Source organism: Streptomyces sp. LBL (genome assembly GCF_029893585.1).
Classification (GTDB): domain Bacteria; phylum Actinomycetota; class Actinomycetes; order Streptomycetales; family Streptomycetaceae; genus Streptomyces.
Map to the genome: position 1 here is coordinate 1 of NZ_JARXYX010000015.1, position 57,671 is coordinate 57,671.

General features: G+C 68.7%; 50 protein-coding genes and 4 pseudogenes (1 of these 54 running past the window's edge). 24 read left to right on the forward strand and 30 right to left on the reverse strand.

The features are described from left to right. The 8 genes from M2271_RS19245 to M2271_RS19280 form a co-directional block, all read right to left on the reverse strand. Positions 1-552: transposase (locus tag M2271_RS19245; RefSeq protein WP_280888651.1), on the reverse strand; the 552-nt coding region annotated here is incomplete at its 3' end. A gap of 107 nt (positions 553-659) precedes the next feature. Then, complete coding sequence (locus M2271_RS19250) at positions 660-977, reverse strand: hypothetical protein (RefSeq protein WP_348539176.1); 318 nt, start codon at positions 975-977, stop codon at positions 660-662. A gap of 128 nt (positions 978-1,105) precedes the next feature. Next, positions 1,106-1,585, reverse strand: coding sequence for a hypothetical protein (locus tag M2271_RS19255; RefSeq protein WP_280888489.1), 480 nt, complete (start codon positions 1,583-1,585; stop codon positions 1,106-1,108). After that, the gene (locus M2271_RS19260; RefSeq protein ID WP_280888490.1) at positions 1,557-2,225 is read right to left on the reverse strand and encodes a hypothetical protein; all 669 of its coding nucleotides are present in this window, start codon (positions 2,223-2,225) and stop codon (positions 1,557-1,559) included. Before M2271_RS19260 ends, M2271_RS19255 begins: the two co-directional genes overlap by 29 nt. Further along, complete coding sequence (locus M2271_RS19265; RefSeq protein ID WP_280888491.1) at positions 2,222-3,613, reverse strand: hypothetical protein; 1,392 nt, start codon at positions 3,611-3,613, stop codon at positions 2,222-2,224. Before M2271_RS19265 ends, M2271_RS19260 begins: the two co-directional genes overlap by 4 nt. A gap of 69 nt (positions 3,614-3,682) precedes the next feature. Beyond that, on the reverse strand, positions 3,683-3,895 hold the full coding sequence (locus tag M2271_RS19270) for a hypothetical protein (RefSeq protein WP_280888492.1): 213 nt from the start codon (positions 3,893-3,895) through the stop codon (positions 3,683-3,685). Between the two features lie 140 nt (positions 3,896-4,035). Next, the gene (locus tag M2271_RS19275) at positions 4,036-5,478 is read right to left on the reverse strand and encodes a site-specific integrase (protein WP_280888493.1); all 1,443 of its coding nucleotides are present in this window, start codon (positions 5,476-5,478) and stop codon (positions 4,036-4,038) included. 249 nt (positions 5,479-5,727) lie between these two features. Next, positions 5,728-6,963, reverse strand: a complete 1,236-nt coding sequence (locus M2271_RS19280; protein WP_280888494.1) for a PP2C family protein-serine/threonine phosphatase — start codon at positions 6,961-6,963, stop codon at positions 5,728-5,730. A 260-nt stretch (positions 6,964-7,223) separates the two neighbouring features. Here M2271_RS19280 and M2271_RS19285 point away from each other — a divergent pair, with 260 nt between their 5' ends. Both M2271_RS19285 and M2271_RS19290 read left to right on the forward strand, forming a co-directional pair. Beyond that, positions 7,224-7,403 carry a hypothetical protein gene (locus M2271_RS19285; RefSeq protein WP_280888495.1) on the forward strand — a complete coding sequence of 60 codons (180 nt, stop codon included), beginning with the start codon at positions 7,224-7,226 and terminating at the stop codon, positions 7,401-7,403. Positions 7,404-7,543: 140 nt separating this feature from the next. After that, positions 7,544-8,473, forward strand: coding sequence for an ADP-ribosylglycohydrolase family protein (locus tag M2271_RS19290; RefSeq protein WP_280888496.1), 930 nt, complete (start codon positions 7,544-7,546; stop codon positions 8,471-8,473). A 48-nt stretch (positions 8,474-8,521) separates the two neighbouring features. On the opposite strand, the gene M2271_RS19295 is transcribed toward M2271_RS19290, so the two are convergent. From M2271_RS19295 to M2271_RS19315, 5 genes are all read right to left on the reverse strand, one after another. Continuing rightward, positions 8,522-9,007 carry a hypothetical protein gene (locus M2271_RS19295; protein ID WP_280888497.1) on the reverse strand — a complete coding sequence of 162 codons (486 nt, stop codon included), beginning with the start codon at positions 9,005-9,007 and terminating at the stop codon, positions 8,522-8,524. Between the two features lie 92 nt (positions 9,008-9,099). Continuing rightward, complete coding sequence (locus tag M2271_RS19300; RefSeq protein ID WP_280888498.1) at positions 9,100-9,597, reverse strand: hypothetical protein; 498 nt, start codon at positions 9,595-9,597, stop codon at positions 9,100-9,102. Beyond that, entirely contained in the window at positions 9,594-11,780 is a 2,187-nt protein-coding gene (locus tag M2271_RS19305; protein WP_280888499.1) for a hypothetical protein, read from the reverse strand. Before M2271_RS19305 ends, M2271_RS19300 begins: the two co-directional genes overlap by 4 nt. Continuing rightward, positions 11,777-13,609: a hypothetical protein gene (locus tag M2271_RS19310; RefSeq protein ID WP_280888500.1), complete on the reverse strand. Its 1,833-nt coding sequence runs from the start codon at positions 13,607-13,609 to the stop codon at positions 11,777-11,779. Before M2271_RS19310 ends, M2271_RS19305 begins: the two co-directional genes overlap by 4 nt. Further along, positions 13,606-14,958 carry a site-specific integrase gene (locus tag M2271_RS19315; RefSeq protein WP_280888501.1) on the reverse strand — a complete coding sequence of 451 codons (1,353 nt, stop codon included), beginning with the start codon at positions 14,956-14,958 and terminating at the stop codon, positions 13,606-13,608. The genes M2271_RS19310 and M2271_RS19315 overlap by 4 nt, the downstream gene beginning before the upstream one ends. A gap of 210 nt (positions 14,959-15,168) precedes the next feature. On the opposite strand from M2271_RS19315, the gene M2271_RS19320 reads away from it, so the two are divergent. Further along, positions 15,169-15,942: an ATP-dependent DNA ligase gene (locus tag M2271_RS19320; protein ID WP_280888502.1), complete on the forward strand. Its 774-nt coding sequence runs from the start codon at positions 15,169-15,171 to the stop codon at positions 15,940-15,942. 831 nt (positions 15,943-16,773) lie between these two features. Next, positions 16,774-18,224: pseudogene (locus tag M2271_RS19325) on the forward strand (NF041680 family putative transposase). Positions 18,225-18,240: 16 nt separating this feature from the next. Here M2271_RS19325 and M2271_RS19330 read toward each other — a convergent pair. Then, positions 18,241-21,420: a hypothetical protein gene (locus tag M2271_RS19330; RefSeq protein WP_280888503.1), complete on the reverse strand. Its 3,180-nt coding sequence runs from the start codon at positions 21,418-21,420 to the stop codon at positions 18,241-18,243. Positions 21,421-21,552: 132 nt separating this feature from the next. Between M2271_RS19330 and M2271_RS19335 the strand changes: the two genes are divergently transcribed. Beyond that, on the forward strand, positions 21,553-21,723 hold the full coding sequence (locus M2271_RS19335; RefSeq protein ID WP_280888504.1) for a hypothetical protein: 171 nt from the start codon (positions 21,553-21,555) through the stop codon (positions 21,721-21,723). Positions 21,724-22,191: 468 nt separating this feature from the next. Here M2271_RS19335 and M2271_RS19340 read toward each other — a convergent pair. Both M2271_RS19340 and M2271_RS19345 read right to left on the reverse strand, forming a co-directional pair. Beyond that, positions 22,192-23,024: pseudogene (locus M2271_RS19340) on the reverse strand (transposase); the annotation flags it as partial. Between the two features lie 253 nt (positions 23,025-23,277). Further along, positions 23,278-24,312: a LacI family DNA-binding transcriptional regulator gene (locus M2271_RS19345; RefSeq protein ID WP_280888505.1), complete on the reverse strand. Its 1,035-nt coding sequence runs from the start codon at positions 24,310-24,312 to the stop codon at positions 23,278-23,280. A gap of 181 nt (positions 24,313-24,493) precedes the next feature. On the opposite strand from M2271_RS19345, the gene M2271_RS19350 reads away from it, so the two are divergent. The 5 genes from M2271_RS19350 to M2271_RS19370 all read left to right on the forward strand — a co-directional run bounded on the left by M2271_RS19350 (position 24,494) and on the right by M2271_RS19370 (position 29,229). After that, positions 24,494-25,276 carry a TIM barrel protein gene (locus tag M2271_RS19350; protein ID WP_280888506.1) on the forward strand — a complete coding sequence of 261 codons (783 nt, stop codon included), beginning with the start codon at positions 24,494-24,496 and terminating at the stop codon, positions 25,274-25,276. 119 nt (positions 25,277-25,395) lie between these two features. Continuing rightward, entirely contained in the window at positions 25,396-26,415 is a 1,020-nt protein-coding gene (locus tag M2271_RS19355) for a sugar ABC transporter substrate-binding protein (protein WP_280888507.1), read from the forward strand. 94 nt (positions 26,416-26,509) lie between these two features. After that, complete coding sequence (locus tag M2271_RS19360) at positions 26,510-27,529, forward strand: Gfo/Idh/MocA family oxidoreductase (protein ID WP_280888508.1); 1,020 nt, start codon at positions 26,510-26,512, stop codon at positions 27,527-27,529. A 74-nt stretch (positions 27,530-27,603) separates the two neighbouring features. After that, positions 27,604-28,566: a sugar phosphate isomerase/epimerase gene (locus M2271_RS19365; RefSeq protein ID WP_280888509.1), complete on the forward strand. Its 963-nt coding sequence runs from the start codon at positions 27,604-27,606 to the stop codon at positions 28,564-28,566. 234 nt (positions 28,567-28,800) lie between these two features. After that, positions 28,801-29,229: a hypothetical protein gene (locus M2271_RS19370; RefSeq protein ID WP_280888510.1), complete on the forward strand. Its 429-nt coding sequence runs from the start codon at positions 28,801-28,803 to the stop codon at positions 29,227-29,229. On the opposite strand, the gene M2271_RS19375 is transcribed toward M2271_RS19370, so the two are convergent. The 3 genes from M2271_RS19375 to M2271_RS19385 form a co-directional block, all read right to left on the reverse strand. After that, positions 29,214-29,357, reverse strand: coding sequence for a hypothetical protein (locus tag M2271_RS19375; RefSeq protein WP_280888511.1), 144 nt, complete (start codon positions 29,355-29,357; stop codon positions 29,214-29,216). The genes M2271_RS19370 and M2271_RS19375 overlap by 16 nt on opposite strands. A gap of 359 nt (positions 29,358-29,716) precedes the next feature. Continuing rightward, complete coding sequence (locus M2271_RS19380) at positions 29,717-29,926, reverse strand: hypothetical protein (protein ID WP_280888512.1); 210 nt, start codon at positions 29,924-29,926, stop codon at positions 29,717-29,719. A 17-nt stretch (positions 29,927-29,943) separates the two neighbouring features. Continuing rightward, on the reverse strand, positions 29,944-30,384 hold the full coding sequence (locus M2271_RS19385; RefSeq protein ID WP_280888513.1) for a VOC family protein: 441 nt from the start codon (positions 30,382-30,384) through the stop codon (positions 29,944-29,946). A gap of 43 nt (positions 30,385-30,427) precedes the next feature. Here M2271_RS19385 and M2271_RS19390 point away from each other — a divergent pair, with 43 nt between their 5' ends. After that, the gene (locus M2271_RS19390; protein ID WP_280888514.1) at positions 30,428-30,832 is read left to right on the forward strand and encodes a class I SAM-dependent methyltransferase; all 405 of its coding nucleotides are present in this window, start codon (positions 30,428-30,430) and stop codon (positions 30,830-30,832) included. 38 nt (positions 30,833-30,870) lie between these two features. Here M2271_RS19390 and M2271_RS19395 read toward each other — a convergent pair whose 3' ends face one another. Further along, positions 30,871-31,599, reverse strand: a complete 729-nt coding sequence (locus M2271_RS19395) for a TetR/AcrR family transcriptional regulator (protein WP_280888515.1) — start codon at positions 31,597-31,599, stop codon at positions 30,871-30,873. Positions 31,600-31,841: 242 nt separating this feature from the next. Here M2271_RS19395 and M2271_RS19400 point away from each other — a divergent pair, with 242 nt between their 5' ends. Together M2271_RS19400 and M2271_RS19405 are read left to right on the forward strand one after the other, a co-directional pair. Then, complete coding sequence (locus M2271_RS19400; RefSeq protein ID WP_280888516.1) at positions 31,842-32,429, forward strand: flavodoxin family protein; 588 nt, start codon at positions 31,842-31,844, stop codon at positions 32,427-32,429. 52 nt (positions 32,430-32,481) lie between these two features. After that, positions 32,482-33,471: an aldo/keto reductase gene (locus tag M2271_RS19405; RefSeq protein ID WP_280888517.1), complete on the forward strand. Its 990-nt coding sequence runs from the start codon at positions 32,482-32,484 to the stop codon at positions 33,469-33,471. A 280-nt stretch (positions 33,472-33,751) separates the two neighbouring features. Here the strand turns inward: M2271_RS19405 and M2271_RS19410 are convergent, their stop codons facing one another. Then, complete coding sequence (locus M2271_RS19410; protein WP_280888518.1) at positions 33,752-34,300, reverse strand: hypothetical protein; 549 nt, start codon at positions 34,298-34,300, stop codon at positions 33,752-33,754. 611 nt (positions 34,301-34,911) lie between these two features. On the opposite strand from M2271_RS19410, the gene M2271_RS19415 reads away from it, so the two are divergent. Beyond that, positions 34,912-35,271, forward strand: coding sequence for a DUF6069 family protein (locus M2271_RS19415; protein WP_280888519.1), 360 nt, complete (start codon positions 34,912-34,914; stop codon positions 35,269-35,271). Between the two features lie 381 nt (positions 35,272-35,652). On the opposite strand, the gene M2271_RS19420 is transcribed toward M2271_RS19415, so the two are convergent. Beyond that, entirely contained in the window at positions 35,653-36,864 is a 1,212-nt protein-coding gene (locus M2271_RS19420; protein ID WP_280888520.1) for an ABC transporter substrate-binding protein, read from the reverse strand. Positions 36,865-37,011: 147 nt separating this feature from the next. Between M2271_RS19420 and M2271_RS19425 the strand changes: the two genes are divergently transcribed. Together M2271_RS19425 and M2271_RS19430 are read left to right on the forward strand one after the other, a co-directional pair. After that, positions 37,012-37,518, forward strand: coding sequence for a MarR family transcriptional regulator (locus M2271_RS19425; protein WP_280888521.1), 507 nt, complete (start codon positions 37,012-37,014; stop codon positions 37,516-37,518). A 791-nt stretch (positions 37,519-38,309) separates the two neighbouring features. Then, positions 38,310-38,393, forward strand: a pseudogene (locus tag M2271_RS19430) (IS5/IS1182 family transposase); the annotation flags it as partial. Between the two features lie 128 nt (positions 38,394-38,521). Here the strand turns inward: M2271_RS19430 and M2271_RS42530 are convergent. Next, the gene (locus M2271_RS42530; RefSeq protein WP_348539177.1) at positions 38,522-38,677 is read right to left on the reverse strand and encodes a hypothetical protein; all 156 of its coding nucleotides are present in this window, start codon (positions 38,675-38,677) and stop codon (positions 38,522-38,524) included. Between the two features lie 6 nt (positions 38,678-38,683). Here M2271_RS42530 and M2271_RS42535 point away from each other — a divergent pair, with 6 nt between their 5' ends. Continuing rightward, positions 38,684-38,971 carry a hypothetical protein gene (locus M2271_RS42535; RefSeq protein WP_348539178.1) on the forward strand — a complete coding sequence of 96 codons (288 nt, stop codon included), beginning with the start codon at positions 38,684-38,686 and terminating at the stop codon, positions 38,969-38,971. A 142-nt stretch (positions 38,972-39,113) separates the two neighbouring features. Here the strand turns inward: M2271_RS42535 and M2271_RS19440 are convergent. Together M2271_RS19440 and M2271_RS19445 are read right to left on the reverse strand one after the other, a co-directional pair. Beyond that, a pseudogene (locus M2271_RS19440) lies at positions 39,114-39,387 on the reverse strand (DUF6192 family protein); the annotation flags it as partial. A 452-nt stretch (positions 39,388-39,839) separates the two neighbouring features. Further along, positions 39,840-40,595: a helix-turn-helix domain-containing protein gene (locus tag M2271_RS19445; protein ID WP_280888522.1), complete on the reverse strand. Its 756-nt coding sequence runs from the start codon at positions 40,593-40,595 to the stop codon at positions 39,840-39,842. 226 nt (positions 40,596-40,821) lie between these two features. On the opposite strand from M2271_RS19445, the gene M2271_RS19450 reads away from it, so the two are divergent. The 4 genes from M2271_RS19450 (at position 40,822) to M2271_RS19465 (ending at position 44,079) form a co-directional block, all read left to right on the forward strand. Continuing rightward, the gene (locus M2271_RS19450; protein WP_280888523.1) at positions 40,822-41,487 is read left to right on the forward strand and encodes a DUF4097 family beta strand repeat-containing protein; all 666 of its coding nucleotides are present in this window, start codon (positions 40,822-40,824) and stop codon (positions 41,485-41,487) included. Positions 41,488-41,642: 155 nt separating this feature from the next. Next, positions 41,643-42,461 carry an alpha/beta fold hydrolase gene (locus tag M2271_RS19455; RefSeq protein WP_280888524.1) on the forward strand — a complete coding sequence of 273 codons (819 nt, stop codon included), beginning with the start codon at positions 41,643-41,645 and terminating at the stop codon, positions 42,459-42,461. Between the two features lie 183 nt (positions 42,462-42,644). Next, positions 42,645-42,989 carry a recombinase family protein gene (locus tag M2271_RS19460; RefSeq protein WP_280888525.1) on the forward strand — a complete coding sequence of 115 codons (345 nt, stop codon included), beginning with the start codon at positions 42,645-42,647 and terminating at the stop codon, positions 42,987-42,989. A gap of 109 nt (positions 42,990-43,098) precedes the next feature. Then, on the forward strand, positions 43,099-44,079 hold the full coding sequence (locus M2271_RS19465; protein ID WP_280888653.1) for a phosphotransferase: 981 nt from the start codon (positions 43,099-43,101) through the stop codon (positions 44,077-44,079). Positions 44,080-44,122: 43 nt separating this feature from the next. Here the strand turns inward: M2271_RS19465 and M2271_RS19470 are convergent, their stop codons facing one another. From M2271_RS19470 to M2271_RS19485, 4 genes are all read right to left on the reverse strand, one after another. Next, entirely contained in the window at positions 44,123-44,311 is a 189-nt protein-coding gene (locus M2271_RS19470) for a hypothetical protein (RefSeq protein ID WP_280888526.1), read from the reverse strand. Positions 44,312-44,545: 234 nt separating this feature from the next. Next, positions 44,546-45,151, reverse strand: a complete 606-nt coding sequence (locus M2271_RS19475) for a hypothetical protein (protein ID WP_280888527.1) — start codon at positions 45,149-45,151, stop codon at positions 44,546-44,548. A 409-nt stretch (positions 45,152-45,560) separates the two neighbouring features. Further along, positions 45,561-46,829, reverse strand: coding sequence for an SGNH/GDSL hydrolase family protein (locus M2271_RS19480; protein ID WP_280888528.1), 1,269 nt, complete (start codon positions 46,827-46,829; stop codon positions 45,561-45,563). Positions 46,830-47,768: 939 nt separating this feature from the next. Further along, the gene (locus tag M2271_RS19485) at positions 47,769-48,122 is read right to left on the reverse strand and encodes a hypothetical protein (RefSeq protein ID WP_280888529.1); all 354 of its coding nucleotides are present in this window, start codon (positions 48,120-48,122) and stop codon (positions 47,769-47,771) included. Positions 48,123-49,002: 880 nt separating this feature from the next. Between M2271_RS19485 and M2271_RS19490 the strand changes: the two genes are divergently transcribed. The 3 genes from M2271_RS19490 (at position 49,003) to M2271_RS19500 (ending at position 57,375) form a co-directional block, all read left to right on the forward strand. Next, a complete protein-coding gene (locus M2271_RS19490) occupies positions 49,003-49,212 on the forward strand; it encodes a DUF5988 family protein (protein ID WP_280888530.1) in 210 nt (69 codons plus the stop codon). A gap of 210 nt (positions 49,213-49,422) precedes the next feature. Further along, positions 49,423-50,706, forward strand: a complete 1,284-nt coding sequence (locus tag M2271_RS19495) for a beta-ketoacyl synthase N-terminal-like domain-containing protein (RefSeq protein ID WP_280888654.1) — start codon at positions 49,423-49,425, stop codon at positions 50,704-50,706. A 192-nt stretch (positions 50,707-50,898) separates the two neighbouring features. After that, positions 50,899-57,375 carry a type I polyketide synthase gene (locus tag M2271_RS19500; protein WP_280888531.1) on the forward strand — a complete coding sequence of 2,159 codons (6,477 nt, stop codon included), beginning with the start codon at positions 50,899-50,901 and terminating at the stop codon, positions 57,373-57,375. A gap of 71 nt (positions 57,376-57,446) precedes the next feature. On the opposite strand, the gene M2271_RS19505 is transcribed toward M2271_RS19500, so the two are convergent. Then, positions 57,447-57,671 carry the end of an Orn/Lys/Arg decarboxylase N-terminal domain-containing protein gene (locus M2271_RS19505; protein WP_280888532.1) on the reverse strand. The gene runs 2,178 nt beyond the window's last position, so the window shows 225 of its 2,403 coding nt (coding positions 2,179-2,403); its start codon lies off the right edge, out of view; the stop codon is at positions 57,447-57,449.

The following is a 57,671-nucleotide window of genomic DNA, read 5'->3' on the forward strand; positions in this document are numbered from 1 at the left end:
GGTCACGGCCATGACGACGTAGATCGGACGGTTCGCGACCTGGCCGTCGCGGATCTTCACGTTGATGGCGTCCACGAACAGGACCGGATAGACGCGGTCCAGCGGGCGGTTGGACCATTCCGCCATACCCTCCATCACCTTGTCGGTAATGGTGGAGATGGTCTGCTTGGAGATCTCCGCGCCGTAGACCTCGGCCAGGTGCGCGGAGATCTCCCCGTGCGTGAGCCCCTTCGCGGACAGCGACAGCACCATCTCGTCCACGCCGGTCAGGCGCCGCTGCCGCTTCTTGACGATCTGCGGCTCGAACGTGCCGGCCACGTCCCGGGGAACCTTCACCTCGACCGGGCCGACGTCGGTCAACACGGTCTTCGCCCGGGTTCCGTTCCTGCTGTTGCCGCTGTTACGGCCCTCGGCGTCGTGCTTCTCGTATCCGAGGTGATCGGTGATCTCGCCCTCCAGGGCGGACTCCAGCACCCGCTTGGTCAGCATCTGCAACAGGCCGCCCTCGCCGGTCAGCTGCAGCCCCTCGGATCGGGACCGGTCCACGAGCATCGCGACCAACTGCTCATCCGATGCGGCCGGAACCGGCGTGACCGCCGGCTTCTCGACGGACTCCTGCTCGACAACAGTCTCGGTCATCTCTGGCGTCTCCTTGATCATCAGATCCGCCGTTGATTAGACACTCCCATCGAGGTTGACACCGTGAACGTCGGCGTCCTTGTGCGGAGGTGGTCGATAAACGCCTCGAACTCCGCCGGCTGCCACTGCCACGGGTACTGGTTGGAGAACTCGGCGAACCGGCGGACCAGCGACAGCCGCGGCTTGATGGTCCCTTCCCACTGCAGGAAGCGGGCCCGCTGCTGCTTGGTCCATCCCTCCAGCATGGCCTCGAACACGGCAGCTGCGGGGTCCATGTAGGAGATCCCGTCCACGAGCATCAGGTGTGCCGCACCCGCCAAATCGGCAGCTTTCGCCACTCCAACCTCCGTTGCGTTAGACGCATCATTGTTGGGATGGCATCGGTGAAGCGCAAGAGTGGCTGGTAGATCGCCTGCGCAGTGCGAGAGGATGGCTGAGCAGAGGCTCATCACCTGGCGCTTCGCGCTTACTTGGACCCTGCGGAGTACTGCATCAGATGCAACTCCGCCCCGTTCTCGGAGTCGCGCATGCCGAAGAGGTAGGCGATCACGATCCAGCAGGACACCAGAAGCAGCCGCTCCATGCGGGCGACGTCGTAGTACGAGATGCGCTCCAGCCACGGCCGGCCCTCCAGCCGCCCCTGGGGAGCGTGCGCGAGCGGGCAGTCCGTGTCGACTCCGACGTCGCCGACGGCCTCCGCGATCATCTGTCGTGGCCGGGCCTCGTCCAGGCGGTGAACGGGATAGCCCAGCAGTCGAGCCAGGTAGCTGGTGCTGGGGAAGGGCTCACCTCGGCGGGCGGAGGCCAGGCGCGTGGGTGCCGCTGGCAGGGGGTGGCGACGGCGGCGGAAGTCGTCCAGCAGTTCCGCCAGCGCGGTGGGCAGGTCAGGGCCGGCGGGCGGCCGGGCATCGATGGCGTCACGCTCTGCCGCGGGCAGCCAGGACATCGTCGGCGAAGTCGTCGACGAAGCGCATCGCCCAGCTCAGCAGCGGTGCTACGACCTGCTCGGGGATGCGGTCGGTGAGATTCTCTCCGCCTGCGCGGCGGTGAACGCGTGCCCATTCTTGCCACAGGGGCCGTCGCAGCGGGTCCAGGCCGAGGTGGTCGGGCAGGACGTTCCGGTAGGCCCAGAACATCCGCACCGCTCGCCGGTTGCATCGGGTGGCGCCGCCGGACAGCCGAAGTGCCGTGATCTCGCGGTGGTAGTCGTCCAGGTCCTCACCGTCGAGCTCCCGCAGGGTGCGGTCGCGGGCGTGGACCCACCACAGGAAACGCCGCGCACAGCCGAAGTAGGTGCGGATGCTGTCGATCGCCAAGGGCAGCTCCCCTGGCGGGGTGTCGTGGGCGAGTAGAGCGAGGAACAGCGGTTTGGCGACATCGACCAGCGCAGGCGGCACAAGCGTGAAGTCCAGCCGGAGGGTCTTCTGGTCGGCCCGCAGCCAGGCCGGCGTCAGCACCCATACATCCTCGGCGTAGCGGGACGTCTGCTCCAGGACGGCGTGATCGCGCAGCGGACGCCCGGCCAGCACCAGGGTGTCGCCGGGCACCGCGGTTGGCCGTGCGGCGGTTTCGAAGGCACTGGTCACGGGGCTTCCTTCGGGCCGTCCAGCAGGTCGAGCGGCAGTAGAGGTTTCCCCTGGGCGGCAGCGGCGTGCTGGGCGGGGCTGAAGCGGGGCAGGATGTCGCGGGTGAGGATCTGCCAGGTCGTACCGTGCCGGGCAGTCCACTGCCCGGCGTCGCGCTGCTGGAGATCCTCACGCAGGGCGTCGACCAGGGCGAGGAGAGCGGGCAAGTGCCGCTCCAGCACCAGTGCGTTGGAGCAGCTGAAGCAGCTCAGGAACGAGCTTCGGCATCGGCCGCCGGCCGGATGGTGCTCCATGTCGAGACACGAGGCGGCGAGCGTGTCGAGCTCTCCCACCTCCGCTTTGCTCCGTGCGGTCTGGGGCACGGCCTTGGGGTCCGCCCCGCCTAGCCGGATCATGACGTCGCGGGCGTGGTGTTCGGCGTCGGTGATCGCCTCGGTCAGCACGTCGGCGGCCCATTCGGTGATGAACGGATCCGCTCGCAGGTAATGGGCGAAGGACGTCTGCGCCGTGTTGGTCAGCCGGGCGGACGGCAGGTGCCCGCCGACCCGCTTGGCCGTGCGGGCCTCGACGGTCTTCTTCATCCGGGTTACCAACATCTCAAGCGGGGCCCCGTCGTCGCCGACCAGGCCGTGGCGGTCGGACCACGCCCTCAGCTTCAGCTTGCGGGCCAGCTCAGCATCGAACGGGCCACAGTGCCCCGCGGTCGCGGCATGCCGGGCGCGGCCACGACCGCTGCCCGCCCAGATCGACCACACCGAGGCGGTATGGGAGAACGCGCGGCTGCGCGCCATCATCCGGTGCAGCAGCAGGTAGAAGCTGCCCATCGTCCTCAGGTCTCGGTCCGGATCGACACTCCAGTGCACGGTCGCCCGGGAGTTGGCCTTGCCCCGGCGGCGCTTGGTCAGCGTCACCGAGATCGCCCGTTCCTCCAGCAGCCGGTGCTCGGCGGGCAGTTCCTTGAGCGTCTCCGGGTTCCTGCCGCTCAGCCCGGCCGCGTAGATCAACAACGGGGCAAGGTCCGGGTCGATGACGAACAGCTGCCGCGCCTGTGCGTAGCAGGCCGCCGGATACTCGCCCGCCGAAAGCCCTCGGTAGTCCACCTGGACCCGGCCCGTACGCGCCATCGCCTCCAGCCGTACGCCCTGCTCCCGTTCGGCGGGAGTCAGGGAATCGGCGGCCTCGAGGAAGCGCCGCAGCAGGCTCTCGCCCGCCGCGAGCCGGTCACGGATGGCCGCCACGTCCGACCGGGCCGCGGCCATGATGGCCTGGAACTCGCGGTCCGAGTACCCCGAACGCATCTCCTGCTGGGCATCCACCCCGTGGCCGCGCTGCCCGGCGTAGTCCGCCGCCGTCCGATCCAGCCGGTCCTGGCCCGGCAAGGCGCGCACGATCCGCAGCAGACCCTGGAGATCTCTGCGAGCAGACCTCTCCGAGCACGTCTCCCGCCGTGACATCAATTACCGCTCCAGGTGACGCGCCCGCAGTTCCTCCACCCGCTGCGGCGGAACAGGAAGTTGGCCCAGGAGCAGGAGGAACCGTTTGATCGACTGCCACTGGCCGCTCGCCGCCCGCTGGGTCCGGCACCCGCCACCAGGCCCGATCCGCACCCCCAGCGCGTGCGCGAAGTCCAGATGCATCCCCGGCAGCGGCAACTCCTCGAACCGGAACACGCACTCGCGCCCGTCCTCCCCGGTGAATCGCGCTACCGGCGATCCCCTGTCTTCGGGAACCTCCACTACCGGTGGCGGCTGATAGAGCCCCTCGGGTACAGCCGCCGCACGCCCGCGGCCCGCGCGCGGCGAATCCTGGCTCACGCGGCCACCGCCGACCGCTCCAGCCAGCCCTCCTCGCTGAAGCCCGCCGGCTCCCACGCCCCTTCCGGCACCAGCTCCAGGCGCGTACGCATCTCCAGCTCCTGCAGAGTGTGCAGGTAGATCGCGGTGGTGGTCGCCGACCGGTGACCCAGCCTGATCCGCACCCAGTTCAACGGGTCCCCGAACACCCGCTGATACGTCAGCCGCTGCTGCTCGTTCATCTCGCCCAGTGCCTGCAGATGTCCCCGCCACAACAGCTCCAGCGTGGTCACCGCGTAGGAATGGCGCAGCATGTGCGGAGTCGCCGCAACGCCGACGCCTCGGGCACGGCACCGGTCGTTGGCATCGGCGAAGACCTGCTTCCACCCGGAGACCGTCATCGGCAGGCCCCACTGGTTCAGCCACACCATCGCCGGCTCCCACCCGCCGTCCGCTGTGGCCACCAGCAGCCGGCGCCGCTCAGCCGCGTCCAAGCGAGCCGCCGGCACCCAACGGCCCCCGATCCTTACTCTGGGCGCGGCCGGGTCTTCTACCAGCAGCGACCGGCGGGATGGGGTGTAGAAGCCGCGCGAGCGGCCGTAGTCGAGCATCTCCGCCCGGTCCCACTCCATGTAGTCCCGCACGTCCCGCAGCACGGACACCGGCCAGTACACCGCCCGCCCCGAGTACCCCTTGGAGATGGCGTGTGGCAGCATCGCCCGCGCGTTGACGATCCCAGACCCAGCCGGCGGGAGCTCCGGCAACTCGAACACCGTCAGCGCCGAGTGCTCGCACAGCCGCAAACCTGTGCGGATCATCGAGTCGGCGTACGCTGCGTTCCGCGCCGCCCACCTGCCCCGGAATGCCCGCCTCGGCATCTCGTTCGCGTCAAATCCGCTCACGCCCACGTTGCGCCACAGCCGGTACGACCTCGGCGGCAACCACTTCACCTCACGCCGTGGCCCCGTGTGCGACGCCTCAGCCGGCACCTGCCGCACCGAGCTCCCGTCAGCCCCGCGGCGCCACGGCGACCAGGCCACAGATGCGCGCTGGCGAACGGGGTTGGCTCGTACGAGGTCCTGCTCGATCGCCCACAGGTAGAACTGGTTGACCGTAGAGACTTCCCGGTCCCAACTGGTGTCTTCCACTCGGGGCCCGGAGTCGTCGCGACGACGCCACCACTCGTACGCCGCCCGATCGTCCATCGTCGCGTCGCGCCAGTCGCACCGGCCTCGCCCGAACCACAGGAAGTCGAAGTATGTACGCAGGTCCCGGGCATGCGCGGCCTGAGTGTTCCACGGTGAAGATGCCAGCCACACCGAGAAGTAGCGGTTCAAGGCCACGTCGTACTCGGCCGCCGGGCTCATCAGGAACGGCTGCCCCTCGGGCACGCCCAGGTCATCCAGCCGCTGATCCAGACCGTCGAACAGCACACTGAACTCCCGTATGAATGGAGTCACTTCCCTTGGCCACGCCGGGTCCCGCCGAGTGAAGTGCACCCGCCACCCTGTGATCGACATGACGCTGGACGATAGCCGCGGACAGCTCAACAGCGCATAACCCAAGTGGGACGGTTCTCCAGACGCCTCGTGATGTCTCATTCGGGTCCGCCCGCAGCGGCCGGGGAAGGGCGGCAGGTCGGGCTTCCAGGAAGAGGCGCGACGCGTGCCGCTCAGCGGCAGCCCGGCACTGCCCAGAGAGCACTGTGGTCACGGCTGCTGCTTTGTGCGGCCGGCTGAGGCTTGTTGGGCGTCCGCGCCGGAGCTGACGTGTCGTTGGGTCTCCTGGGGACCGTGCCAGTCCAGGCACATCACGGTGGCATCGTCCTCGAGCCGGCCGCCGGCAGCGTCACGGACTGCGGACGTCAGCATCAACGCGGTCTCCCGCGGGTGCAGGCCCCGGGTGCGCTCCAGCAGGGCGCGCAGGTCGACCCTCTCCCCGTGCCGTTCGACCATGCCGTCGGTGAACAGGAGCAGACGGTCACCGGGGCGCAGATCGAGGTCCTGAACGCGGTAGGGGAGGGTCGCGAACTCGGACAGCCCGAAGGGATGGTCCACCTCGCAGGTAATCACCTCCACAGCGCCCTCACGCATCCGCAGCGGCCAGGGGTGTCCCGCGTTGACGAGCTGGGCCCTCCCGGTGCGGAGATTGATGCGCAGCAGCTGCCCCGTGGCGTGCCCTTGGCCGTGCTCGACCAGGGCCTGGTCGGCGCGGTGGGCCTGTTCGGCCAGGCCGGCTCCGGCTCGGCGGGCGCCGCGCAGGGCACTCACCAATACTGTGGCGGCCAGGGCGGCGTCGATGTCGTGGCCCATGGGATCGGTCACCGACACGTGCAGCGCGTCCCGGTCCAGGGTGTAGTCGAAGGTGTCGCCGCTGAGGTCTTCGGACGGCTCCAGGCTCCCGCACAGTGTGAACTGCGCCGCCTCGCACGACAATGACAGGGGGAGCAGCTGGTACTGGATCTCTGCCGCCAGGGTGGGCGGCCTGGAGCGTTTCCCCCAGGTGTAGAAGTCGGTGAAACGCCCGTTGGCGATCACGATGTAGGCCAGGACATGGGCGGCTTCCCCGACCTCATCCAGGACGTCCTCGCCAGGTGCGGCAGGCAGGAGCAGCTCCAGCAGCCCGATCGCATCCCCCCGGTTGGTGACCGGCACGATCAGCCGCTGCCCCTGACCGGTCGCCTCCTGATACAGCCGCTGTGTACGGATCACCTCCTCGTAGACGCTGCCGAACAAGGGGATCCGCTCCACCTCCCGCCCGTCCTCCGCTGGGGCGGTCGACAGCCGCGCCACCGCCTTCCCTGTCAGGTCCACGATGAGGAAAGAGACCTTCGTAGCCTCGAAACGCCGCCGCAGGTCCTCCGCGATCACGTCCACCGCATCCACCGGCGCGGCCGTCTCCGCTGCCGTCAGCAACCGGGAAAGTCCACTCTGCCCACCACTCATGACCGCAGTTCCTTCCACCCGCCCCGCCTACCAGCAAGAGAATCACCACGGCGAGCGTCAACCCATGAAAAGTAACAATAAGTACAGATCATGGCGTTATGTGTTCACGGAAGTGAGTTTGTTTCCCGGCGTCCACTCGCTGACGCAGCCGTCGCGAATGCTCCAGTCGCGAACTCGACGAAGGGGTGGCCGCCGCTGCCCCGCTGTTGGGCAGCAAAGCCGAGACGATCACAGGTGCCCCAGTCCATATCAAGGGGTCTATGGCTCATGAGACATGGCAAAGTCTGGAGAAGGACAGGTTCAGGGCCATGGTCTCTGTCGACGCGGGCCGGGTGGTGCTGCGCTCCAGGCGCGGCACCGAAATGGGGTCGGCTTTTCCGGAAGTCGTGGCCGGGGCCGCGCAGCTGCCGGACGCAACCGCGATGGACGGGGTTATGTGACCTGTACGGGTGTCTCAGACCCAAGGTGTCTCAGGCGGTGCACCTCCGTAGACGAGACGCGTTCGCCTCCGATGGTTCGGGAAGCCGAGGAAGGCAATCGGGCCGTGCGGCCGTCGGTACGGCCCGGATAACCTGCGCGAATGAAGCGGATTCAGCGAGCGGCCGGCGCGGTCGTCGGCTCAGCGGTGGGCGACGCTCTGGGCGCCCCCTTCGAGTTTGGCCCCCAGGGAGCGTTCTCTGCGCGGTTTCCCGCGCCTGGTGCCGGTGGCGAGATGTGCGGAGGTGGTGGCTGGGACCCCGGCGAGGCCACTGACGACACGCAGATGGCCGTCTTGGTCGCGGAGTCGCTGCTGGAGCGGGGTGGGCTGGATCTGCCGGACATCTTCGCCCGCTTCCAGCGGTGGGCGGCATCAGAGCCGAAGGACATCGGCTTGCAGACCGAAGACGTCCTGACCAACGGCATGCCCTGGGACCTCGCCGCCGCGATCCACTTCCAGGTCAACCAACGAGCGGCGGGAAACGGCTCCTTGATGCGGGCGTCGACCTCCGCAGTTCACTTCGCGGCCGCCGGCCAAGAAGCCACCATGGAGGCGGCCCGCCGTATCGCTGCCCTCACCCACGGGGACCGCGCGGCCTGGGAAGGCACCGCGATCTTCCACGAGCTCATCCGTGTCACGTTCGAGGACATTGACCCCCTCGCCGCGCTCCCGGACGTCCTGGCTCTTGTCCACCCCGACCACCGCGGCCGCTACGCCACCGTCCTCGCGCCCGACTGGCACCCCGAGCACGCGACCGAGTTCAACGGTGCCGTCTGGCCCTGTCTGGGCTCAGCCGTCTGGGCCCTGCGCACCACCACCAGCTTCGAAGACGCGATACGCGCGGCGATCGACCTCGGCGGTGACACGGACACCGTCGCCGCGGTGACCGGAGGCCTCGCAGGGGCGTACTACGGGCTGGACGCAATCCCCGCCCGCTGGACCCAACCGCTCCGTGTCCCCCTCCCAGGATTCGACGGACGGGTGCTGCACGCGCCAGATCTACTCAACCTTGCACACCGCCTCGGAGGCTGAACCGGGTGCTGTTCCGCACTCTCCACGAACTCCGGCCCTCAGCCGCAGTCACTTGACCAGTGGCTCCGCAAGGAGGACGACTCGATCTGCTTCGACATCGAATCCGAGCACCGGATGACCATGGGCACCCTCCGGGTGCATCAGCACCGGCTTACCCAACCGCCGCCCGATCTCCCGCAAGAAGCCGCAGAACAGTTCAAGTCGCTCCTGCCCCTGCAACTCGCGCAGATCAACGTCGAAATCGATCTCCTCGTCTGAGTAGAAGCGGAAGATCGCCAGCACATCAGCTCTCAGCCAGACACGCAGGCTCGGGCACTCCGTATCCGCTGGTCGAGACAGTGCAGCCTCCGCCCGGGGCAGGGGAAGCACCCTCTCTCCTTCGGAGTATTGGCACTTCCAGCCCTTCTCCACGACGAGATCCAGTACCTCCTGCCAGTTATTCCTCGAGGCATCAGGGACACTCACGTCCGGTAGCGATCCCATCAGGTCCGGATCGAAGAAGCACTTCACGTCATCCCACAGGAGATCAGCCACACCGTCATACTGCCCGGCACCCGACCTCAAGGCAGCCCTATTTTCCCTGATCAAGGGCATAGAAGCCCTCGCAGGAAGTAGAGGCGCGGCAGTCATTCCGGCGGCAGCATTCGAGGCGTCACGGGGAGGGAGGCCACGGAGCCGCCGCGGTGGAGGGCTTCGCGCAGGGTGGCATTCTCCGCTTCGAGTTCGGCGTTTCGCAGGCTCAGAGCCTGGATGTGGTTGGCGTAGGCGGCGATGGTTGCGCGCGCCTCCCGTTGCTCGGCCGCGTGTTGCGAACGCAGCGTCCGGTCGGCCTTCTTGAGGCGGGCGATGTCCGCCGTCAGGGTGTCCGTCTGCGGGCGGGGCGCGTCCGGTGTCCGGAGCAGTCCGGTGATGATCTTCGCCAGGGGTGAGCGGTAGTAGGTGGCGCGCGAGATGCCGGCTTCCGTGCACAGCGTGGAGACAGACAGAGCGCCGCTGGTGTGTTCGGGGCTGCCGGTCACGATCCGCTCGAAGGCGTGCACGACAGCCTGGTCGGTGCCCGGCCGCACGGGAATGCCGGCGTGTTCCAGGGCGTGTCGCAACCGCAGTGCCGAAGTGTCATTCATGCGTCGGGGGTTCCGGTGGCGGTGAGTTCTGCAATGGCGTGGTCGAGGTCGGCGATGTGCGTGGTCAGCGCGGCGGTCTGGAGGCGGGACAGCCCTGCCGGGGCGTCGAGCGGGCGCTGGGCCTGGGCACGGGCGGTAGTCAGACGAGGGAGGTGGACGCTGGAGCGGCGGGCATTGGGACAGGTCAGGCACATGGTCAGCAGCGGCAAGGGGCGGCCCGCGTGCTTGGCTCGCTTTGCGCAGAGAGCGGTGGAGGGCTGATAGAAGCAGTCGTTGAGGATGCCTGGGTGAAGGGTCTTCGTCAGGTGCTGCAGCATGATGCGTAGCCGAGCGGGACTGGCGATGATGCCGGGCAGGTCGCCTAGCTCCCGGCGGATGCGGTCGAACTCGGCATTTACGCGGCCGGCAGCGCCGCCGCTGTTGCGGTGGCCGTCGTTCCAGTCGCGGTAGAGGTCCTCGACGTAGTCCAGCTGGGCGATGGCGCGTTCGGCGGCGACCTCGGCGGCAAACCCGGAGGAAGAGGTGCCCGCATAGCCTTCGAACAGGGCGAGTTCAGCATGCTGGTACTGCCGGGCACCCGCGACGACGCCGAACGGCTGGTGTGCGATGTGCCAGGCCAGGGTGCGGCGGAACTGCCGGGTGTTCAGTCGCCACGGCACGCATTCCTCTTCCCCTTCCTCACCCTCCGATTCGTCGTGAGCGGGCGTGTCGTTATCCGGCGCCGGTGCGGCCGTGTGAAGCGGCACGTAGGGGGTGTCCGGGGTGCTGAACAGCTCGTTGAGGTGGTCACGGAAATCGTTCAGGCGCCTGTTGACCGAGCCGAACAGGACAAGGCTGTTGCTGGTCATGCCCTTGTGGGCGAACAGGTGGGTCGGGTCGTCGTTGACGGCGGCGAGCAGCGCGACGGCTCGGTGGACAACATCGAGCACGACCCATTCGGCTTCCTCGCCGGTCAGCTTGCGGCCCTTGAGGACCCGGCCGCGCAGCTTGTGGCGGATACGGCCGTCCGGACCGTCCTCGGTGAACGCGCAGTCGGGGGCGAGCTCCCGGACCTCGGCGTCCCTCATTCCGGACAGGTACGCGATCACGATCCAGCAGGCCGTGCGCATCTGGACCACTTCGGTGGCCAGTTCCAGTGGGCCGAGGCCCGGCCGCCACGGGCGTCCGCTGCCGGGCCAGCTCGACATCGCGGTACGCAGGCCTCCGACTTGGTAGCCGAGCTCGGCAGCTGCCTCGGTGAGGTACCGGCGGACCTCTGCGGAGGCGGCCACCCCGGTCAGGCGCGCGACGAGCGCGACGTTGGGCGCCTGCAGCACTCCGTCGACCGCTGGGACGCCCGGGTGTCGGAGGGCCTGTCGGGCGGGCAGGGCGGGAACACCGCGGCCGGTGGCACGCAGCTCGGCCACATATGCCTCGATCCGGGTCCGGGCGGAGCCGTTGCCGCGGCAGGACCGCGGTGTCTGATGGGCGGCGCTCAGCTCGGCGTGTTCGCGCTGGGCGGCCAGGATGTCGGGTCCGGCGGTGGTGACGTAGAAGACGGCGCCTTTCACGAGCGGAGCGATGATCTCCTCGGGGATGCGCTCGGTGGTGTTCTCCGCGTCGCGGACCACTCCGGCCACCGCGTGCCCGGAGCGGCCGGGCCAGGGGTTGACCAGCAGCCGGTCGGCAGTCAGGAACGGACCGTGGGCGAACAGATGTTTCACGGCGGTCACCCGTAGCGCCGCCTCCTCCGCCGAGACGCTCTGCCAGCGCTCCAGCGCGGCCTGCAGGTGCTCCGGCGTTACCTCACTGAGTCGGCGGGCGCCGACCGCCTGAAAGGTGGTGATGACGGTCCGAGCCTTCTGGAAGGCCCCGAAGATGCCGGTGAGCTTCATCGGTCCTCGCCGAACCAGGGAGGAGTTGCCACGCCGCAGACGGGAGTAGAGGTATTCCCGCAGCACCAAGGCAGTGACCGGGTCGGCCACCGAGGTGAAGACGATCGTGCGCTCGCTCTTGCTGCGCGGCAGGAACGGGCCCACGTCCCAGACCGGGTCGGCGAAGCGGGGCCCCGGCCCCGGACGGGCCGCGGCGGCCAGCACATGGTCGGGCAGCACGAGTGCGTCGTCCGGGACAGGTCCGGGTGCCGCTGGCCGGTCCGGACCGGACGGCTCGGCGGGAACGGCGGACGTGGCGGTGGAGGTCACGTCAGTCCCTGAAGGATCTGGCCGGGCAGGTGGAGGGCCGCATCGTGGCCTTCGGCGATGAGCCGGGCGGTGGCCTGCTGCTCGCCGGTGAACTGCGGCAGAATGCCGGTGATGATCCGTTCCCAGGCCAGTGCGTAGCGGGCGTTCCACTCCAGCACCGTCATCGCCTCACGCTGGGCAGTCAGGAATGCGGCGAAGCTGAGAATCGCGGGCAGGTGCCGGGTGGCGAACACCGCGTTCGGGCACTCCAGGCAGCCCCACACCGCCACCGGGCAGCCGGAGCCCGGGCGGCGGGCGAACGGCGAGGCGTGGAAGTCACGGCAGGACGCCAGCCATACGTCGCTGTCCCCGGACAGGGCCACCGCCACCTCATCGGGAGGCAGTTCGGCCGCCGACCTGTCCAGTCGGCGGCCCTGGTCGTCGAGGACGACGGGCGCTTCCATTGCGGCGTCCAACGCCTCGCGCAGCCCTTTCTCGACGGCTTCCTCATGCAGCGGACGGTGCGCTTCGATGTCGGCGTAGTGCTTGGCCGCGACCCGGGGGCTGTGGCCCTCGGCGAAGTCCTCCAGCACTCCTCCGGTCTGCTGGTAGCGGCGCGACTTGTAGGTCTTGCGCAGTCGCCGCAGGTTCAGCGACGCCTCTTCGCCGGATGCCTCGAACAACGCGGTGAGCTGGTGGCGTTCGAGGAATGCCTGCTTGACCGGGCCTAGGGAGGTGGCCCGGTGACGGCCGAAGGTGGCGATCACCTCCCCACTGCGCAGCGCGTGAGCCCACAGCAGGTCCGTGGCCGCCAGGCGGCGGCCGTGAGCGGTGAGCCGCACGGCGAGGCGGATCAGGCCGCCGGGCTGGTGCACGGCACCGCCGTCGGTCACCCGCAGCGTCTTGCGGGACTGGCCGTGGGACCGGTTCTTGACGTAGGCGATGCTCACATACCCGCGGGCCGGGTTGATCAGGCAATTGGCCGACAGGCGGCACGCGGCTTCCGGCTCCAGGCCGGTCTGGCACATCAGCAGCACCACGAACGCCAGCACATCGTGCGCCGTGAGGAAAAAGTGGCTGTTGAGCCTGCCGATTCCGCCCAGCTCCGTGATCTTGTCCATGGCGCCGCGCTCGGCGCGCAGTGCTCCCGTCAGCGGTCCGCGGTGGGCGATGTGCCACGCCGCGTTTTCCCGGGTCCAGCCGTGCCAGCCCCCGCCGACCGGATCTCGGCCAGCCGTCGCCAGCTGCTCACCGGTCAGCATCCGGTCGCGGGCTGCCCGCACGTCGGCCAGGGCCGCAGCCTGGACCCCCTCGAACAGCGCATCGGGGTAGGCATCCAGCGGCCGGCCGCGGCCCTGGCCAACCTGGACCGTGGTGAAGCCCAGCCGGGCCTGCATCGCCATGCCCAGCCTGTCAGGGTGTTCCTCCTGGACGAGCCGCAACAGCTTCACCACCTGCTGCATTCGCAGATACGGCGTGGTGCTGGACTCCCCGTACCGGGCAGCCAAGATCGCCTCAAAGGAGTCCAGGTACTCCGGAAGCAAGTCCTCCAGATCCATGTCGCCCGACATGTCCGTGGCCTGCGCCAGGTGGGTGACGAACTCGGTCAGCGTGTGGGCGTAGCTGTCTGTCGTGCCCACGTACTTGTGGCGGTTCTCCACTCCGGCCAGGCCCGCCAGCGCCCGGGCCAGGTGCCGCACCAGCCGAGGACACGCCAGCGCGGAGAAGTCGTAGCACCGCTCGACCCCGCCAGAGAAGACCGCGGTGAACGCCACCGGACCCACCGCCGGGACCGCCTCCGGCTCCGGCGCCAGATCCTCAGGCGCGGGAAACCGTACCCGCCGGCTCACGATGCTTCTCCGGCCCGCTCCAGCGCCACGCTCTGCGCGTCCCACTCGGCTAGCGCGGCCAGCACAATCTCCTGCGCCTCGTCCAGCACGTCGAGATACACGTAGACGGTGGCTTCCCGGGCATGGCCGAGGAGCAACTGGAGGGTCCGCATCGGATTGCCGATCAGCAGCCGCCGCAACTCGGCGTGCGAGAGCGGCCCGTCCAGCGGGCGACCCAGCGCCCGGACCGTCTGCCGCAGCAACAGCCCAAGCATGTACACGGCATAGGTATGCCGCAGGGTGTGTGGATGCACCTCGATCTCGATCCCGAACGAAGCACACCGCGCGTTCGCCCGCCGGAACACCGCCTGCCACGCGGCTGACTCAAGCGGCCGCCCGTCATCGGCCAGCCACAACCACAGCGGCTCCCCGGTGCGCCTCACCAGACGGCGCCGCTCCGCCGGGCCGATACGCCCGTACGGCCAGTTTCGGGCACCGCCGTCCAGCACCAGCGCATACCGGCCCGTGCGGAGCACCGTCCGGTCCGTGGCCGCAGGCGTAAAGCGGCCCTCGGCAGAGCAGCGGGCCACGATCGCGTCGCGCTCCACGGCCAGGAAGTGGTGAAACTGGCGCACCTTGCGCGGCGGCAGGAACACCCGGCGGCCCTTGCGCCGCTTGGCCACCGCCCCCGCTACCCGGAACTCACCCGGCCCGCCCGGTGGGGGCACCTCCGGCACCAGCAGACAGGCCCCCTCGCCCAGCCGCATCCCGCTGTGAACAAGCCCATCGGCGAACAGGGCGTTGCGCTCGCCGTGCCGGCCTCGCCACGACGGATCAGCGCCGCCTTCCGGCAGTTCCCCGCGCAGTCCCACGTTCCGCCACAACAGGTAGTCCTCGAAGGACACGAACCGCAGCGGCTCGTCCTGCGGATCTGTCTCCATTTCGGCGTTCACGTGGACCCTGCGAGGGCCGGCAGGCGTCATCACCGTCTTGTCGACGTACCGAAACGGCGCCCGCTGCAACAACCCGGCATCCAGTGACCACGCCACCCACTTGTCAAGCGCCGCCACCGACCGGTTCCACGTCCCCACCGACACAGCACCCGGCCCGCCACACCACAACCGCACCCGCTTGTAAGCCCGCAGGTCATCGCCGTCGCACGCCCAGATCGGCTTGCCATACCGCGAGGTCTCCAAGAACCGGACGAAAAGCATCACGTCCCGGGCGTAACCCAGCACGCTGTTCTCGGCACGCACACCCCAACTCGGCAACTCACGCAGAAACCGGTTCAGTTGCAGGTCATACGATCCGTCCCCTCCCAGAATGAACGGCTGACCGTCGCGGACACCTACGCGGTCGAGCACGGCCACCGGGCCAGCCGCACCCGGGCAGCTCTCCAACCGGTCCCGGCTCGTCGCGCACAGATCCGTGATCACAACACCGCCCCGTCCGCTTCGATCACCACATTGAGTCCGGCTCCACTAACCATCCCGGAGCTGAGGCACGAGGGCCTTCCCCTCACCTCGGAACCACTCACGCTGGTGATCTGCCGTCGAGTGAAGACCGTTGATGAGACAGATGTGGTAGCCCACATAAACGGCGAGCTGATCGTGTGGGAGGAGGATCGGCTCGCCTTCGAGCGGCTGCAAAACCGGCTGCAACGGCGCGGCGCTGGGGCAGCCCGGGCGGCTGCCGAGTGGCCGATCCACTTCGTCGCCTTCGACCTGCTCAGGCTGTCCGGCACTGACACGACAGGGTGGCCGTATCGGCGGCGCAGGGCCGCGCTGGAGTCGGTGTTCGCCACCCGGCGGCTGTCGGCGCCGTGGGCGCTGTGCCCGTCGACCACGGATCCGGACACTGTGCGCAAGTGGCTGTCGTGGGCGGCGGTCGGCATGGAGGGGGTGGTCTATAAGCGGCTGGACGGAGCCTACGAGCCGTCAGCGAGGGGCTGGTTGAAGTACAAGGTGCGCGAGACGACCGAGGCGGTCGTCGGCGCGGTCACCGGTTCTCTGGCCGTTCCCTGCACGCTGCTGCTCGGCAGGTACGACGACGGAGGACGCTTTCAGCAGGTCGGCCGCACCACCACCCTCGCCCGGGCGGCAGGTGCGGCGGTCGCCGGCCTGCTCGCTCCGGGGCGGCGCGGTCATCCGTGGACAGGCTGGTCGTTCAGCGCCGGGTGCGGCAGCCAGGAAAAGCTGAACGTCACGCTGGTGGAACCCGGGCTGGTGGTGGAAGTCGGCGTCGACGTCGCCCGCGATGCCTCCGGCCGGTGGCGACATCCCGCACACTGGCACCGCGCCCGCCCCGACCTCTCCCCCGCCGACGTCCCCCGCCTGACGTCACCGCCGCACTGACGGCGGCCGGGCGCGGCGGCCCCGCCGACGCACAACCGGCTGAGCGCGCCCCGACCCCCGGCAACGCGTGCCCGACACAGGGCTGACTCCGGCCGCTGGGACAGGGTCTGCCAGATCTTGGCGATGAACTCCAACCAGTCCATGCACGCCCGTGAGATCGCACAACGCCTCGGCCTCACCGTTACGGGACGCATCCTCAGCGGCTTCAACGCGCAACTCTGCTACTGGGCCCGAAACGGACGGCTCATCCGTACGGCACCGAGCACCTACAAGATCACATTCCCTGATGGCTTGACACCGCCAACTCGCCCTTAACTACGTGGCATTGGTCCAGTATCGCCCGGTGGCAGTACGCCTCCGGCTGCCCTCCCCGGCCACGCAGCCAGCCTGGCACCGGCAGCAGCGGCCGGACCACGGCACACTCCGCGTCCGTCATTGCCGACGGACACCGCCGAACACGTTCCGGGTGATCGGCCGCGTTTCCGAACCGGTGAGCGACACAATCACACGTCGGTGCAGCCGAGTTGAACTCCACCGGCGCGAGCACGTACAACTGCGGCAACAGGGTCTCCTGGATCTCGGTTGGCTTCGCAACCCCGAGCTACCAAGAGGCCCTGCCTTCATGCCCGCAGCCGACGGCAACCACCCGATCGAGACTCCCGTTCGACGCCCACCCCTCAAGATCGGAACGACAACAGCTACTCAGCTTGGCGTTTATCCTCGCGGGCCACCCGACCTGCTGATCTGCGGATCTTCCCGGGACAGCAGGGGCGGCCGTTCTCCACGCTTCGAGATGTCGAGTCACGAAGCACGAGAGAACGGCCGCTGCATATGAGTCTCCCGGTCGACGCGCCCGCAGGCGACGCGTTGGGCATCCTGTCCCGCTTTCGGGTCGAGTTCTGCGAATGCCTCTACGCTCGCCGGGACGCGCTCTTCGAGCTCACGGACGCGGTGTTGTGCGCGGACGGGCCGGTGCAGACTCTGGTCGAGCTGTCGCTGGCCATCGAGCACCGGCGCGGGCATGGCGCGCTGTACGCGGCATTGGACCGCGGTTGGCTGGAGCCGACGCGGTTGCGCCGCACGCTGGCCGGCCTGCCGCTGCCGAAGGCGGCCGACGGGCGGATCGTGCTGGCTGTGGACGTGAGCAACTGGCTCCGCCCCGATGCCCCGACCAGCGACAACCGGCTGTTCTGCCACGTCTACGGACGTGGCGACCGCAAGACGGACCAGTTCGTTCCGGGCTGGCCGCACTCCTTCGTTGCCGCGCTGGAGTCCACAGGCCGCACCTCCTGGGTCGCGCTGCTGGACGCCGTGCGCCTGGGGCCCGCCGACGACGCGACGCTCGCCACCGCCACCCAACTGCGCGACGTCGTCGAGCGGTTGACGCACGCCGGGCACTGGCGGCCGGGCGACCTGGAGATCCTGATCGTGATGGACGCCGGCTACGACGTCACCTACCTCTCCCACGCTCTGGCCGACCTGCCCGTCGTGCTGGTCGGGCGCCTGCGCTCGGACCGGGTCATGCTCCGTGACGCAGGCCCCGCACGTTCCGGCCCGAAGGGCGGGCGGCCCCGTCGGCACGGCGGCGTCCTCACCTTCGCCAAGCCCGACAGCTGGCACCAGCCCGACGTCACCACCGCTACGGACACCACGCGCTACGGCAAGGCCCAGACGATGGCCTGGGACCGGATGCACCCCAGACTCACCCACCGCGGCCCATGGCTGGACCACGCCAAGGAGGAACTGCCCGTCCTGCACGGCACGTTGGTACGGCTGCAGGTCGAGCGACTGCCGGGCGACCGCGACCCGAAACCGGTCTGGCTGTGGTGCTCGGCCACCGCCACGACACCGGCGGACGTGGACCGCTGGTGGCAGTCCTTCCTCCGCAGATTCGATCTTGAGCACACCTTCAGGCTCCTGAAGCAGACGCTCGGCTGGACCGCCCCGAAGATCCGCCACGCCGACAGCGCCGACCTGTGGACCTGGCTCATCATCGCCGCCCACACCCAGCTCCGCCTCGCCCGCCCCCTCACCGAGGACCTGCGCCGTCCCTGGGAGCGACCCGCCGAGCCCCGCCGCCTCACTCCCGCCCGCGTCCGCCGGGGGTTTCGCAACGTCCGCGCGACGGCGGCGCCCGTCCGGCAGCCGCACCGAAACCGTCTGAGCCGGGCCCGGGACGGCCGCCCGGCTCGAAGAACAAGCACCGAGCCAAGCGCCACGACGTCGGCAAGACCGTCAAACGTGCCGAGTCGATCAAGGAACACCAAGCCCGCCAAGGATAAACGCCAAGCTCAGACTTCACCACCATCGCTCAACCGGTTTGCCGCTCGCATCCAGCCCGAACGGCCAGCGCTGTCGTGCTATTTCTGACGGCACATCCCCGTAGTCAGCCGCTCGGCGGTAAAGACGCTCGGCTCCCTCGCTGTCTCCGTCTACCTCCTGAATCCGCGCCAGGCACCTCAGAGGCCAGGGGTCTCCATCGTCGACGAGCTTCCGGTACAGACGCAGAGCGCCTTCCGGGTCCCCGTCACCCTCACGGCCCAGAGCAAGGAGATGCACGTCCCACCGGCAGCCATCTTCCGCCGCCTGGCAGTACAGTTCGTCGGCTGCATCGTGGTCCCCGACCGCCTCACGCAGCCGGCCCAAGGCCAGGAGAGCCTTGGCGTTGCCTCGATCCGCAGCTATCCGGTAGAGCCGCTCAGCGCCTTTTCGATCCCCGCTCTCTTCACGCTGACTCGCTGTGCTCAGCAAGGGGGCCGTGTCGCCTCGAGCGGCTGCCTCGTGCGCCAGCCGCTCTGCATCCTTCTCGGCACCTGCCGCTTGTCGCAATTCGAAGAGAAGTCGCAAGGCCTCGGGGTGACCTTGGCCGGCGGCTTGATAGGCGTAGGTCTCGGCGCCCTCGCGGTCCCCGTCCCATTCACGCAGTCGCAGCAAGCCCAGCACTCCGCTGGGCTCTCCCCGGTTGACGAGCCAGCGGTACAAACGTTCGGCGCCGTCCCGGTCCCCCATCCACTCACGTCGTTGGATGAGGTACCACAGAACCGTGGCATCGCCCTCGCGCGCGCAGCATTGGGCATAATCCTCGGCACCGCAGGGATCGCCGCCCATTTCCCGCTCCTGCACGAAGAGCCACACAGCATCCTTGGCCCCCTGGCTGGCGGCTTCCCGGGCGCACCGTTCGGCGCCTTCCCGGTCCCCGACCCTCTCCCGCCTTGAGGCCAGAATCCCCAGAGCCAGCATGTCCCCGTGCTCGGCTGCCCGACGGTACATTCGATCCGCGGCCTGCGCGTCACCCGCCTCGTTGTACCTCAGTGCGAGCTTTTGCATGGCCTCGGTATCGCCGAGACCGGCAGCTTCGTGATACAGCCTCTGGGCACCGCTTCCGTCCCCGCTCTGCTGACGCATCGTGGCAAGGCGGCGCAGAGCCTCGCCATCTGCGCGGTCCCCAGCAGACCGGTACAGTCGCTCTGCCTTCCTCGGATCTGTCGCCTCGTGCTGTCGGGCGAGCGTTCTCAGGACGAGTGTGTCCCCCTGGTCGGCGGCCATCAACGCGAAGCGTTCAGCGCTGCCCAGGTCATTGGTCAGGGTGGCGAGTTCGCGTAATGCGCGGGTGTCGCCCAGCGCGGCGGCATGCTGGGCGTAGTGCTCAGCCTCGGCCCAGTCTCCTGCTTCCCGTCGCAACCCTGCCAGACAGCACAGAGCCCACGTGTCACCGACCTGAGCGGCCTTCACGTAGAGCCGCTCGGCCCTTCTCCAGTCATCTGCGTCCTCCCGCATCTCAGCCACTTCGGACACGGCTCGTCCACTGCCATGACGAACAGATCGCAGAGCATAACCATCCGCGCCGTCGTGGTCGCCAACCTCCTCCCGCAACAGCGCCAAGTCGTACAACGCATCGTTGTGCCCGCACCCCACCGCCGCTTGATAGAGGCGGTCTGCAATCTGCAGTCGCTGACGTTGATGGGCGGCACGGGCAAGCGACATGAGAACAGCCGGCTCCGTAAGGTGTTCAGCCGCGGCAGCCCAGAAGCCGGTCGGCGGGCACGCACCGCACCTCGTGCGCGCGGTGTGAGCCTGCAGGTAGTCAGCCAGCCGGTATAGAGGCTCGGCGCAGTTCGGCTGACCGGGGGGAGCTATTTCCTGTGTGAGAGGGCCCGGGATTCCCCGGCATGCCTGATCGGTGGCGTGCACGGCGCGTTCGAACCACGTTTGCCGCCACTGCGAGGTCTGGGTCCGCCAGTAGTCGAGGTGGAGGTACGAGCTGGCTGCCGCGCGGAGAAAGACTTCCGGAAGCAACTCGCCGTGTCCCAGGCGGCGGGCGTCAGCTGCGGCGTCAAGTACAGCGCGGATCTCCGGTGATGCCTGTTCGTACCGGGCTACCAGCTCGCGGGCTCCGGCGAGGTACTGCGTAATCCTGCTGCCGCCGTTGGCCAAGGCCTCGGCCAGTCGCGGATCGTCCGCAGCGAGGCCCTGCAACGTGCTCAAGTCCTCGGGGGTGAAGCATTCAGCCACGGTAAGGGCGGAACCGTCGAGCAACGTGCGTGCTTGCTGGTGGGGGTCGTGCTGCTGGGAGTCGCTGGGACGCTGAGCGAGAGTGGTGTGGTGCCTGTGCCACAGCGTGCCCAGGACCAGTACGGGTCCCCGGCCGGCCTCGTGCATCACCGACATCAAGGCACTGGCTGCCCGTCCGCCGGGGTCCGGTTGGCCGTGGGGGAGAAGGTAGCGCTCGAGTTCATTGAGCCAGAGCACGGTGTGGGACAGCTGATGCTGACTCCGTAGCCCCTGCAGGAGATCGGCACGGTCACTCGGCCGCCAGACCAGCCACCCCGCCGGCAATCGAGTGACGGCTTCCCACAAGGTCCGGGACTTGCCGGTCGATGAGTCCCCCACCAACACCACCAGACGGCTCTGGCCGGCCACCGCCTGAGCCACTTCGTATTGAAGCCGGCCGTCATGAGCACGTCGTACGTACTGCGGCAGCCGCCCAGGCCCATCGGTGGACGGCGTACGGCGATCAACCTCAATGGCCTGGTGCACTTGCAGATTCTGAACCGGGTCGAGGTGATCGAGTGGCAATCCCAACCTGGCGGGCACCACCTCTGGTGTCAGGGACGGAGCCGAGGCCACCGTGGCCCTTTCCTCCTCAGCCTTCTGACGCAACTCGCGACACCGGTCGATCGACAGGACGTGCGGCCCGACCTGCAGTGGAGAAAGCCCCTGCTCCCTGCGCGCCCTCTCGGCCGTGTAAACGAGTGTGTCCACCACACGCTGCTTGGGCACATGCTTGCCAGCGCACCATTCCCCAAGCCGCTTCTCGTTGAAGACCGGCGCCCTCCTCGGCGGGTGGGGCAGCGTCCGCTCAACTTGTGTGGCGCGACTCGCGAACTCCTCACGCGTCAAGCCTGATGTCGTAATCAGGTCCTGGACCCGTTTGGCGAACTGCGCCCGGGCCGACGTCAGTTCCTGGTTCCGCGACAACCCACACCTCCGGTCTTCTCCGGTCCGGATCCGCTCCGGAGATCCGACCATATCGGCCCTCGCCTGCAGCTTTGCCCCATATCTCGGTATGCGACGGCGCAGCATGCTCAACCGATCCGCAATCTCGTCGCCATGACGAACACAACCACGCACGACATGCCCGAACAGCCCTCCTCCCCCACCAGGCCGAAGAAGGAGCGCTACGTGCTTGAAGCGATCCTGTCAGGCATCGCCACAGGAGTGATCGACGTACTGGCCCACCCTGTACTTCAGGTCGTCATCACCTGGGTCGACCGGCGCTGAAACTCCCACCAGGGGGCCAGTATTCAGTCTCCGAGCGGGTGCTGGGGCACGAGGCCCTCCAACCTCTCGCCGAGTCGGCGTGCGGAGAGGGTTCGCTGTCGTCTTGGAAGATCTCCAGCTCCTTCAGGGCCGTGATGGCGTCACTGACCACCTCGTCGGGGCGATCCGTAGCCGACGGTGATCCAAACGAAACGGCCTAACGCTGCTGCAGTTCAAGCACTACCTGGTGCTGGCCGGCAGGAGGAACGCCGGAGTTCGCTCTGCCGGCGTTCCTCCTCGCCCACGCCCTGCTGCGGGCGCTGAACCAAGAGCTCGAACGCCCCGACGACGAGGACCTGTGGGGCCAGCGAGGACCCCAAGCGGCGATGAACGGCCGGTCCTCACCCGTTCTCGGGCTCGGTGGTGCGGGGAGCGGGTCTGTACGCTCACCGGCTCTGGCCCGTAATCGGTGGCAGCGCTGTGTAGTGATCACTGGAGGAGGATGCGATGGCGGAGCAAGGGGAATCCGGCTCGGCCGTGCATCTGTCTCGTGATCCGCTTGGTTCGCGTGTTGACGCCCTCGGTGCGGCCGTTGTGGTACGGGCGGGTGAGGCCGGCGTCGACGGCGGCGCGGTCGAGTTCGAGGCCGTTCGCGAAGGAGTGCAGGTGGGGCAGGTCGACGGCGCGAACCGTGGTGATCCAGTCGGTGAGTTTGGCGTCGTTGCCCTCCGCTGGGGTCAGTAGCTGAGCGAATTCACCGGTGAGGTGGGCGAGTTCGGTCATCTCGGGGCAGGCTGCGGCGAGTTCCCGCAGTAGTGCGGTGTCCTTGTCGCGCAGGTTCTCGGGGCGGGTGAGCAGGAGGCGGGCGAAACGCTGCGGGGTGGTGACCGGCTTGTCACCCTCGGCGCGGCCCTGGGTGATGTAACGGACCAGGAGGTTGGCGCTGCCGGTGTAGCCCAGTTCCTTGATCTCGCGCAGGAGGTGAGTGACGGGCACAGCGGGGTCTTCGCTTCGGCGCCGGCGCAGGTGGTCGCGGTAGGGGTCGACGAGTGTGGGCTTGTAGCGGGGTGCGCGGCGGTCGCCGGTGGGCTCCTTCATGCGGGCGTACCGTCCACCGGCAAGTCTGCGAGCACCCGCCTATGAAACCCGTGCACCCGCGCTGTTCGCGTCCCGCACGCGGGGCACGGCACCGGATCGTCCCGGGTCCGCACCGACACCCGGATGACCTCACCCTCGCCCGTCACCCCCTCGATGACCAGGGCCGACAATCCTGAAAACACCACCGCCACAAGCTCATTGACATCGCGCACACCATGCCAACGACAACCGTCACCCTTCGTTACCACCGATTACGGGCCAGAGCCACTCGCTTTACAGACCCCCTGACGCCCCAGGTGGTGCGGTGTCTGAACAGCGCGATCCACGGCAGCGGCTCGCGTTCGTCCGCTTGCCTGCCTCCTTGGCTCGCGCGTCCGCCTGGATGGAGGCGGGTTCCTCGGCGGGCAGCCGCGGGTGGTCCCTTGGAGGCGCGGTGGAACTTCGAGCAGATCGAGCCGCGACGTGGAGGAGTGCGGGTCAGGAGCGGCAAGGTGCCCTGGTGGTACTTCGTATGACGAGGTGTGGTGTGACGACGACTTCTCGTCCGTCGTCCGTCGCCCCACCCTCCAGCCGGGCGACGGCCCGGCTCACGGCCCGGCGCGCCAGCTGGCGGGCTTCTTGCCCGACCGTGGTGAGTTGGACGTGGGCCAGGCGGGCGAGGTGGCTGTCGTCGAAGCCGACGACCGAGATCTCGTCGGGCACAGGGATACGGGCGCGCAGGAAGGTGTCGAGGACACCGATCGCGCAGTGGTCGTTGAAGGCGAGGACGGCGGTGGGGCGGGCAGCCGCGGCGAGGAGTGTTCGTGCGGCTGCCGCGCCGTGGTCCTCGGTCAGCCCGCCCGGCACGAGGCGGACGCGGTCGGTGAGGCCATGGTACTTCATGGCCGACTTGTAGCCGCGGCGCCGGTCCGCCGCGCCCGGCGCCCTGCCCCCGTCGATGTGGACGATGTCGCGATGGCCCAGTGCCACGAGGTGGTCGACCGCCTGTCGGGCGCCCTCGTCGTCGGCCGCGCGGACGACGTCGACGCCGTCGGCGAGCGGGCGCAGCCGGCGGGCCACGGAGACGACGGGCAGCTGCGCCGCGAGTTCTGCCAGCCGGGCCGCCGGGGCATGGGGGCTGAGCAGGATCAGTGCCTCGCAGCGGTCGGCGAGCAGCGTCTCCACCGCCTCCTGTTCGCTGCGGCTCGCGGCGACGGCGCTGAGCGCGATCTGATAGCCGGCCGCCCCCGCCGCGGCGTAGAGCGCCTCAACCATGTCGGCGTGGAAGGGCTGTTGCAGGTCGAACTGCACTCCCACCAGGTGCGAGCGGCTGCTGCGCAGGAGGCGGGCCCTGCTGTCCGGCCGGTAGCCGATCTCCTGCGCGGCCTGCAGCACCCGCTCGCGACTAGCCGCGCTGGGCCCCTTGGCACCGCGCATGACCATGGAAGCAAGCGGCACGGAGACACCTGCCCGCGCCGCGAGGTCGGTGAGCGTCGGCCGCTTTCCGTCCGGTACGGCAGAGCGCGATGGCACCGTCGGCCTTCCTGATCGAGGGTCTTCTCCGAGGTGATCGTAGACCGAGCCAAGCAGGACACACACTGGTCGACGTTGTTACAACGTTATAAAGCAAATGTCCGCACAAACCCTTGACAGGCTGCCCGGAGCCTGGCGTACTGCTCCTGTTTTCTTAGAACGTTATAAGTCTGGAGCTGCGATGTACACGTTGGCGGTCTGTGCCGAGATGGTCTTCCGGGACCTGCCGATCGAGGAGCGGGCCCGGCGCATCCACGAGGCCGGCTTCCAGGTGGAGATCTGGGACTGGACCCGGCACGACCTGAACGCACTGGCCCAGACGCCCGCCGAGTTCTCCTCGATGACCGGCTACATCCGCGGCACCCTGACCGACCCGGACGGCGCGGCCGAACTCCTGCGCACAGCCGAGGAGTCGATCAAGGCCGCCGAGCATCTCGGCTGCCCCCGGCTCAACCTGCACGGCACCGGCCTGGACGGCGAGGGCCTGCCCGTGGTGCCGATGACCGGCGAGGCCACCGGCGAAATGTGGATCACCGCCCACCGCACGCTCACCCGCCTGGCCGAACTGGGCGAAAGCGCGGGCGTCACCTTCACTCTGGAGAACCTCAACACCGCCGTCGACCACCCCGGTGTCCCGTTCGCCACGGCCGCCGACACCTTCTCCCTGGTCGCGGCAGTTGATCGGCCCGGTCTGCGGATGAATCTGGACCTGTACCACGCCCAGATCGGCGAGGGAAACCTCATCGAGCTTGTCCGCCGCGCGCACGGTGCGGGGCTGATCGGAGAGATCCAGGTCGCCGACGTGCCCGGCCGCCGTGAACCCGGCACCGGAGAGATCAACTATCCGGCTGTCGCCCGCGCCCTTACCGACCTCGGCTACGACGGCACGGTCGCCCTGGAGGCATGGCCCTCCGGCGACAGTCACACCGCCATGGAGCGGTTCCGCGCCGCGTTCACCCTCTGATCCCCACCCCGAGCCGCACAGCCGGCCCCCCGTAGCTCCCCGTCCGACCCACAACGGGATGTGTTGTGTCCCGCCAGTGGGTCACCCCTTCCCGCATGTCAGCACAGTGAGGTGCCGAAATGAACCGCTCGCTTCCCTCCCGCTCCCGCAGATTCACCGTCCTGGTGGCCTTCACCGCCAGTACCGTCCTCACGGTCGCCGGCTGCTCCAGCAGCTCGGGCGGCAAGAAGTCGGAGGAGAGCGCCGGTGGCGTCTCTGCCGGCAAGGCCACCACGCCCCGCATGACCATCGCGATGATCACGCACGCCGTCCCCGGTGACACGTTCTGGGACACCATCCGCAAGGGCGCCCAGGCCGCCGCTGCGAAGGACAACGTCAAGCTGGTCTACTCCTCCGACCCGAACGGGGGCAACCAGGCCAACCTGGTGCAGAACGCGATCGACCAGAAGGTCGACGGCATCGCCGTCACCCTCGCCAAGCCCGATGCCATGAAGGGCACCGTGGCCAAGGCGGTGCAGGCCGGTATACCCGTGGTCGGCTTCAACTCCGGTGTGGACGACTGGAACAAGCAGGGCCTGCTCGAGTACTTCGGCCAGGACGAGACCGTCGCGGGCGAGGCGGTCGGGAAGAAGCTGAGTTCCCTCGGTGCCAAGAAGGTCGCCTGTGTCATTCAGGAACAGGGCCAGGTCGCCCTCGAGGCACGCTGCGCGGGCGTCAAGAAGGGCTTCTCGGGCACGACGGAAAACCTGTTCGTCAACGGCGCCGACATGCCGTCCGTGAAGTCGACTGTCACCGCCAAGCTCAAGCAGGACCCTTCCATCGACTACGTCGTCACCCTCGCGGCCCCGGTCGCGCTGACCGCCACGCAGGCGGTGTCCGAAGGCGGCAGCAAGGCCAAGGTCGCCACCTTCGACCTCAACAAGGAACTCGTGAAGGCCATCCAGGACGGCAGCATCCAGTTCGCCGTCGACCAGCAGCCCTACCTGCAGGGCTACCTGGCTGTCGACTCCCTCTGGCTCTACAAGAACAACGGCAACTACAGCGGCGGCGGCGTCGCGCCCGTGTTGACCGGCCCGGCCTTCGTCGGCAAGTCCAACATCGCCGCCGTCGCCGCGTTCGCCGCCAAGGGAACACGGTGACGCGTACGACCCGGGTCACGGCCGGACCCGTGTGGGTTCGGCCGGCCCGCTGCTGACCGTCACCGCCGCCCCCCACCCCCAGGCAAGGAATCACATGACCCACTACACCTCCCTTGGAGTCGCCGTGATCGGCGCCGGCCGCATGGGCGCCGACCATGTACGCCGGATCAGCGAGGTGACCAGCGGCGCCCATGTGGCCGCCGTCGTCGACGTCGACATCGATCGCGCCAAGGCGGTTGCCGCGTACGTCGACGGATGCGCGGCCTATGGCGACGTCGCCGAAGCGATGGCCTCACCCGACGTCGACGCGGTGCTGCTCGCCTCCCCGGGCGTCGCCCACGAGGCGGCACTGCTCACCGCGTTCGAGTACGGCCTGCCCGTCCTGTGCGAGAAGCCCCTCACCCCCGACGCCGCCTCCGCCCTGCGTGTGCTGGAGGCCGAGCAGCGGCTTGGGGACCGCCGGGTGCAGGTGGGCTTCATGCGCCGCTACGACCACGAGTACCTCAAGCTCAAAGCGCTGCTGGACAGCGGGGAACTGGGCCGGCCGCTGATGCTGCACAACCGGCACCGCAACCCGTCCTGTCCGCCGGACTTCACCAGCGCCATGCTCGTCAACGACTCCGTGACCCACGAGATGGACGTCACCCGCTGGCTGCTCGGCCAGGAGATCACCTCCGTCACCGTCATGCGGCCGCGGCCCTCCGGCAACGCGCCCGAAGGACTGGCCGATCCCCAGTTCGTCGTCTTCGAAACCGACGGCGGTGCCCTGGTCGACGTTGAGATCTACGTCAACGCCGGCTACGGCTATCAGGTCCAGGCCGAGGCGGTGTGCGAGCACGGCACCGCCCGCATCGGCGACCGGCACGACATGCTCGTCAGCACTGGCGGACGCTGGGGCGGCACGGTCACCCCCGGCTTCGTCGAGCGGTTCGAGGAAGCGTACGACCGCGAGGTCCAGGCATGGGTCGACGCCACCCGACGCGGCGAGGTCACCGGCCCCAGTGCCTGGGACGGCTACGCCGTGGCCGCGGTCTGCGAGGCGGGCATCCGTGCCCAGACCGAGGGCCGCCGCGTCGAGGTGGAACTGGCCGAGCGCCCAGCCCTCTACATCTGACCCCCACCGCCGGCACACCGAACCAGCGGGGATCGACCGCTCCCCGCCCGACCACACCGCAGACGGGACGCATCATGAAGATCGGTCTGAACACCGACAGCGTTGGGCAGCTCACGCTCGACGAGACCCTGGACCTGGCCGCCGAACTCGGCCTGGACCACGTGGAGTTCGCCACCGGCGCCTGGTCCACGGCCCCGCACATCGACATTGACCGGCTTCTCGGCAGCGACGGCGCGCGCCGCGAACTGCTGGCCAAGGTCGCCGACCGAGGGCTCACGATCAGCGCACTCACCTGCTCAGGCAATCCCCTGCACCCCGGGCCCAGCGGCCGCGAGCACGACCAGGTCGCGCGCAGGACGATCGCTCTCGCCCCGCTCCTCGGCGTCGACCGTGTGGTGATGATGTCCGGGCTGCCGGGCGGGCCGGGCGACGCCAACCCCAACTGGATCACGGTCTCCTGGCCGCCGGAGACCACACAGATCCTCGAGTGGCAATGGTCCGAAGCCGTACTCCCGTACTGGCGAGACCTCGTCGCCCACTCCCGTGACCGGGGCGTACCCAAACTCGCTCTGGAGATGCACGCCCACCAGGCGGTCTACAACGTCCCCACCCTCCTGCGGCTGCGCGAGGAGGTAGGGCCCGTGGTCGGGGCCAACTTCGACCCCAGTCACCTGATGTGGATGGGGGCCGACCCGCTGGCCGCCATCGAGGCCCTGGGCGAGGCGATCTACCACGTGCACGCCAAGGACACCCGGCTGGAACCCTCCCGGCAGGCGCTGACCAGCAGGCTGGAGACGCTGCCGGTCATGGCCGCCAAGGAACGCTCCTGGAACTACGTCACCCTCGGCTACGGCCACGACGACGCGTTCTGGCGCGCTTTCTGCCTCGCCCTGCGCCGAGCCGGCTACGACGACGTCCTGAGCATCGAGCACGAGGACGCTCTTGTGGCCCCCGTCGAGGGCGTCACCAAAACCGTCGATCTCCTGCGCCGCGTCATCCTGCGCGCCCCCAGCTCCTACAAGCCCCAGGAGATCTGAGCCGTCCGAAGCCGCACGGAAACACGTTCCGCGCGGCTGGGTCCGCCAGGCCGAGGTCGACCGCGGCGAGCGGGACGACGGGTTGACCACCGCCGAGCATGAGGAACTGAGAGTGCGGGATGTGAGCTGATGTCCGTTTCGGGGTTGGGCCTGGGTTAGGAGCCCTGGTCGGCGGGGCGAGTGGACGGTCAGGGGCAGGGCTGAGCGAACAGGCCGGGCTCGGGTTCGGTGAGGATGCCCCGTGACCAGGCGTTTCAGCTTGGAGCGGATGCCTTCGGTGTTCTTCGGGACGATGGGCAGGTCGAGGGCCTGGCAGAGGTCGCGGGCACGCAGCGGCTTTCCGGTGTCGGCGAAGGTGGTGAGGATCTGCTGGTAGGCCGGGTGGTCCGGGACGTCGGGTCGGGCCGGTTCTTCGGTGGGGGCCGGTGCGGGGATGTCGAGGAGGGTCTTGCGGGTGATGCGCAAGTTCTCGCTCTCCGCGTCGAGTTCCCCCAGCCCGGCGGTGAGATCCGCCGGCGCCGCAGCCTGAGCAGGCCCGGACGGCGGGCAGCCGCCCAGGACTTCGTGCGCCGGGACTTCACCGCCGACGCACCGGACCAGGTGTGGTGCGGCGACATGACCGAGATCGACACCGGTGAGGGCAAGCTCTACCTACAACCGTGATCGACCTGTTCTGCCGCTGCCTGCTCGGCTACGCGATGGGCGAACTCCACGACGCCGAACTGGTCGTCGCCGCCCTGCACATAGCCGTCGCCACCCGCGGCGGCGACATCAAGTGCGTGATCTTCCATAGTGATCGCGGCAGCGAGTACACCTCCCGCCGCTTCCGCCAGACCTGCCGGAAACACGGCGTGACCCAGTCCGTGGGCCGGGCCCTTCGTCGACAGGTAGACCGCACAACCGCCAAAAACTCATCGCCGGAACTTCCCCGGCGCCGGGCTGCAGTGACTGTGCTGGGCGACTGCTCCCTGCTCGACGGGGCTGTCGGTGGCCGACGTGGAAGCCATCACGGCATCACGTGGTCCCTACCCGAGCCGACACCGACCCGTGGCCGTCGAAAGCCCTGCCCTGCGCACCGGGTGGGCGGCGGTGGCGAAATGGGACGGTTCTCCAGACACCCAGAGGTGTCTCACCTACCGGTGCCGTCGTTTCAGGAGCCTGTGCGCGAGGGTGGCCACGGGAGTTTGGGCGCGTTCTTCGTCGTACACCACTCGATGTGCGACCCGTTCCAGGCGAAGGCGATCGGTACGTTACGCCGAGTTCCGTCCGTGGCGACGTAGGCCAGCCAGGTCACACCACGGGCCAGCAGCTCCTGCCTGATCGGGCGGTTCAGAACCTCGATGATCCCGTTCGGCTGCATGGTTCGGTTTCTCCTTCTCAGCGCAGCTGCTCGGCCAGTCCGACGATGATGCCCTCCGGTCCGCGGAGGTAGCAGAGCAGATGACTGTCCCCGAACCGGGCGATCTCGCCGACGAGTTCGGCACCGTGAGAACGCAAGCGGGCAACGGTGTCCTCGATGTCGTCGACAGCGAACATGACGCGGTGCGTACCCAGAACGTTGTGCGGCCGATTGCGCGGCCCGGCGCTGATCACCGCGGGGCTGTGGTACTTCGCCAGCTCGAGCCGGCTGTAACCATCCGGGGTCCGGACCATCGCGATGTCACAGCGGACGCCGTCGAGTCCGGTGCACTGGTCGGCGAAGAGGCCCTCGACCTCCGCCCTGCCCTCCAGCTCCATACCGAGATCCACGAAGAACGCGATGGCGGCGTCCATGTCCTCGACGACGATGCCGACGTTGTCCATCCGCTGAATCGCCACGCTGGTTTCTCCTTCTTCCTCGTACGGCCGGTGGTGGCCGCTGATGCCCCTGGGACGGAGCCGATGGCACGTTCTCGACATCCTCAGACCGCCGAACTCCGACGGGCTGCGGAGAGGGCGGAGACGCTGTCTGGCTGGCCCCACCCACGGCTGGCAAGTAACTGCTGTCGACATCTCCGTAACCGCCCTGGAGCGCACGTCCGCCCACGGCAGCGCGGCCGGCGTCAGTGACCGCCTCACCACCGGACAGCACGATCTGGCCCGCACCTTTCCCACCGGCACGTTCGACCTCATCTCCGCCCAGTACCTGCACACCCTCCTGGAGTTCCCCCGGACGCGCATTCTCCGTAGGGCGGCCCACGCACTGACCGCTGGCGGACTGCTGCTCAACGTCGACCACGGCTCGGTCCGCCCCTGCGACGGGACGCCCACCGCGCGGCCGGCGTAACCGACTGCGCCCACCGGCTGCGGAGCCCGCGGCCGGTTTCAGCCTGCCAGCTGTTGGAGCCATTCGCGCAGCAGAGCCGTCTCCGTGTCTCGCAGGGGTACCCCGGCGCCCGCAGCCGGGGGCCCGGGGGTGAGCGCGGTGTGAAGTGCGGCATCGAGGGCGAGTGCGCGCGAGGCCAGGTCCGACCCGGATGAGGCGGGCGAGTCCGTGGTGATGGAGGCGATGACGGTGTCTCGCAGCCGTGCCGAAGTGGTCAGGTCCCGCTCCGAGGACTCTTCGCCGATCAGCGCCAGCGTGGCACCCGTTGTCGCCGCGTGGATGACGCGGGTCGCCTGCTCCACCGGAACCCGAAGGCGCCCGGCGTCGGCCGCCCGGCCCAGCAGTCTCACCAGCAGGGCGTGCGCCTCGTCCGCGGCCGGGGGCCGCCGCCCGGGCTGCACAGTGCCGTACATGAGCATGTAGAACGCGGGGTGCTGCACTCCGAAGTCGACGTGCAGGTCCCAGCCGCGGTAGAGGTCTGCCACCGGGTTGTCGGGGGTCAGCGCCAGTGCCTCCCGTTTCTCGGCCAGGTACATCTCGAATCCGTAGGCTGCCAGCTCGGCCAGGAGTCCGTCCTTGTCGTCGAACATCCGGTAGAGCGCGGGGGCCGTGATGCCCGCGGCTGCGGCGACAGCGCGCGTGGAGACGGCTTCGCTGCCGCCCTCCTCCAAAAGCTTGGCGGCCACCTGCAGTACCTGGCGCCGCGCGGCGCGTCGTCCCTCGTTCATGGAACAACGATATCTCATATTGCGTATCACCGCTTTATCGGTGCTACTGTTTAAAGCGGAACGACGATCCAAGCTGATGGTGGTCGGCGCCGGCCCGCGCGACCTGGGCATGTGCCGCACCCCGGCCGGGGCCGTCGGTCCCCCACTCGTGGAACTGTGCGGCCGACCGCCGCAGCGGGCAGCTCGTCGTCCGCCGGCCCCACCACCGAACACGCCGCCATCGCGGCAGGAGAGGAACACCCGTGTCCGATATCTCGATCGTCATCGCGTCGCATTCCGGCTACGGCCACACCGCGCAGATCGCCACGGCTGTCGCGGACGGCGTACGCTCCGTCGCCGGGACGCAGGTCCACCGCGTGGACGTCGCCTCCCTCAGCGACGCCGACTGGGAACTGATGGACGCCGCGGACGCCATCATCTTCGGCACTCCCACCTACATGGGCACCGCGTCAGGGGCGTTCCACGCCTTCGCCGAGGCCAGCAGCAAGCGGTGGATGATCCGCGCCTGGAGCGACAAGCTCGCGGCGGGATTCACCAACTCCGGCTCCATGAGCGGCGACAAGCTGCACACCCTGCAGTACCTCTCGCTCCTGGCGGCCCAGCACGGAATGCTCTGGGTGAGCCTGAACCTCCTGCCGGGCTGGAACACCACCACATCCAGCCCCCAGGACGACAACCGCCTCGGCTTCTACCTCGGCGCCGGCGCACAAAGCTTCAACGACACACCCGCGGTCCACGACGCAGACCTGAACACCGCCCGCCACCTCGGCCGGCGCGTCGCCGAGCACACTCGGATCCACCGCGCCGGACTGGCCGCCGCAGCGCACTGACACAACGGTCCGCCCACATCACCTTTCAGCTTCTTTCCGGAGGGGTTGCACCATGCAGAACCGGACGCTCGGAAGCCAGGGCCTTGAGGTCTCGGCGATCGGCTACGGCGCGATGGGCCTGACGATGGCCTACGGATCCACCGACGAGGAGGCCGGCGTCGCCGCCCTCCGCCGCGCGCACGACCTGGGCGTCACCTTCTTCGACACCGCCGAGATGTACGGCTGGGGCACCGGATCCAACGAGATCCTGGTCGGCAAGGCAGTCAGGGACTTCCGTGACAACGTGGTTCTGGCCACCAAGTTCGGTGTCGACATGTCGGTGCCTCCGGAGCAGATCGGCGGCGCTCTCAACAGCCGGCCCGACAACATCCGCAAGGTCGCCGACACCAGCCTGCGCTACCTCGGCGTGGATCACATCGACGTCTTCTATCAGCACCGCGTCGACCCCGAGGTGCCCATCGAGGAGGTCGCGGGCACCGTCAAGGAACTGATCGACGCGGGCAAGGTGAAGTACTTCGGCCTCAGCGAGGCCGGACCCGAGACGATCCGCAAGGCGCACGCCGTGCAGCCGGTCTCCGTCCTGCAGACCGAGTACTCCCTGTTCGAACGCGACGTCGAGCAACTCTTCCCCGTCCTGGACGAACTCGGCATCGGCTTCGTCGCCTACTCCCCCCTCGGCCGCGGGTTCATCACCGGCACCGCCAAGCCCGCCAGCCAGTACGAAGCCACCGACATACGCACCGTCGACCCGCGCTGGCAGCCGGGCAACTTCGAGAAGAACGTCGAAGCCGTCGACCGGCTCGCCGAGCTCGCGGCGACCAAGGGCGCCACCGTCTCCCAACTCGCCCTGGCCTGGCTCCTGACCCGGGGCGAGCGCATCGTGCCCATCCCCGGCACCCGCAGCCCGAAGCGCATCGAGGAAAACACCGCCGCCACCGACCTCACCCTCACCGACGCCGACCTCGATGCCATCGACGAGATCCTGCCTCTGGGCGGCTTCGGCGCCCGCTACACCGACAGGCACGTGCCCACCTGGATCTGAGATCCACCCCGGGACAGATGCCACTCAGGTCGGCTCCGGTGAGATCGGCGCAGGGCGGCGGGGGCGAGGCGGACGGTGTCGTGTGGGCGCGTTCGGATAGAGCACCGAACTCGTACCCGCCCGCACGATGCCCCGCTGAGCAACCCGCCCAGCCGAACCCCAGGCCGGTGCACCCGATATCAATCGCAGGGCAGCCCGTAAGCGGCCGCATTTCCCCGGGCTCCTGCAACTGCTGGGCCACCGGCGTCGGCGCAGCACGCGGATGTTCGCAGTTGCTCGGCTACCAGGTGTGCGCCACGTCCACCACCAGCCTGTCGGGCAGCACCATTACCCGGAAGGGCAAGGTGGCCCGGACACCGAGTCCGATGTGGGTCCCTCCGTCGTAGTAGCCGCCGAACTTTGCGTCCCGAAAGGTCCGGTAGCCGCTGAGGTCGAGTCCCGGCAGCGGATCCGCAAGCCCGACGTGGTACTGCGCGTCGTCGACCGGCGCGGTGAACTCGATCTCGATGACCGCCCCTCCCGCGACCGGGATACCGGTCTGGGACGGGGGGTGGGCGAAACCGGGGACGTACTGGACCCAGTACAAGGCCGGGTCGGCCGTCGTCATGCCCGGAATATCGACAACCATGCGGTCGTAGCAGGCGTGCCGACCGGTTCTGACATCCGTCAGGGAACCGGTCATCGCCATCGACCCCGGCGCCGCCTTCGCCATACTCCCCCAGCCCGTCTCGCAAACTGTGGTCTGCGGAGCGGCAGCGGCAGTCGACGCAGTGCCTGCTCCCGTCAGTACCAGCGCCAGCGCTGCCAGCGCCGTTGCCCAGCGTCTCATCGGCGAGCAACCCCTTCCATTTTCCGTGAATTGCGCATCTACGCCATGTGAGACAAAGAGGAAAGCGAAACGGTTGGACGCGACGACGGTCACGTTTCGGACATTCCATCCCGGGACTGCCAGCCGCTGGGAACCGTCTGCCCGGGTAGCCGACCTCCCCATTCCGGGCGCGTCGGCACTGGCTCGCCCGGTGCGCTCCATGACAGGTCAGGGACCGAGGGCGGTTGGACCGTTCTGCTCCCTGCCCGCGTCAGCCTGTGGGGCTACTTGGCGCTGTCAAGCGGCGCCTGGCGTGACAGGCCGCCCCTTGCGAGTGGCGGTTGGGTGTCCTCGGGTGCTCACGAGATCGGCGCCGACCGCATGGGTGCCTGTGGTGCGCCGGCGGCCAACTCGTCGAGTTCCTTCGAACTCTCCAGTGGATGCAGACAGGATCGGTTCGAGCGGCACCAGGTCTTGAAGTTGCAAACACCTCCGGCGAGACTGTCAGTCGCCGTTTGATTCTTCAAACATTTCTGTCTGGCGCTTCCCTGAATCCCTTTTCTGGAGTTGTCGTGTCTGTTACCTCTGAGGCAGTAACCCCTCGCCGTGGTCCGCTTGTCGTGGCGGGGGGTGTGCTCGCTGTGATCGTGGTGGCTTCCGTGGCGAACGCGGTGATCGCCCTTCTCGCCCTTGCTGTTGGCGCACCCGACGACTTCAAGCCGTTGGAGCCGTCCTCGTACATCTTCCTGACGGCGGTCGGGGTCGTGGCGGGTGCCGTCGGCTGGGCCATCGTCCGAAGGACGTCGAAGGACCCCGAGGCGCTGATGCGGTGGCTTGTGCCGACCGTCGTCGTGGTGTCCTTCGTCCCTGACTTCCTGCTGCTCGGCGCGGGCGGAGTGACCGGTGTCGTGGCGTTACTCATGATGCACGTCGTGGTCGCGGTGGTCGCAGTGTTCGCCTACCGCAAGGTTATGCCCCTGTCGAAACGGTGAGGACAGGCTACGAAATCGGCGGCCAGGTGGCCGATGACCTTGGGCGGACGGGCGCCCCCGCGTCCCCGAGAGGTTGGCCGAATACGGGGGCTGCGGACTTGCCCTCTGCTTGAAAAGTGGCGTGCGCTGGGTCATGGCCCGTCCGCTGCCCGTCGCCACCAGAAGGATCAGGGAGCGGCGGCGCGGGCAGGAAGCGGGGGGACGAGCGCTGTCGCACCTTCGATCGTGCGAGATCCAGGCGCTGATGGGCGGATTGGCCCATAGTCGCGGCAGACCCTGATGCCTCGCCTCGGGTACCGGTTCCTTCGGTTGGACCGGTACCCGAGGCGCAGTTCGGCCACTGCGGTGGTAGCGCTGGCTTCCCGGCCGCGCCGGCAGGCATCAGGTGGGTATGCCGCCGAAGCGGGTCCGCCGACGCTGTGCCGGCCGACCCGCTCCTGGGTGTGCTGAGCAGTGGTCAGAAGGCTCCGGGTGTACGACCGAGGGTGCCCGCGGGTCGCCGGAGTCGGCGCCCTTGACCTGGCCGAAGTAGAGCTCGGCCTGGGAGCGGAAGCGTTCGGCGACGGCGCGGTTGTTCATGAACTTCGCGCAGGCGTCGGGGTCGGTGTTCTTGTCCGAGGCCAGGGGCTGGAGTCCGGCCGGCGGGGCGACGTCCTTACGTACGGACCAGGTCCATGTGGCGATGGCGTTCTTCTGTACGGCCTCGGAACCGAGCCAGCTCAGGAAGAGTTTGGCGCCGGAATTGTGGGGGCGTCCTTGAATGAAGTCGGCACCGCGCTGGGCCCAGGAGTTGAAGCGCTCGGTGTTCGAGAAGACCTGGGTGCCGTTCGGGCGGGCGTCGCCGCCGACGGCTACGGAGGCGAGGTAGTCGCCGCTCGCCACTCCGGCGGCCGAGCCCAGGACGCCGCGGATCAGCTTGGGGTTCTGCTTGACCAGTTGGGCCAGGTAGTTCCACCCGTACTCGTCGACGATCTGCTGGTAGCCGAACAGGACGCCGTCGTCGTCATGGGGGTAGGTCAGGACCAGTTTTTTCTTGTACGCCTGCTTGAGCAGGTCGGTTCCCTTGAAGTCGCCCGGCTTCGCGGGAAGCTGCTTGGTGTTGACGACGTAGAAAAAGGCGCCGTAAAGGACGCCGGTGTAGTAGCCGTCCTTGGCGTGGGCGTGGGCGAAGAGCTTGTCCCGGTTCACCGGCTTGTACTTGAGCAGATCTCCGTCCTTCTTCCAACGGTCGAAGTCCTGGGCCGTATGCAGGACCGCGGCGTCGGCGACGGGGTGGCCGGTGGCGAGCTGATTGTCGATGCGGGCGTCGTGGTACTTACCCAGGTCGGTGACCAAGTGCAGCTGGACGTCGGGGAACTGCTGCTTGAACGCGCTCGCCAGCGAGTCCCGCTGGCCGGGGGCTTCGCCGCCCATGTAGACGGTGACCTTGCCGCCCTCGGCCTTGGCCTTGCGGTAGAGGGCCTGGAGTTGGTCCTGCTCGCTCGGGACGGTGTGGTGGTGTGCCGTGGTGTCGGCCATGGCGGTCGTGGCGACGGCGGTCAGGGGCAGTGCGGTGGTGGTGGCCGCGCCGATCAGCTTGTTCCGGTGCTTCATGGCGATGCGCTGCCTTTCATGTGCCTATTCATGTGCATGGGCATGTACATATGCAGCGAAGGGTCTGAGATTTCAAACGTCATGTCGCACTTCGGACGCCCAGGACCGAAGGCTTGAGGCTTCAAACAAATTGGCTAAAATATGACCATGCCCACGACGCCGCGCTGGCTGGACCCGGAGGAACGACGAGCCTGGCTCGCCTACGTCGATTTCTCCACCCTCCTCTCCGACCACCTGAACCGGCAGCTCAGGCGGGACGCGGGGCTGACCCATGCCGACTACACCCTGCTCACACACCTGTTGTCGGTCCCGGGCCGGACCCTGACCATGTCCGAGCTGGCCGAGCGTCTGAAAATCACCCGCAGTCGGCTCACTCATGCCGTGACCCGCCTTCAGCAGACCGGTTACGTGGACCGCTGCGACGACCCGGCCAACCGGCGCAATCAACTCGCCGTGCTCACCGAGCAAGGGCGTGAGCTGCTGGAGCGGGCGGCTCCCGGCCATGCCGAGGCCGTGCGCCGCGCGGTGTTCGACGCCCTGACCCCCGACCAGGTGCGCCAGTTCGCGGACATCGGCAAGGCGATCAACGCCGCACTTCAACGCGTGGACGCCGTCCAGGACGATCAGGAAGCGCTGCCCTGGCGCCGGCGGTAGGCCTGCCTGATCGGTCGGTGGCGCGCCATCGGTGGATCCGGCCTGCGTTGCCCGGAGGAAGGAACATGGCGCGGACCGGTGTCCGTCCAAGTCACCGAAGGCGCGCTGGGCATCGGTGGCGCCGTCCCACAGCTTCCCCGATTCCTTGTCGGCCGGCGCGGACACCGGCGTGTGGCCGGCGGGGCGAGTGTCCGGTCGGCGTCGTGGGCGACGGACGCGGCCTTCCTCTACATTGGCGCCTACAGCGTCGTAGCACCCAGGCGGAGCGCCGAGCGGGGCCCGGACGGCAGCCCGGCAGCGCGGGACCAAGTCGTCGAACGACTGAAAATGCTGCCCAAGGACCTCTTCCCGATCACGACCGCATCGGCGGAGGAACCCAACTCCGGCGAGGGCCACGACCGCTTCGACTACACGCTCAGGCTCCTCTTCGGGGGCTCACCGAACACAGCAAGGGACAGACCACATGAGTGCCTATTTCTGAACTCCACGTCTGTGGCGGGTCGTTGGGCGTCCTAAGGTGCAGGTCTGGATGTGACGATCGAACGGATGCGGGTGAAGCTGAAGAGGACGTGCGGCATGTGCGGTCACGGCCTTGGGCCGCATGACAAACCCGATCCTGAACGGGATGTGCCGCACTCTCCGCCGCAGGCCTGTCACGTGAAGCGGGACTGTGTGCATCGTCTTCCGGTCCGCCGACATGGTGTGCAAGCCGGAGGTCAGGAAGGCGGTGCCGCGGAACCTGACCGGCTGAGCGGCGCCGTGGGAAAGTGGGAGCACGAGCCACGCCACGGCTGCGCAAGCTCCGCTGTTCAACCATCCGCGTCACAGATCTCACTCAGGCCGTCCTCACTCTGCATCAGGCCAGCTCGGAGTGAGTTTGGAATAGGCCCAGTGCCTGACTTTCGGCCCGGGGACGGGAGGAGTCACGGCGCAAACGATGGGGCTGTTGCCCGACGTCACTGCGGCAGCGGCGTCGGGCGGGCACCCCCGCCGGGGCGCCGCGTCAGGCGAGGGGCTCGTGGTTGACCCAGATCGCCTTGTACGGGCGGCGGGCCTGCCAGCTGTCGATGAACTCGCCGATGCCGGGGAGGGTGAAGGCGATATTGAGGGCGTCGAGGTCGGCCAGGCCGAACTGGACAACGGCGGAAGCGATATCCACCGGGGCGTGGTCGTCGCCGAGAACGCGCAAGTGGTGGCGGGCGGCGAAGGACTGGAAGGCGCCTGTGCCCATGGTCAGCTCCTCAAGCCCCTTCAGGTACTCCTCGAGCTCGCGCTGGGACGAGCGATCGCGGTGCTGCCGCGTTCGCTGGCCCGGCCACAGCATCCGGGGCTCGTTCATGTTCCGGTGGCCGACGCGCCGCGTAGTGCGCTGGTCCTCGCCTGGGGGCAGGAGGACCGGCGGCGACTGGTCGCGGACTTCGTCGCCTCAGCCGTGGAGGCGGCACCGGGCTGAGCTCGTACCGCCAGTACTCCGGCACTTCCTCCCGGTGCGGCGGAAGGCCGCCAACCGTCCAGTCTGCCTATTCCACTCTCACCCTTCGCGTCACCCGCTCGAGCCGAGGTTGGAAGGCTCGCTGCCAACCGTAGTCCGGATAATCGTCCGACATCGCCCGGAACGCGACGTCCGGACGCCGCAGCAGACCGGTGGTCCTTCGCAGCGACGGTCTCGTCACGGGTCAGTTTCTCCACGACCCGGACCTTGTCCTCCTTGACCTGGGACACCACGGCCGGGCGCCGCAAGAAATCGCTGGTGACGGTGGCCGCGATGTCCTCGTCCCGGGCGAGGGTGTGGATCGCGCTGACCTTCTCCTGCGGCGTGATCGGGTGCTCGACCTGCCGGCCGACCCGGCGCCGGGCCTCGTCCGCCGACAACGGGACCTGCCCCCGCCTTCCGTCTGGACATGGACGCCCGGCTCGACCTGGGGCCGGTCGTGTCCGTGCCCCGCCCCCGTACCTCGGAAGATGCCGCCACCCGGTCAGCCACGGAGCTGCGATGAAGGACGTGTCGACCTCACCGACCCTGCATGGACGAGGCCGCCTGGCGGGCGCGCGATGGGGTCGGCTCAGGTTGAAGGGTCCGGCGTGGCCACCACGAGTGACTGTCAAATGTTGTGGATCGGAGAGCGTCGGATCAGGCGCCAGGCAGGGGACTTGCGGGGGACCTTCCGCGGCTGGTGGTAGCCATTGCGCGACGTTGCCGCGTCGGCTGGCTCGGCAACCTATCGATCGATCATTGGGAAGGTACTTCCTCCCAGGCCGATTCACAGGTTTTGAGCATTACTCGGGCACCCACCACTGGCTGTGACCATCAAGACGGCTGTCTATCCGCGATCCGAACCTGGTGTGGTGGTGTCTCCTGGCGTCGTTTCGGGTTTCGTGTAGAGGACTTCGCGGACCTGCTCCGCGGCGCGGAGGATGCTCTCGCTGATGAAGTCGCTGAAGCGGGCGATGTTCTCCAGGCGGGCGGCGGCCGGGCTGTTGCGGCCGAGGATGCCGACGCCCTGCCGTGCGATCTCGGCGACCTGGGCGGTGCCGCGGGCGCTGGCGATCGTCGACTGGTACCAGACGTCGTCGTCGACGAAGTAGCGCTCGCGGCGGCGTTCGTCGCGTTCCCGGCTGACGAGGCCCTGATCTTCGAGGAACGCGATCGCCTTGGAGACGGACGCTGCGCTGACCTGGAGGCGCTGGACCAGTTCGGACGCGGTGAGGCTGCCCGCGTCGGCGATAAAGAGGCAGGTCAGCACCCGAGCTGTCATCTTGGGCAGGCCCTGTTGCATCAGGAGGGTGGTGAACGCCTCCTCGTACTCGCGCACGGCCTCGTCGTCGCGCTCGTGGGCCTGCGCCGGCGCCCCCAGCCCTCGGGGTGGGGTGTGCTTGCGCCGGTGGGCGCGGCGTTCGGTGGCGCGGTGGGCCAGGTCGGCGCGGTAGGCGGTGGGGCCGCCATTGCGCATCACCTCACGCGTGATCGTCGAGGTGGGGCGGTCGAGACGTCGGGCGATCTCCGCGTAGGCGAGGCCGTCGGCCAGCCCCAGCGCGATCTGCTGACGTTCCTGCTGGGTGAGTCTGCCTCCCGGCACCGCGATCTCCCTTCGTGCTTCCCGAACGCTGCCACCGTAGCGTTCGCCTACAGTCCAATGCAACGACCAGGGCACCTGCCATTGCGTTAGATTCACTCTCGTTGCAACGAAAAATTGACTCTTACCTGCACTAACGCAAACTTCATGCAACGAGATAGTTGCCCCATCTTCGAACGCAACGTAGCGTTCGCGGTGCCAGAAACGACGAGTGCACGAGGAGCACATGATGCAGAAGTTCGATACCCCCGCCGCGATCTCCGCCATCCTGGACATCCCCGCCGGACGTATCCAGTTCATCGCCGCAGACCGCGCCGACACCACCGTCGAGGTCCTGCCCGCCACCCCCTCCAAGAGCAGCGACACGAAGACCGCTGAGCAGACCACCGTCGTCTACGCCGACGGCATCCTGCGGATCACGGCCCCAGCGGAGAAGAACCAGTTCCTCGGCGCGTCCGGATCCATCGAGGTGACGGTCCAACTGCCCGCCGGCTCCCGCATCGAGGCCAAGGCCGCCAGCGCCGAGCTCCGCGGCGTCGGACGCCTCGGCGACGTCACCTTCGAAGGCGCGTACCGCCAGATCAAGATCGACGAAGCCGCGAGCGTCCGCCTCACCGCGACCGACGGCGACGTCGAGGTCGGCCGGCTGGGCGGCCCCGCGGAGATCAGCACCACCAGGGGCGACATCCGGATCACCGAGGCCGTACGCGGCACGGTCGTACTCCGCACCCAGTCCGGCGACATTTCGGTCGTCGCCGCCGCCGGCGTCTCGGCCGCCCTGGACGCCGGCACCGACTACGGCCGCGTCAGCAACGCCCTCAAGAACGATGGCCCCGCCGAACTCGACATCCGCGCCACCACCTCCCACGGCGACATCACCGCCCGCAGCCTCTGAAGAAGCCAGAACCAGGACTGTCCGGCGGGGCCCACCGCGATCGAGATCCTGTCGGTCGCCGCCGAGGACGCGGCCGTCCGTCCCAAAGGCCTGACATCCACGTGCAGGGCATTGAGAAGTCGTACAAGACGCTCTCACGCGACCAGGGGGAACACATGACGAAGAACAGCACTTCCTCGACCAGTTCGAAGTGGACCGGCATGGTGCCGGTCGACGATACGGCCCTGGCCGTCACCGACACCGGCGGTCCCGGTATCCCTGTGGTCTACCTCAACGGCCAGTTCGCCACCCAGGGGTACTGGCGGCGGGTCATCGCCGAACTGGGGACGGGGTGGCGGCACATCACCTACGACGAGCGGGCCCGCGGCAAGAAATCGAAGCGCTCGGCGGACTACTCCTTCGAGGCCGCCGTTCGGGACGTCGATGCCGTTCTCGCGGCCAGGGGTGTGGACCGGGTGCTGGTGGTGGGCTGGTCCTACGGGGCGTTCATCGCGGCGCACTGGGCCAGCCGGAATCCGGACCGCACCCTGGGCGCGGTCCTGGTCGACGGCGCGCAGCCGTACGACTGGCTGGACGAGGCCATGGAACACCGGATCCGGAAGACCTTTCGGCGGTTGAACTTGTTCATGCCGCTACTGCGCCCGACGGGCCTGACCCCGCGGATGACCGCCGAACAGATGGCGAACAGCAACATCGAGCTCGGCAGGCTCGCCCGCGCGCGCGAGTTGGGGCCCGTGCTGGACAACATCACCGCCCCGGCGCGATATGTGGTCGCTTCGGGGACGTCTCTCGGAAGCAAGGGTGACGAGCAGGAGCGGATCCGCGCCAGCCTCGATGGAGTGATCGCCCGCAACGCGAACATCGAGATCAGCGCGAAGGTCACCAGCAATCACGATGCGATCCTCAAGAAGGACGCCCCGGCCGTCGCCGAGGCCGTACGCGAGGTCGCCGCCATCGACCGCGGCCGGCGCTGAAGACACGACCAGCGGACTGACGATCAGCCAGGCAGCGGCCTTCGCCGGTGTCACGGTGAGACTCAAGTGTCGGCAAACGACCGTCTGCCGACACTTGCATCCGTGACCACGAACCCGCAGGTGGGCTCTGTCGAGAACTCGCGTCGGAAATCAACGTCGGTGAACGGTCGTTAGTTTCCGACAATGCTTCTTGGCTACTGCCGCCCTTCGACGGCCGACCAGAACCCCGACCACCAGATCGACGCGCTTCTCCGTAGTGGCGTCGACCGCGACAACATCCATGTCGACGTCGCCAGCGGCGCGAAAGCCTCCCGCCCCAAGCTCGACCTCGTGATGCAGTTGATGCGCGAGGGCGACACCCTGAAGGTCACCCGGCTCGACCGGCTCTCCCGCTCCGTCCTGCACCTGGTGACCCTCGGCGCCGACCTGCGCGAGCGCGGGATCGGCCTGCACGACATCGAGCCTGCCCGGTCTGGGCCAACTCGGCGGCATGGGGATGGCCTACCGCATGGGAATGCCTGTCCTTGAATGATCCATGACACCTTCGGAACAATTCGTTCAGCGTTGAACGATGACTCGCGTAGGGTGACCCAGTCATCGAGGCGGAAGGCGGGTTGCGGGCGTGGCACCCAAGAAAGTGACGCGGGATCAGTTGGCGGGTGCGGCGCGGGCCGCGCTGGGCGGTGGGCGACGACTGGAGGCGGTCGAGCGACTCGCGGGCGGCACCACGAAGGGCGTCTACCGGCTGACGATGGACGACGCCATGACGGCGATCGCCTATGTGTGGGAGGACTCCGAGAACTACTGGCCGATCACCGAGCACGATGGCGACCTCGCCGACCCGTTCTCGCCCGGCGTCGGGCTCGACCTGTTCGAGGCTGCTCACGCGCGGCTGGAGGCGTTGGGCCTTCGGGTCCTCAAGATCCACCTGGTCGACCGTGACCGCATCCACTACCCGGCCGACCTGGCAATCGTCGAGGACGTGCCCGGCGAGGACCTGATGGACCTGCGCAACCGCGACCCGCGCGCCGCGGAGCCGGCCATGACGCGCCTCGCCGAGAGCCTGGAGATGATGCGCGGCCACCGGGCGCCATCCTTCGGCAAGGTGGCCCTGATCGACGCGGGCGGCACGTCACATTGGGCGTCGTGCGAGCAGGCCGCGCTCGCCTTCGCGCTGCGCTGCCTCGCCGAGGCGACCGAGCGCGACCACAGGATCGCCGACGCCCGTGATCAGTTGGAGGAGCGGCTGCGTCAGCTGACCGCGGCGGTGCGGCCGCGCGCCGAGTACTCCGTCGTCCACGGCGAGTTGGGCCTGGACCACGTCATGGTCGACCGAGACGGCCATCCCGTCGTGATCGACATCGAGAACCTGCTGTACTTCGACGTCGAGTGGGAGCACGTGTTCCTGCGCCTCCGCCACCCCGACAGCCAGTATCAGCAGCTGGCGGTGGACGGCCTCGACGAGGACCGCCTCGCGCTCTACAAACTCACCCAGCATCTGTCGCTGACAGCCGGCCCGCTGCGCCTGCTCGACGGGGACTTCCCCAACCGGGAGTTCATGCGGGGGATCGCCGAGCATCACCTGAACGAGGCGCTGGCGCTGGTCGCGGCGGGTTGAAGATGCGACCTGCGTGTTTGTGCCGGTCAGCTGACCGGTGTGGTCAGGCCACTGCGTCGGGGGCCAGGAAGGAAAACGAAACTTCCTCGCTGACGATGCTCGACCAACCCAGGGCTGGGGTGATCTTGGAGATCGTCGGCCACAAGAAGCCGGACCACCAGGCCCGATCGCCAAGGAGCGTGCTCATCGCCGGGACGAGAAGAGGGCGGACGAGCAGCGTGTCGATCGGCACGCCGACCGCTGGCGATGCCGACCTCCGACCGTCACGTCGGCTGTCTGACCGAGCGCGGCGAAGGTGCCCGCGAGGACCAGCCCGGCCGCGGTGATGACGCCTCCGGTGGTGGCCAGGTCACGGCGTACGGTCTCGGCGTTCGAAGTGTGCCTTCGCTCTTCCCGTACTCGCTCCATCAGGATGACTACCCACTCGGGGCGTTGAGGCGTCTGCCCCCCGGGTGAGGACGGGTGATCAGCGGTAAGGGCTCCAGCGGCCGAAGCGAGCCAGCAGCTTGCGCGCCGCGTCCTCGTCCAGCCCGAGGGCGGCGGCAGCCTGCTCGGCAGTCGTGTCCTGACGGGCATCGTGAGCCGGCCAGTACCCGACCTGCACAGCGGTCACCTCCAGTCGGCGGGCTGCCCGCAGGGCAGCCAATGGTGAGGTCTTCGCCAGCTTCTCGATCTCCTCCTCCAACTGGCTCAGCAAGCCGGTGAGCGTATCCGGCAGGGCAACGGCCGACGTCTCCACCTCGACGGTGTGCGCGTCCCAGTCCCGCATGCACGCATCCGCCGCGCCGGCCCCCGCCTCGGCCAGCTCCTGGTCGCCGATCTCGTCCCAGTCCAGCGGGTGCTCGGTCCCGGCCCAGCCGCAGGAACACGCCGCGCGCAGCGCGGCCGCCCGCGGCCCGTGCGCGAATCGGCCGTCGTAGACGCTCCACTGCGCCACCGACTGCCCGCCCCCACCCGAGCTCATATCGAAGAAGACGGGGCCCGGAACGGTGCCGTCAGCCATGAGGACACCGACCGCGCCCTCATGCGAGGCTCCGAACTCCTCTGTCGTCCACGTCTCCCGCTCACCCATGGCACCCCTCCAACTGCTTCACCTGTGTCCGAGCGTGCACCCGCCGCGGGCGCTGGAGACGACGATGCCGCAGCCCGACAGGCCGTACTACCGAAATCACCGAAGAGGTGGACATCAGGGCCAGTAGCTCGCTCACCACGAGCTCACCGGTGATCGCTTCATCGACGCTGCACCCGACCGCCGCTGCGGAGTTCGTGTCGAGGAGGAGAAGGAGATGGCGATGACCCGTCGGGGCGTGGTGGGGCCAGGCACCATCGCGGCCGGGTTCGCCGAAGCGCGTCGAGGTCCGCCGGGTCGGCCGGGCCACCCGGTCGACCTGCACGACGCCGCGTCGGCGTGCCTGTCGACAGGCACGCCGACGCGGCGTCGTGCCGTCCGCGGTGTCCGTGCGGACGTCGCCGACGGAGGCTCAGGCGGCGCTGTGTGCGTAGCTGTTCGCGAAGGTGCGGCGGAGGTGATCGAGGTCGACGGCGTCACCCATCGCCTTCAACCCCGCGTCGTTGAAGTGCAGATGGTCCCCGTTGTCGTAGGCGGGCAGGATGCGGTGGGGGTCGGCCGGGTCGCGGACCACTGCGTCGAAGTCCACGAGGGCGTCGAAGAGTCCGCTGGTCCGGACGAAGTCGTTCACCGCCTGCCGTACGGTCTCACGGGCCTCGGTGTAACCGCCGTTCCCGCCGTAGGGGGTGATGGTGGCGCCGATGACACGGATGCCGCGCGCGTGGGCCCGTCGCACGATCTCTCGGTAGGCGTCCTCGAACGCGGCCGGATCCGTCTGGTTGGGGTTGCCCTTGATGTCGTTGATGCCCTCCATGACGATCATCGCGCGCACCCCGGCGCGGGAGAGGACGTCGGCGTCGAGCCGGGACAAGGCGCTCGGGCCGGTGCCTTCGAGCAGGACGCGGTTGCCGGCGATCCCGGCGTTCAGGACCCCGAGTCGGCGGTTCGGAGGCTGCGTGAGCAGCCGTTCGGCGAGCCGGTCCGGCCAGCGGCGGTTGGCGCTGGAGGTCGATCCCGAGCCGTCGGTGATCGAGTCGCCGAGTGTGACGACGCTGCCGGTGGCGCGCGAGCCGAGCACGTCGACGCCGGTCACGTAGTACCAGGAACCCGTGGTCTGGGTGTAGGCCGATCCGTCATCGTCGGTGGCGTGGTCGCCGGTGGGGGCGAGGAAGTTGGTCTGCAGGGCCGACCGGTGGTATGTGGCCGGCCCGGCGTCGGTCGGTGTGTACACCGTGATCAGGAGGTTGGCGCCGGAGGGGACCGCGAGCGGCACAGGATCGGTGACGACGTCCTCGCCGGTCGGGACGGTCACCGAGGCGGCGCCGCGGAACGTGGCGGTGTGCATGGTGCCGGCGACGGCGTTCGGGCTCTTCGGGGCGCCGTTCTCCTGCAGCGCCACGGTCACGGCGCCGAGTTCGAGCGGCGCGGTGCCGAGCCGGTTGGTGATACGGACGCGTGCGGCGCGCCCACCGGCGCTGATGTGGACGACATTGCGGATGGAGGTGCCGGGCAGGGCCGGGACGGTGCCGGACGCCGCGGCTTCCCAAGTGCCCGTCCAACTGCGGCGGGTGGCGGGGGCAGGCCCAGCTTCGGCTCTTGCGGGCAGTCCGCCTGCCGTCCCCAGCAGGACGATCGCCAGCACTGCCACCAAGGCGGCGTGTAAGTGTCGGTTCTTGGACATGCGTGTTCGCCTTTCCAGTAGTCCGTGTCCGGGGGTGCGCGGAGTCGACCGGAGGCTGAGCGATTGGCAGACAATCAGCAATTCATCGGATGCGTCAATGGGTTGAACTACGGTCACGTATGTGAACCTCAGTCTCTGGAGAGAGCCTGAGAGGCCGCGACGCTGGTTTCAGGCAGTCTTCCTGGCCTGTTGCTGGTAGGAATCCGCCGTTCCAGTAGGGCTTCAGCTATGTATGGCGGCGGCGAGGCCGGCCGGGGAACCGTCATCGATCCAGCGCGGGAGGCGGGAGGGCGACAGCAACTCGTCAACGGCCATGAAGGCCGCGCCGGTCAGGCCCGCCCGATCTATGTGCGGCGAACCCGGCGGCGAGGGTGAACTGGGCAGTGGAATGACAGTCGGCAACGACGCACCCGGCAGCGTTCAGGCAAATAGCCGCTGCGGTCGACGACCGCAGCATGGCGCACACGTGGACTGACGCGAGGGGCAGTCCCCTGGGCGCAACCATCCAGCCAAGGGTTCAGCCCCATGGTGGTGCAGCCCTCTCTGTGGCAGCAGTCGATTACGGCAGGCACGGGGCGGGCCAGGCCTGGTCCCACCGCCAGCCGGCCCATGTCGGCGTCCGCGAAGGGGCCGGAGCGTTCTTCGATCATCGCGAGGACCTGAGCGCGGGCCGATCGATCCGCCGCCACCGTCGGCGAGGTCAATCCCTGTCAGGCCGTTGGCAGCTACCGCTGGTCGGCATGTTCTCTGCCCAGCAGCTCCACTGCTCGGTGCTGCGTATGCTCGGCGGCCATCTGAGCCTCGGCCACGACGTCACCACGTTCACGCACCAAGTCCTCATAGATCGGTACGTGATCGCTTCCGCTGGGGGCCGGTGTCACAGCGCGGTTCCTTCCGATGTCGTGCTCACTATGGCTTGGATGAGTGCCCGCAATTCCGTCAGGCACGGTTGAGCCGGGCAGCAATCCCGTGACCGATCAGCAAATATATGACGGCCGGCAGACCGCAATTGAGGACAACACGTAGGCTCTCTGTGTCCATGGTGAAAATATCCTGCGCCCACCCGGACAGCCAGTCCGCCGTTCCGCGCACGAACTCAACGAATGGGTTCGCCTGGTTGGCGTCGAGCAGGTAGAGCACGATCCACAGTCCCAGAAAACCGGCCGCAATGTCAGCGATCGTGCAGATGGCAAGGGCTGTCCGCCGTGTAGTGGCCTGGCTACGCGTGGAGCGGTCGGGCCCCGGGGACTGGTCGTAGGTCTGGTATCCGGAAACGGGGTCGGTGCTGTTCACAAAAATCCGATCTGGCGCGTGTTCTCGGTCGGCAGGCCGCCCCGGACTGAGATTCAGCCTCGAACAGCGACCCGTTTCTCCTACTTCTGCGCCTTGCACGCGCCACCGCGTTACACCTCTCTCTAAAGAGGTCCGAATATGGCGATCGATCCTGTCACTTACGGAAATGTCCACTGAGAGGCATGTTTTACGGACGGGACCGGACGGAGTGGAAGAAGCCGCCCGCAGGTGACGATGACGACGGCCGGCCATGGCACAGCAGGCCGACGGTGTGAGCTGTTCTGCGTTCGGTGGAGTCCTGGACGCCAGGGTCACGGTCCTGGCGAAGGGGAGGAGTTCAAGCGGGACGCGATCGCTTCGCGGCTGATCTACGTCAGCGGCTCCGGGCTCCGGGCTCCGGGCGAGGAAGCGAACCTCGTGGAGCGGCTGGACGCGTCGACCGGACGCGGACCGGATCATTGCGGCAGAGAACGTCACGGCGCCCATCTCGCCGGGCCTGAAGACTGCCCCTTTCGCAGCCGGTGATGCGAACTCCTGACTTTTTCGGACTCACGGTCCCACTCTGCTGCCGTCGAAGAAAACGAGGATCAACATACAATTTCGCAGCGGCCTGCGGAGAGGGGCGGACTTCGATCGGCTCACGCTGTGTCAATTCCGTCCGTAGGCGTACGCCGGAGTGCGATCCGATCTGCGGGCATCTCGGTCGTATACCGGCCGACGCGCGGGAAGTTTTTGTGATCGCACGCCCTTATTGCGCTCCGATGCCCGGTTTCCCCAGCCCCTTCCAGGGCCTAACTTAGTAAGACTCTGAACTCCTCTTACCGGTGCGTCACCCGGCGGAGCTCTCTCAACCTTCCCACGCCGTAGGAGTGATACTCCCATGTCCTTCGCCAGGCTCGTGCTGCTCAAGGGTGGTCCGAGCGATGCTCCACAGGTGGTGAACGCTCCGTTCGACGGAACGGGCGCCCCGGTGAAAATCGCGTACGGCAGCGGCTGTGAGCACTACGAATTCAGTGGTGAGTATGCCGACATCGGTGAGGGCCCGATGCCGGTGTACTGCTGGGCTCGTCATACACCCGGAGCGGAATAGACCGCCCGTCACCTTCGCAGCCGACGGTGAGCGGGGCTCACCGAAAGACAGATACCGCGTTCTGCTTTCCCTTTACGCCAGAGCGCCAGAGCGCCCGAGCACATCGTCAACGGCTTACTGGAGGTTCACATGAACAACACCCTTTGCCCGCCGCCGGGAAACGGGGCATCCGCAGGACCAGTCCGCGGCGGAGTGAGCGCACGTGACGTCATGGTCACCGGTATGGGGTTCTGCCTGCCGGGTGGGAGCCGGCCTGTGTTCAGCGCGGCCGACGTCTGGGACGTCGCGTCGCGTGGCGCGTCGTGTCTGGCGCGCGGCGACGTCTACTACGGTGCCGTCGACCTTTCACCGGCCATGTTCGAAGCAAGGTTGCCGGACATCCCGGCGGCGTTCTCCCGGCACTACACCAACGCCCACAGATTCGGTCTGGTCTCGTTGGTGGAGGCCTGCGCGGATGCCGGGCTGGACTTCCGCGCCGGTGACCTGACCGGAGCGGCCGTTCTGGCCGGGCGGGGCGGGGTGGACGCCAATGTCGGCCCCTATCTGGCGGTGCTCGAGGCCGACCCGCTGACGACCAGCCCGCAGGAGGCGATGGAGCTGTTCGTCCGGGGCCAGCAGGGCCTCACACCGTCCGATGTCTCCCTGGTGCAGGGTGCCCTCCTCCGGTCCACCGGCCCGTCCTTCACCGTGTCGTGCGGATGTGCCTCGTCCGCGGTCCAGGTCGGCAACGCTCGGCGGATGATCGCCGACGGCGTGATCGATCTGGCTGTCGTCTCAGGGGTGGATCTCTTCGGTGTGGACGTCATCCTGAATGTCCAGCGGCTGCTGCGCTCCGTCCAGGGCGCCTACGAGGCCGTGCGGGTGGCCGGTATGCCGGAGCTCCTGCCGTCCTTCGACCGCCTGATGCGCCCGTACGACCGTCGGGCGGACTGCGTGAATCACGGCGAGGGCGCGGCGACCCTCGTCCTGGAGTCCCGCAAGCACGCCGAAGAGCGAGGTGCCCGCGCCTACGGGCAGGTGCTGGCGCATGCCATGACCCGGGACGGCCTGGCGAATCCCTTGGCGAGCGACGACAGCGGAGCCGCTCTGGTGGAGGCCGTCCACCAGTGTCTGGGGGAACGGTGGGACATCGCTCAGGTGCCCTACATCCACGGCGGAAGCGACGGCGACGTGGTGGTCACCGCTTTCGAGTCGAATGCCGTCAGGCGGCTCTACGGCGCCGACAGCGGCCTGGTGATGACGTCACAGGAGGCCTGCTTCGGTCACAACGGCGCGCCGTCGGGCTGCCTTGGGGTCGCACTGAGCCTGCTGATGATGGGCCGGAGCCAGGTGTGTCCCACGGCGAACTGTGAAGAGCCGGCCGAAGGGCTGCCGTTCGACCCCGTTGCCGGCACGAGCAGCAGGCCTCTCGACTTCGACTACGCGCTGACCTGCAACTACCAGATCGGCGGGGTGAAGAGCGTGATTCTCGTCGGCAGCCCGGACGCCGTCTGATGGCACGTGCCTGTTCCCGGGCGCTCGCGCATTCCCCCTCTCGGCATCCCGGCCTCGCGGTGCCGTCCGGAGAGGCAGAGGCACGCGAGACCGGGTCGATTTTCCTTGCCGGCTCCGGCCGCCAAGGCCGGTCGCGGCGGCACCGTCACCTCCAGATCAGCGAAGCGACAACGACAGCGGAAGGAAGAACTCGTGGAACAGAACGGAACTGGTTCAACTGCCGGTGGTGACGGGCGTGTCGCCGTGATCGGCATGGGATGCCGGCTGCCAGGGGACGCCGACTCGCCCGACGCCCTGTGGCGGCTGCTGGCCGCGGGGCAGGACGCGGTCGGTGACCCGCCGCCCACCCGCACGGAAGTCGGACGGGCGCGGGACGCCGCGCTGCCTCGGCAGGGCGGCTGGCTGAGGGACGTCTCCGGTTTCGACGCGGCGTTCTTCGGTGTCTCAGGACGGGAGGCGGACGTCCTGGACCCCCAGCATCGGCTGCTCCTCGAGGTGTCCTGGGAGGCGCTGGAGCATGCGGGGCTGCCCCCCGACGGCCTCGCGGGGACGCCGACCGGGGTGTACACCGGGCTGAGCTATACCGACTACATGGACCGGCTGGCCGGGCATCCCAAGGAGTTGGAGGGGGCGGTGCTGACGAACGGTCACTGCCTCGCGCCGGGGCGCATCTCCTACCTGCTCGGTCTGCACGGCCCGTCGGTGGCTCTGGACACCGCGTGCTCGTCCTCGCTGGTCGCCTTGCACCTGGCAGCACAGGCCCTGCGGAACGGGGAGTGCGACGTTGCGCTCGCCGGCGGCGTCACCTTGATGCTCTCCTCCAGGACCACGCGGTCGTTCGTCCGGATGGGCATGCTCTCCCCGACGGGGCGCTGCCGCGCGTTCGACGCGGCGGCCGACGGTTTCGTACGCGGTGAGGGATGCGCGGTCGTCGTGTTGAAGCGTCTGCGGGATGCCGTGCGGGACGGCGATCGGATCTGGGCCGTGGTCCGGGGCTCGGCCGTGAACCAGGACGGCCGCTCGGACGGTCTGGCCGCACCGTCGGCGGCGGCCCAGGAGGCGCTGTTCCGGGAGACGCTGGCCCGTGCCGGGGTCGACCCCGGTGAGGTGGGCATGATCGAAGCGCACGGCACGGGCACGCCGGTCGGCGACCCGGTGGAGTTCACGAGCCTGGCCCGCGTCTACGGAAGGGGCCGGGACCGCTGCGCGCTGGGCTCCGTGAAGACCAATCTGGGGCACCTGGAACCTGCTGCGGGCGTCACCGGTCTGCTGAAGGCGGTGATGTGTCTTCAGCAGGGTGTCGTCCCGGCGAGCCTGCACTTCACCCGCTGGAATCCGGCCATCACCGCCGAGGGCACACGTTTCTTCGTGCCTGACCGGCTGACGGACTGGCCCACGCGGACCACGGTCCGGCTGGCCGCCGTGTCCTCGTTCGGGTTCGCCGGGACAAATGTCCACGTAGTGCTGGAACAGGCGCCTGCCGCAGCCGTGCGCCGCCTGCCGAGCCCGCGGAAGGCGCGTGCGGGGGCCGCGGAATCGCATGTCCTGCTGGTGTCGGCGGGCTCCGCCGATGCCTTGCCCGCGGCGGCGCGGCGGCTCGCGGACTGGCTCGAGGGCACGGGCGCGGGCGTCCCGCTCGGCGACGTGGCCCACACCCTCGCGCTGCGCCGACCGGCAGGACGCGGTCGGCTCGGCGTCGTGGCGTCCTCGCGCACGGGTTTCGTCCGCGCCCTGCGGTCGTTCGATGCCGGGCAGGCGGTGCCGGGCGCGGTGTCGGGGGCGGTGGCGGCCGGTGTGTGCAGGCGGCCGGTGTGGGTGTTCTCCGGGCAAGGCTCCCAGTGGCCGGGCATGGCCCGCAACTTCCTCGCGCACGAACCGGCATTCGCCGCTGCCCTGTCCGAGATCGAACCGCTGATCGCCGCCGAGGCCGGTTTCTCCGTACTCGACATCGTGCGGGAGGACAGGGCGGTGACCGGGTGCGGACGTGTGCAACCGGTGCTGTTCGCCGTGCAGATCGCGCTGGCCGCGACGTGGCGGGCCTACGGCGTGGAACCCGCCGGGGTCGTGGGTCACTCCATGGGCGAGGTCGCCGCCGCCGTCGTCGCCGGGGCGCTGTCCCTGCAGGACGGCGTCCGGGTGATCTGCCGTCGGTCCGCCCTGCTGACTCGTATCGCGGGTGCCGGCGCGATGGCGACCGTCGCTCTGGGCCGAGCCGAGGTCGAGGCGGACCTGGCAGCCGCCGACGCCGAGGCATCGGTCTCCGTCGCCGTCATGGCCGCGCCCGGTTCCACCGTTGTGGCCGGCGACCCCGCCGTCGTGGAGCGCCTGGTCGAGCGCTGGGACGCCCGCGGCGTGCCCGCTCGTCCGATCGCTGTGGACGTCGCCTCGCACTCTCCCCAGGTGGACCCGCTGTTGGATGAACTGGCGGCATCTCTGGCCGACTTGACGCCTCGGCCGCCCGTCGTTCCGTTCTATTCGACTGTCCTGGAGGACCCGCGCACGGTCCCGGCCTTCGATGCCGAGTACTGGTGCCGGAACCTGCGCCGACCGGTGCGTTTCGCGGACGCTGTCCGCGCGGCCGCCGCGGACCGGAACACGGTGTATGTGGAGGTGTCCCCGCATCCGGTCGTCACGCAGGCCGTCACGGGCAGCCTGAGGGGACTGGTCGACGCCCCCGTCGTGGTGCCGACACTTCGGCGCGGCGAAAGCGAGCAGGTCACTTTCCGCACGGGGCTCGCCGTTCTGCACTGCGCGGGCGTGCCCGTCGACTGGGCCGTACTGTACGCGGGCGGCGCCCTCGCGGATGTGCCCGTGATCACCTTCGACCGTAAACGGCACTGGGTGGATCCGAGCGATCGGCCTGATGACGACAGACCTTCCGTAAACTCCGTCCTCCGGGCGGATTCCGAGGCGGGCGGCGTCCCCGGTCTCCTGCCCGGAAGCCACTGGAAGGTACCGGGCCGTCCCGTGCGGCACACCTGGCGGGCAGAGGCCGGGACGCGCGCCCACCCGTGGCTGGCCGACCACCAGGTCAACAACGCGGTGGTTCTTCCCGGAGCCGCCTACTGCGCTCTCGCGCTGACCGCCGCCTGCCAGGTCTTCGACGCCCCGCCGCGGCAGGTGGAGGTCCGTGACATCGCCTTCCACGAACTGCTTCCCCTGACCGACCGCTCCGAGATCACCATGACGGCGGATGTGACCACCCCGGACCGCGTCACCTGCGAGGTCTTCGCACGTGATGACAGCGATGAGGAGGGTCAAGGCGACGCCGACCAGGGGCAGTGGATCCTGCACGCCAGTGCCACCCTGACTCGGAGCGCACCACCGCGGGGACTCGCACCCGTCTCTGTACACGCCCTGGTCGCGGAACACCCCGTCGCCGTGCCCGCCGCGGCCGTGTACCAGCGTCTGCGCTCGCGCGGCCTTCACCACGGAGCCGCGTTCATGGGGATCAGCGAACTGCGTCTGTCGTCCACCGGTGACAGTGTCTGGGCACGGGTCGCCGTCCCGCCCGCGGCCGGCCCCACTCCAGGCTCCCTGTGCGTCCATCCGGTACTCGTGGACCTGTGCGCCCAGCTGGCAGTGGCTTCACTGACACGCGACGAGACCGCGAGCGGCCTGGTCCTCCCCATCGGCGCGGGGTCCCTGCGCATCCACGGCGATCCCGCCGCGGTGGTCCACGGACACGCCACGATCACGCGGAAACAGCCTGATGGCATCACCGCGGACATCCGGCTGTTGACCGATGACGGACATACGGTGATCGCCCTGAACGACCTGCGCCTGTTGCAGCGCGAAGTCAGCGCGAACGCCGACCTCGATCGATGGTTCTACGCCATCGACTGGCAGCCCGCACCGGCCGCCCATGCCTCGCCCGCCACGAACGCGGACCGCGCACCGGCCGCTACCTGGCTGGTGGTGGGTGAGAGCGGCACGCAGGCGGAGACGCTCGCCGAAGCCCTCCGCGTGTCCGGGAGCACCGCCCGGGCCGTCGTCCTTCCGGAAGACGAGCACCGTGTCTCCGCGCTGCGGGCCCGTCTTGTCGAACGGGAACTCGCCGATCCGCCTCGTGCGGTGGTGTTCCTGTGCGCGCCGGCCGGCGGGCCGGCGGTTTCCGGCGCCGACCAGCCCGCTCCCGACGAGTCAGCAGGCGCCGCCGAGCCGGCCGCCGATCCCACGGTGGACGCTCTGGAGCGCACTCGGCGGCTCCTGAGTCTTGTCCAGGCGGTCGCGAACTGCTCTCTGTCTCCGAGGCTGTACGTCATCACGCGCGGCGCCCGCGCCGTCGAACCGGGTGAGACGGCCGACCCCGCCCAGAGCCCGCTCCGGGGCCTGATGCGTGTCCTGGCCCATGAGCACCCACAGTTGCGTCCCACGCTCCTCGACATGGGACGGTCGGACGACCTTCGGCAAGCGGTCGGCCTCCTGCTGAGCGGGGCCCCCGGCGACGAGATGGCCGTGCGAGGCGCGGACCGCCGTGTGGCCCGCCTTGTCCCGGCCCCACTGACGGACACGGAACGACTGACCGCGACCGCCCGCACGGTGCGCTACGGCGTGGACCGCTTCCGGCTCCGCGCGGGCCGGGCCGCGGACCTCGGCTCCCTGCGTCTGGTGGTGGGCGAACAGCACACACCGGGTCCGGGAGAGGTGGAGCTTCAGGTGCGCGCGGCGGGAGTGAACTTCCGCGATGTCCTCACCGTCATGGGACTCCTGCCGGCCGCAGACCTCTGCGCGGGCGGCGGGGACCGTATCGGATTCGAGTGCACAGGGACGGTGACTGCTGTCGGACCCGGCGTCGAGCACGTCCGCGTCGGAGACACCGTCCTGGCCGTGGATCTCGCCGGTGGCGCGTTCGGCTCGTTCACGACGGTCCGCGCCGATGCCGTGGTCCCCGTGCCGAACGGCGTCGACGCGATGGCCGCGGCGGCCATCCCGACGGCGTTTCTCACCGCCTGGTACGCCCTGCGTTATGTGGCGCGTCTCGCCGAAGGCGAACGGGTACTGATCCACTCCGCCACCGGCGGCACGGGCCTGGCCGCGGTCGCCGTTGCCCGGCATCTGGGGGCCGAGATCTTCGCCACCGCCGGGAACGACGAGAAACGCGGGTACCTGCGCGGCATGGGCGTCCGACACGTCATGGACTCCCGTTCGCTGGACTTCACCGAGCAGACCCGCGAGGCGACCGGAGGCGAAGGCGTCGACGTCGTGCTCAACTCCCTCTCGGGGCCGGCGATCCGAGCCGGTCTCGAGGCGCTGCGTCCCTTCGGCCGGTTCGTCGAGCTGGGTGTCCGCGACATTCTCGCCGACGCGTCCCTCGGGCTGGCGCCGTTCCGGCACAACGTGACCTTCAGCAGCGTCGACCTCATCGAACTCCAGCAAAAGCGCCCTGAGATGTTCCAGGACCTCTTGCACGAGGTCATGGGTCTGTTCGACGCAGGCCACCTCCAGCCGCTGCCGCACCGGGAGTTCCCGCTGGCCGAGGCCACGGACGCGTTCCGTCTCATGGCGGGCGCCGGCCATATCGGCAAGCTCGTCCTGACCCTGCCCCAGCAAGGGGAGACGACGGCCTGCCACGCCGAACCTCCCTCGCCGGTCCGCTCCGACAGCGCCTACATCATCACGGGGGGACTGCGGGGCGTGGGTCTGGCCACGGCGGCCCGCCTGGCCGAACTGGGCGCCGGGCACATCGTCCTCAACGGCCGTACGCCGCCCGGCGAGGCAGCCGAAACCAGGCTGGCCCAGCTCCGTGCTTCCGGCGCCCGCATCACCGTCGAACTGGGGGACGCCGCCCGGCCCGGAGTGGCCGAACGGCTCGTGTCCGCCGCGACAGCGGGCGGACTGCCGTTGCGAGGAGTGGTGCACTCGGCGATGGTCCTCGACGACGCTGCCCTCACCAACATCACCGACGAACAGCTTGAACGTGTCTGGCGGCCCAAGGTCACCGCGGCATGGCGCCTCCACCAGGCCCTCGCGGCGCACACAGTCGACTGGTTCGTGCTCTACTCCTCCATGGCTTCGCTCCTGGGCAACCCGGGCCAGGGCGCGTACGCTGCCGCCAACGCCTGGCTGGATGCCTTCGCCCTCTGGCGGACCGCCCGAGGACTGCCCACCCTGGCCGTCAACTGGGGGCCATGGGGGCAGACCGGCACGGCAACCGACTTCGCCGACCGCGGCTACGAGACGATTCCCACCGAGGACGGTCTCCGTGCGCTCGAGGCACTGCTCACCCACCGGCGGGTCGCCACGGGTGTCCTGCCCGGCCGACCAGAATCGTGGATCCTGCCCGCGGTCCGCCACGCTTCCTTCTTCGCAAGCCTGGTGGACGGCCACCAGGCTCAGGACACCACATCACCGAGCGGTGAACGCGTCACCGCAGCCGACATCCGCGCCCGCCTGACACAACATGACTCCCCTCTCGCTCAGCGAACAGCCCTGGAGGCCTACCTCGCCGAGCAGATGGGCACCGTCCTGCAGCTCGGCAGCGCACGACTGGACCCCCAGACGCCGTTGCGCAGTCTTGGCTTCGACTCACTGCTGGCCATAGAACTGCGCACCCGGCTGGAGTCAGGACTCGGCATCAGACTCGCGAGCAACTTCGTCTGGAAACACCCCACGATCGCGGCACTCGCCACTGCCCTGTCCAACAAGATGGGACTGGATCTGTCGTGAGGCGCGCACCCGGGGCCGGCACCCGGCACCGGGGGCGATCTCCGTGACGCTGAGCACCCGGGCCCAACCTGTCAGGACAGCTCCTGAGTTTCCTTCGGATGGCTTCGTTGGGCCGGTGTCACGGTGCGGCCTTCCTGTGCGGCGGAGCGTGCTTCCTCACTGTCTGTCGGTCGCAGACATTCGATGAGGTAGTCGCCGGTGTCGGGGTCGAGGGTCACGCCGTGGGTTTCGCTGCCGAATCCGGGGAAGCTGCGGTCGAAGGATTCGAGGGCGCTGAGGTAGCGCAGCAGCGGGCC

Bases quoted from the DNA above. Each gene is read 5' to 3' on its own strand.
- M2271_RS19490 (WP_280888530.1), top strand. From the start codon at position 49,003: ATGTCCTTCGCCAGGCTCGTGCTGCTCAAGGGTGGTCCGAGCGATGCT.
- M2271_RS19285 (WP_280888495.1), top strand. From the start codon at position 7,224: ATGGCTCATGAGACATGGCAAAGTCTGGAGAAGGACAGGTTCAGGGCC.
- M2271_RS19255 (WP_280888489.1), bottom strand. From the start codon at position 1,585: ATGTCCTGGCTGCCCGCGGCAGAGCGTGACGCCATCGATGCCCGGCCG.
- M2271_RS19480 (WP_280888528.1), bottom strand. From the start codon at position 46,829: ATGTCCAAGAACCGACACTTACACGCCGCCTTGGTGGCAGTGCTGGCG.
- M2271_RS19460 (WP_280888525.1), top strand. From the start codon at position 42,645: ATGCTTCTTGGCTACTGCCGCCCTTCGACGGCCGACCAGAACCCCGAC.
- M2271_RS19280 (WP_280888494.1), bottom strand. From the start codon at position 6,963: ATGAGTGGTGGGCAGAGTGGACTTTCCCGGTTGCTGACGGCAGCGGAG.
- M2271_RS19395 (WP_280888515.1), bottom strand. From the start codon at position 31,599: ATGAACGAGGGACGACGCGCCGCGCGGCGCCAGGTACTGCAGGTGGCC.
- M2271_RS19425 (WP_280888521.1), top strand. From the start codon at position 37,012: ATGCCCACGACGCCGCGCTGGCTGGACCCGGAGGAACGACGAGCCTGG.
- M2271_RS19370 (WP_280888510.1), top strand. From the start codon at position 28,801: ATGCCCCGTGACCAGGCGTTTCAGCTTGGAGCGGATGCCTTCGGTGTT.
- M2271_RS19380 (WP_280888512.1), bottom strand. From the start codon at position 29,926: ATGCAGCCGAACGGGATCATCGAGGTTCTGAACCGCCCGATCAGGCAG.
- M2271_RS19300 (WP_280888498.1), bottom strand. From the start codon at position 9,597: ATGAATGACACTTCGGCACTGCGGTTGCGACACGCCCTGGAACACGCC.
- M2271_RS19390 (WP_280888514.1), top strand. From the start codon at position 30,428: ATGCCCCTGGGACGGAGCCGATGGCACGTTCTCGACATCCTCAGACCG.
- M2271_RS19355 (WP_280888507.1), top strand. From the start codon at position 25,396: ATGAACCGCTCGCTTCCCTCCCGCTCCCGCAGATTCACCGTCCTGGTG.
- M2271_RS19475 (WP_280888527.1), bottom strand. From the start codon at position 45,151: ATGGGTGAGCGGGAGACGTGGACGACAGAGGAGTTCGGAGCCTCGCAT.
- M2271_RS19450 (WP_280888523.1), top strand. From the start codon at position 40,822: ATGCAGAAGTTCGATACCCCCGCCGCGATCTCCGCCATCCTGGACATC.
- M2271_RS19375 (WP_280888511.1), bottom strand. From the start codon at position 29,357: ATGGAAGATCACGCACTTGATGTCGCCGCCGCGGGTGGCGACGGCTAT.
- M2271_RS19365 (WP_280888509.1), top strand. From the start codon at position 27,604: ATGAAGATCGGTCTGAACACCGACAGCGTTGGGCAGCTCACGCTCGAC.
- M2271_RS19495 (WP_280888654.1), top strand. From the start codon at position 49,423: ATGGTCACCGGTATGGGGTTCTGCCTGCCGGGTGGGAGCCGGCCTGTG.
- M2271_RS19420 (WP_280888520.1), bottom strand. From the start codon at position 36,864: ATGAAGCACCGGAACAAGCTGATCGGCGCGGCCACCACCACCGCACTG.
- M2271_RS19290 (WP_280888496.1), top strand. From the start codon at position 7,544: ATGAAGCGGATTCAGCGAGCGGCCGGCGCGGTCGTCGGCTCAGCGGTG.
- M2271_RS19360 (WP_280888508.1), top strand. From the start codon at position 26,510: ATGACCCACTACACCTCCCTTGGAGTCGCCGTGATCGGCGCCGGCCGC.
- M2271_RS19350 (WP_280888506.1), top strand. From the start codon at position 24,494: ATGTACACGTTGGCGGTCTGTGCCGAGATGGTCTTCCGGGACCTGCCG.
- M2271_RS19335 (WP_280888504.1), top strand. From the start codon at position 21,553: ATGACGAACACAACCACGCACGACATGCCCGAACAGCCCTCCTCCCCC.
- M2271_RS19455 (WP_280888524.1), top strand. From the start codon at position 41,643: ATGACGAAGAACAGCACTTCCTCGACCAGTTCGAAGTGGACCGGCATG.
- M2271_RS19410 (WP_280888518.1), bottom strand. From the start codon at position 34,300: ATGAGACGCTGGGCAACGGCGCTGGCAGCGCTGGCGCTGGTACTGACG.
- M2271_RS19405 (WP_280888517.1), top strand. From the start codon at position 32,482: ATGCAGAACCGGACGCTCGGAAGCCAGGGCCTTGAGGTCTCGGCGATC.